Raw genomic sequence first — 55,895 nt, 5'->3', positions numbered from 1 at the left:
CAACTCGTCCAGCTCGCCGCGGATCAGGGGGACGAGGCTCAGCGCGGCCGTGATGTCGGCCCGGTCCACCTCCGGCTCGCCCTCGTCGGGCAGCGCGGCCCCGCTCAGCAGGAACGACACCAGCCGGACGGCCTCGTGCGGGCCGAGCAGCCCCGGGTTGATCTGACGGCGGCGCTGCCCGTCGGTGGCCGCGTGGCGCTCGGCGATGCGGAAGAGGGAGGCGTACACACGCTCGGCACGCGCCTGCTCGGAGTGCGGCGGTGTGAAGACATCGGTCTGCGGAGCGCCGGTGGGCGGTGGGTTCGACGGCATGCCGCCAGCATGCGGCACGACACGAATCGACGTCAACGCTATATGTTGAACTCTCTGTTCAACTGGGAAAGGAACGTCCCGTGCCATCCGTGCGCCGTGTCTCCCACGACTTCCTGGAGCGTCAGGGGCTGACCACCGTCTTCGGCAACCCGGGCTCCAACGAGCTGCCCTTCCTCGCCGAGCTGCCCGACGGCTTCCGGTACGTGCTGGGCCTGCACGAGGGTGCCGTCGTCGGCATGGCCGACGGTTATGCCCAGGCCACCGGCCGGCCGGCGCTGGTCAACCTGCACGCCGCCGCCGGCTCCGGGAACGCGATGGGCGCGCTGACCAACGCCGTCGCCGCCCGCACCCCGCTGGTGATCGTGGCCGGGCAGCAGGTGCGGTCGGCCATCGGGCTGGAGGCGAACCTGACCAACGTCGACGCGCAGGCGCTGATGAAGCCGCTGGTCGGCTGGGCGGCGGAACCCGCCTGCGCCCAGGACGTGCCGCGGGCGCTCGCCCAGGCGGTCTTCGAGGCCCGGCTCCAGCGACGGCCGACCTGTCTCTCCGTCCCCTACGACGACTGGGCGGCCGACGCGGGCGACAACAGCCTCGCGCTGCTGGAGCGGCGGGTCGACCGCGCCCTCGCACCGGACCCGGCGCAGCGCCGCCGCCTCGCGGAACTGGTCGCCTCCGCCCGGCGGCCCGCGCTGGTGCTGGGCGGCGACGTCGACTCGGCGGGCCTGTTCGACGACGCCGTACGGCTCGCCGAGCGGCTGGGCGGGCCGGTGTGGGCGGCGCCGTCGCTCTTCCGGCTGCCCTTTCCCAACCGCCACCCGCTCTTCCGGGGGGTGCTGCCCGCCGGCATCGCGCCGGTCTGCGCGGCGTTCGAGGGACACGACCTGGTGCTGGTGCTCGGCGCGCCCGTCTTCCGCTACCACGAGTACCTGCCCGGCCGGTATCTGCCCGAGGGCACCCGCCTGCTCCAGGTCACCGAGGACGCCTCGGCCGCCGCGCGGGCGCCGGTGGGCGAGGCACTGGTGGCCGGAACCGGGGCCGTGGTCGGGGAACTGCTGAAGGCACTCGACGCGCACGGCGCCCACGCCACCCACCCCGCCCACGACGCACCCGCCGAGCCCTACCGCCCGCTTCCCGAGCCGCACACCGCCGAGGGACCGCGCCTGCACCCCGAGGAGGTGTTCGCCGCGCTGCGCGACGAGTCACCCGAGGACACCGCGTACGTGGTCGAGTCGACCTCGACCGCCTCCGCGTGGTGGCGCCAGATGGACCTTCGCCGGCCGGGCTCGTACTACTTCCCGGCGGCCGGCGGGCTCGGTTTCGGGCTGCCGGGCGCGGTGGGCGTCGCGATGGGCTCACCCGGGCGGCCGGTGGTCGGCGTGGTCGGCGACGGCTCGGCCAACTACGGCATCACCGCCCTGTGGACGGCGGCGCAGCACCGGGTGCCGCTGACGATCGTGCTGCTGCGCAACGGGACGTACGGGGCGCTGCGCTGGTTCGGCGGCCTGCTCGGCGTGCCGGACGCCCCGGGCCTGGACGTGCCGGGTCTGGACTTCACCCGCATCGCGGCGGGCTACGGGGTGCCCGCCCGCCACGCGACCGGCACCGCGGAACTCCGCGCGCTCCTCGCCGAACCCACCGACGGCCCCCGCCTGGTCCAGGTGGACACGGCGCTGACCACGCCCTCCTGACAGCGACGGCCGCCGGGACGCCTCACCTCACCGCTCCGGTGGGCTCGGCCAGGGGGCCTCGCCGACGCGCGTGCGGCGCGGGCCGGGGTGAGGATCGGTGGATGGGTTTCGTGCTGCCGGTCCTCTTCGCGCTTCTCGCCGCGTTCAGCAACGCGTCGGCCACCGTGCTCCAGCGGCGGGCCGCGCTGACCGTCCCGCAGTCCCAGGGGTTCCGGCTCTCCCTCATCCTCGATCTGCTGCGGCGGCCGGTGTGGCTGGCGGGGATGGTCGCCGTGGTCGTCGCCGGGGTCGCGCAGGCGGTGGCGCTGGCGACCGGCCCGCTGACCCTCGTCCAGCCCCTGTTCGTGCTGGAACTCCCGCTGGCCCTGCTGCTGGCCTCCATGACGACCGGGCGGCGCATGCCGCGCGTGATGTGGCAGGCGGTGGTCGCCGTGGTCGCCGGGCTCGGCGTCGCGCTGGGGGCGGCGGCACCGGGTCACGGGCAGGACGACGTGACACTGGCCCGCTGGCTGCCCGCGCTGGTGGCCTGCGGCGTCGGCACCGTCCTGCTGGCCGGGGCGGGGCTGCGGCGGCCGGTCGGCAAGGCGCGGGCCGGGTGCCTCGGCGCGGCCACCGCCGTCTGCTATGCGCTGACCGCAGCACTGATGAAGGACGCCATGCGGGTACTGGACACCGACGGCCTCACCGGCTTCCTGACCACCTGGCAGACCTACGGCTTCGCCGCGGCCGGGGTGGGCGCGGTACTGCTCCTCGAACACGCCATGCAGGGCGGCCCGTTGGTCGCCTCGCAGCCCGCCCTCACCCTCGGCGACGCCACGGTCAGCCTGCTGCTAGGCGTACTGCTCTACCAGGAGGGCATCCGCACCGGCTGGTGGCTGCTGCCACAGGTGCTGGGTGTCGCCCTGATCGTGGTGGGCGTGCTGGTCCTCGCCCGGCGCGGGGTCGACCTGCGCCCGGGCCGCTGACTCCGACGCCGCCGAACCGCCGCCGGACCACCCCCGAACCGTCGCCGCGCCCCCGCACGGCCGCGCCGGTCCGCCGCCCCCGTCGTCGTCCCGTCGTCCCGTCGTCCCGTCGTCCCGTCGTCCGTCGTCGGCCGGGCGGGTGACCTCGGCGTACTCCGTCCGAGTGGTGCGTCGGCGTACTCGGTCGTAGCGTCGTATCGACCACGTACCGGGGCGGTGAAGCGGGCCCCGGGCAGACGGGCGGAGCGGACATGCGCGGACATGCGATGAGGACGGCGGTCACGATCTGTGCCGCCGCGGCGCTCGCGGCACCCCTGACGGCGGCCTCGGCCGCGCCCTCGACCGAGCCCGGCCCGCGGCCGGCGCGGGATCCCGTGCTGGTGGACTGCCAGGGACGCCCCGAGGTGCGTCCCGGCTCCTACCTGGTCGCCTGCGGGGACGGCAACAGCAGGCTGGACTCGCTGCACTGGGCGCGCTGGGACGCGGGCGGGGCGGTCGGCCGGGGCGTCAACGTCGTCAACGACTGCGACCCCTACTGCGCGGCCGGCACGTTCCGCTCGTACCCCGTGACCGTCCGGCTGGAGTCGCCGGCCGCGGGCGAGACCTCGCGGCGGCACTACACCCGCATCACCCTGACCTACACCGACGGCCGGCCGGCGGGCTACCCGGCCCAGGTCAGCTACCCGCTCCTGGGCTGAGAGCCGTCGCGGACCCGGCGGCCCGGCCGGAGGACGGCGCCCGGCCGGAGGACGGCACGGCGGTCTCCGGCCGGGGCGCCGCCGGTCAGCCCTCCCAGGTCCAGTCGGTGACCTCGGGCAGGTCGACGCCGTGCTCGCGGATGTGGTCGTGGTGGCGCAGCCGGACGTCCTCCATCCGCTGGCGGACGGCGGCGGCGCGCACGGCGAGGCCCGGCACGCGGTCGATGACGTCCATGACCAGGCGGTAGCGGTCGAGGTCGTTGCCGACGACCATGTCGAACGGGGTGGTCGTGGTGCCGATCTCCTTGTAGCCGCGTACGTGCAGGTTGCCGTGGCCGGTGCGGCTGTAGGCCAGCCGGTGGATCAGCCAGGGGTAGCCGTGGTACGCGAAGATGACCGGCCGGTCGGCGGTGAACAGGCCGTCGTACTCGAAGTCGCTCATCCCGTGCGGGTGTTCGCCGCTCGGCAGCAGCCGGGCGATGTCGACGACGTTGACGACCCGGACGGCGAGTTCGGGCAGGTGGCGGCGGAGCAACTGGGCGGCGGCCAGCACCTCCAGGGTGGGGACGTCGCCGGCGCAGGCGAGGACGGCGTCGGGTTCGCGGCTGCCGTCCTCGGTGCCCGCCCAGTCCCAGATGCCGGCGCCGCGCGCGCAGTGCGCCCTCGCCTGGTCCATGGTCAGCCAGTCGAAGGTGGGCTGCTTGCCGGCCACGATGACGTTGACGTAGTCGCGGCTGCGCAGGGCGTGGTCCGCGACCGAGAGCAGGGTGTTGGTGTCCGGCGGCAGGTAGACCCGGACCGCCTCGTGGCTCTTGTTGAGGATGTGGTCCACGAAGCCGGGGTCCTGGTGGGAGAAGCCGTTGTGGTCCTGGCGCCACACGTGCGAGGTGAGCAGGTAGTTGAGGGAGGCGATGGGGGCGCGCCAGGGCAGTCGCCTGGTCACCCGGAGCCACTTGATGTGCTGGTTGACCATCGAGTCGACGATGTGGACGAACGCCTCGTAGCAGGAGAACAGCCCGTGCCGGCCGGTGAGCAGGTAGCCCTCCAGCCAGCCCTGGCAGGTGTGCTCGGAGAGGATCTCCATGACCCGGCCGTGCGGGTCGAGGTCCTCGTCGACCGGGAGGGTCCGTTCCTGCCATGCCTTGCCGCTGGCGGCGTAGACGGCCTGGAGGCGGTTGGAGGCGGTCTCGTCGGGGCCGACCAGGCGGAAGTCGCGGCGGTCGGCGGTGGCGGCCATCACGTCCCGGAGCAGCTCGCCGAGGACGTGGGTGGGTTCGTGGGTGCCCCCGCCGGGCTTGTCGACGGTGACGGCGTGGGTGTCCAGCGACGGCAGGGGCAGTTCGCGCAGCAGCAGTCCGCCGTTGGCGTACGGGGTGGCGCCCAGCCGGCGGGCGCCTTCCGGTACGTACTCCAGGATCTCGGGGCGGGGGGCGCCGCGCTCGTCGAAGAGTTCCGCGGGCCGGTAGGAGCGCAGCCACTGCTCCAGTTGCCGCAGGTGGTCGGGGTTGTCCCGGACCGCGGTCAGGGGGACCTGGTGGGCGCGCCAGGTGCCCTCGACGGGGAGGCCGTCGACCTCGGCGGGGCCGGTCCAGCCCTTGGGGGTGCGCAGCACGATCACCGGCCAGCGGGGGCGTTCGGTGACCCCGTCCTCGCGGGCTCCGCGCTGGAGTGCGGCGATGCGGTCGAGGGCGGTGTCCATGGCGCGGGCCATGGCGCGGTGCACGGCGGCCGGTTCATCGCCGCTGACGTGCAGGGGGTCGTGGCCGTAGCCGCGCAGGAGGGCGTCGAGTTCGTCCTCGGGGAGCCGGGCCAGGACCGTGGGGTTGGCGATCTTGTAGCCGTTGAGGTGCAGGACGGGCAGGACGGCGCCGTCGTGCACCGGGTCGAGGAACTTGTCGGAGTGCCAGGACGCGGCCAGCGGGCCGGTCTCCGCCTCGCCGTCGCCGATGACGCAGGTGACCACGAGGTCCGGGTGGTCGAAGGCGGCGCCGTAGGCGTGGGCGAGCGAGTAGCCCAGTTCGCCGCCCTCGTGGATGGAGCCGGGGGTCTCGGGGGCGACGTGGCTCGGTACGCCGCCGGGGAAGGAGAACTGCTTGAACAGGCGGGCCATCCCGGCCGCGTCCCGGGTGATGTCCGGGTAGGTCTCGGTGTACGTGCCCTCCAGCCAGGAGTTGGCGAGGACGGCGGGCCCGCCGTGGCCGGGGCCCCAGACACACAGGGCGTCGAGGTCCCGCGCCTTGATCACCCGGTTGAGGTGGGTGTGGACGAGGTTGAGGCCGGGTGAGGTCCCCCAGTGCCCGAGCAGCCGCGGCTTGACGTGTTCCGGGCGCAGTTCCTCGGTGAGCAGCGGGTTGGCCATGAGATAGATCTGGCCGACGGCGAGATAGTTCGCGGCGCGCCAGTGAGCGTCCAGGGCGGCGGTCTCCTGGTCCGACAGCTCGGTCGGCGCCTGTTGCGGGTCGGCGGACATCAAGGGTCCTTTCGGTGTCGGGACAGCGGACGGGCCGAAGAGGGTGCCGGTGCCATCCCACCACCCTTCGCGGTCGGCACGGGTACCCGACAGGGCCGTTCGGGTCACCTTCCGCTTTCCGGGACGCCGTGACCTCCCGCTCCCGGGCCGGAAGGGAACGGGGCCGCCGTCGGCGCCGACTCCGACGGGGGCCCCGCCGCGGCAGCGCCTACCCCGGCTCGCGGCACGCACGCCGGTGCCGACGGCGGGCCGGAGGGGGCGAATTTTGCATGTCGTGCATCTTTGCATAGCATGCAAGTCATGTCGGAGGGGGTGCCGTGGGAGACGGGCTGAGAGAGCGCAAGAAGCGTGCGACGCGCGCCGCTCTCACCGAGGCGGCGGTGCGTCTGGCCGCCGAGCACGGGGCGGAGAAGGTCACCGTGGAGGCGATCAGCGCCGCCGCCGGCGTCTCCGTGCGGACGTTCTTCAACTACTTCGACACCCGCGACGACGTCTTCGTCCTGACCGGCGCGGAGACCGGCGCCCACGTACGCCGGGCGCTGCTCGCCGCCCCGGCCGCGCTCTCCCCGCTGGAGGCCCTGCGCGACGCCCTCGCGGCGGAGCTGGCCGAGGCCGAACAGCAGCACGAACTGTGGAGGCTGCACGGCGAGGTGCTGCGGGCCGCGCCGCACCTGCTGGTACGCACCATCGGCGCGCATCTGGCCGACGAGACCGAGCTGGCCGAGGCCGTCGCCGAACGACTGCGTCCCGGCGCCGTCCCGCTCGCGGCGGCGGCATCGGCCGCCTGCGACGAGGAACGGCGCAAGGCGCTGGAGCTGTACCCCCGGCTGCTGGCCGCCGTGGCGGTCACCGCCGTCCGGGTCAGCCTCGACCACTGGTGCGCCCGTCAGGAGGAACGCGCCTTCAGCGACGTGTTCCAGGACGTGTTCACGCTCCTCGCCACCGGACTGCCGGCGCCGCCCGCGTAGGTCCTCCGCCCTTCCCCGGCATCCTCCCCTCGGTCGCCCGGCGTCGCGCCGCGGCACCGCCGTCCCCTTGTCCGACTCCGACCGCGCGTCCCGGGCACCGCACGGGCCTGCGGAAACCGGTCCACGCGAACCACCGATCCCCCTCCCACCGATCCCCCTCACCGTCGAAAGAGAAGTCGTGACCGCAACCCAGGCGCCCGCCGCCGCGCCGCCCAGTTCCATGACGCAGAAGCAGATACTCCAGGCCATGTCGGGCCTGATGGCCGGCATGTTCGTCGCCATCCTGGCGGGCACCGTGGTGTCCAACGCGCTGCCGACGATCATCGCCGACCTGGGCGCCGGCCAGTCGTCCTACACCTGGGTCGTCACCGCCGAGCTGCTCGCGATGACCGCGACCGTGCCCCTGTGGGGCAAGCTGTCCGACCTGTTCAACAAGAAGCTGCTGCTCCAGCTCTCGCTGGGGATGTTCGTGATCGGCTCGCTGCTGGCGGGCTTCTCGCACGGTGTGGAACTGCTGATCTTCAGCCGGGTCGTGCAGGGCATCGGCGCCGGCGGTCTGACCGCGCTCGCGCAGGTCGTCATGGCCTCCGTCATCCCGCCCCGTGAACTGGGCAAGTACTCCGGCATCTTCGGCGCCGTCTTCGCCGTGGGCACCGTGGCCGGGCCGCTGGTCGGCGGTGTCCTGGTCGACACCTCCTGGCTGGGCTGGCGCTGGTGCTTCTTCATCGGCGTACCGTTCGCGCTGCTCGCCATCGCACTGCTGCAGCGCACTCTGAAGCTGCCCACCGTGAAACGCCAGGTGAAGATCGACTGGCTGGGCGCCTTCCTGATCGTCGCCGGTGTCTGCGCACTCCTCATCTGGGTGTCGCTGGCGGGCAACCAGTTCGACTGGGCCTCCTGGCAGACCGCCGCGCTCGTCGTCGGCGGCGTGCTGCTGCTGGCCGTCGCGGTCTTCGTCGAGTCGCGCACCGCCGAGCCGGTCATCCCGCTCGACATCTTCAAGAACCGCACGGTCACCCTCACCACCGTCGCCAGCCTCCTGGTCGGTGTCGCCATGTTCGGCGGGACCGTCTTCCTCTCCCAGTACTTCCAGGTCTCGCTGGGCAAGTCGCCGACCGTCGCCGGTCTGATGAGCCTGCCGATGATCCTGGGTCTGCTGGTCTCCTCCACCATCGCCGGGCAGCTCATCAGCCGCACCGGCAAGTGGAAGCGGTACCTGGTGGCGGGCGCGATCGTGATGACCGTCGGTCTCGCCCTGCTCTCCCTGATCGACGCCGACACCCACTTCGGCCTGCTCAGCCTCTACATGGCGGTCCTCGGCATCGGTGTCGGCCTGCTGATGCAGAACCTGGTGCTCGCCGCCCAGAACGACGTCCCCGCCGCCGAACTGGGCGCCGCGACCTCCGTGCTGTCCTTCTTCCGCAGCATGGGCGGCACCATCGGCACCTCCGTCCTCGGCGCGGTCCTCGCCAACCGGGTCGCCACCGAGATGACCAAGGGACTGAAGGACGCCGGTGTGGCCGGCGCGGCCGGGGGCGGCGAGGGTGCTCTCCCCGACATGTCCACGCTGCCCGCCCCGATGCGGGAGATCGTGGAGCACGCCTACGGTGTCGCGACCGCCGACCTGTTCCTCGTCGCCACGCCGTTCGCGCTGCTCGCGCTGGTCGCCGTGGTCTTCATCAAGGAGAAGCCGCTGAAGACCACCAGTGGTCTGGAGCGGCTCGCCGAGGAGTCCGGCGCGGTGGCCCCGGCGGTCGCGGACAAGGGTCCCGCCGCTCCCGTGGCCTGAACCGGGTCCGTTCCTACGGCCGAGTCCGACGGCCGAGTCCGACGGCCGAGTCCGACGGCCGAGTCCGACGGCCGAGGGGCCGCCCGCATCGCGCGGGCGGCCCCTCGGCCGCTTGCGAGCGGGGCGGGCGGGGCGGCAGGCTGCGGTGATGGCCACTTTGCTGATCGTCCACCACACGCCGTCGCCGAACTGCCAGGCACTGCTGGAGGCCGTGGTCTCCGGGGCGAGCGCGCCGGAGATCGAGGGTGTACGGGTGGTGCGGCGGGCCGCGCTGTCGGCGGCCGTCCCCGACGTCCTGGAGGCCGACGGCTACCTGCTGGGCACCCCGGCCAACCTCGGCTACATGTCCGGCGCCCTGAAGCACTTCTTCGACCAGGTCTACTACCCGTGCCTGGACACGACGCGCGGCCGGCCGTTCGGCGCCTATGTGCACGGCGGCAACGACACCACGGGCGCGGTGCGCTCCATCGAGTCGGTCACCACGGGCCTCGGCTGGCGGCCCGCCGCACCGCCGCTGACCCTGACCGGCGAGCCGGGCCGGGCCGACCTGGAGGCATGCCGTGAACTGGGCGCGACGCTCGCCGCCGGTCTGATGGAGTGAGCCGGCCCCGGTGGCGGCGCCAGGGCGCGACACCCGGTGATGTTCGCGTTCAGGCCGCTGGTCAGGACCGGGCTCCGGCACTCAGCCTTTGCCGAAGTGCACCGCGGGGAAGGCGCCCGCCGCTCTGAGGGTTGCGGAGAAGCCGCCGGCCAGTTCGGTGAGGCGTGCGGTGGCGGCCGGGCCGAGGTGGTCGTACGGGGCGGCGTCGAGGCGGTCGGTGAGCGCCTCGGTCTCGGCGCGCAGGGTCGCGCCCGACTCCGTGAGATCCCCCGCCTCGTCCAGCAGGCCACGCTCGCGCAACCGGTCCCGGGCGGTCTCCCATTGCCGCGCGGACCACCCGCGGGTCCGCATGAACAGTGCCGATGTCGGTGCCGTGCCGGTGGCGTTGTGCAGGACCAGCGCCTCGATGCCGGACAGGCCGGCGACCGCCAGGGCGGCGAGGTGACCGTCACCCCGGTGCTCGCGCAGCAGCGTCGCGGCGTGCCACAGGGCCAGGTGCGGCTCCTCGGGCACCGGGAGGCCGGCGTGCGCGGCGTACAGCGGGCGCGCCTCGCGACGGCATGCCTCGGTGGCGCGCAGCGCCAGCCCGGTTGTTTCGGCCAGCTCCTTCGACGCGAGGACCTCCGGTCCGAGCTGTCGTCGCAGCATCCGGTCCACGCCGCGCAGTACCGCCGCGCGCACCGCCTCCGGTGTGGTGACCGTCCACGCGGCGGGGATGTACCGCTTCACATGCTCGTGGTTGAAGTTGTAGAACGCCGCCGTGACCGTGCCCGCGCCGACCGCACCGAGCGGGGCGGCGCGGCCCGCGTAGTAGGACATGGCCCCGCGCTCCAGCCCGAGCGCCGCGAGTGCGTCCTGCCGCTCCGGTGCGAAGTACACAGCTGAGTGCAGGGGGCTGACGGCGTGGTGGCAGTGGCGGCCTGTGCTCGCCGGGAAGGCAGTCATGCTGTGGCTCCGGTGTCGGTGATCAGGTGTGGTGGTGTGGCCGGGCGGGTGAGGCGCATCAGCCTTCCTGCCCGGGTTCCTGGTGGGTGCGGTCGGTCAGTGCGGCCGCGGTCCGGGTGAGGTGCCGGATCAGTACCTCGGCTGCGGTGTCGGCGTCGCGGGCCAGCGCCGCCTCCTCCAGTCGGCAGTGCTCGGCGGCGCCGTCCCGGCCGGGGTTGCGGTGCGCCGACCAGCGGCGGGCCAGCTCGCTCGCGGTCCACAGCCGGTCGAAGGTCTCCAGCAGGACGAGGTTGCCGCACCCCTCCAGCAGCGTGCGGTGGAAGAGGCGGTGGGCTTCGGCCCAGGCGCCGCTGTAGTGCTCGCCCTCCTCCGGCACGTACGCCGGGGTGCGGGCCAGCCGATGGTGGGCGGCACGTACGCGGGCTTCCCAGTCGACGTCGCCGCGTTCGACGGACAGGCGCAGCATGACCGGTTCGATGGTCCGGCGGGCCTCCGCGATCTCCTGCCAGCGGCGGTCGGAGTAGGCCGGGACGGCGAAGCCGCGGTTGGGCAGCCGGTCGGCGAGGCCCTCGCCGACCAACCGCACGAGCGCCTCGCGCACCACGGCCAGGCTCACGCCCTGCTCCTTGGCCAGCTCCTGGGGTTTGAGGGCGTCACCGGGGGCGTGGTCCCCGCGCATGATCGCCTCCCGCAGGTGTGTGTGGACCCGCTCGGAGAGCATCCGCTTCCCCGCCGGGGCCGAGGTGTGAGTCGTCTGAGTCATGCCTACAGAATAGACGATGAGGAAGATAATCGATTACCAGTGTTATGGTCGATCTCGTGGTGAGGGAAACGCGACGGCGACGCCTCCCGGCGTCGCCGCGGCGGGACCTCCGCCGGCCTCCGGCCGCACCACCCCCCCCAGCAGCACGGTTTGAAAGGAACGACGTGACGAGCTCCAACGACCCCTTTGCCCGCCTCCCCGAGGCGGCCTCTTTCACCGTGGTCAGCACCACCGTCACCGACGGCGCCGCCTGGCCGGTCGAGCAGTACTCCGGCCTCTCCGGCGTTCCCGGCGGGAAGGACGTCTCCCCGCAGCTCTCCTGGAGCGGCGCCCCGGACGGCACCAGGAGCTACGCGGTCACGGTGTACGACCCCGACGCCCCGACCGGGTCCGGTTTCTGGCACTGGGCGGTCGCCGACATCCCCGCCACCGTCACCGAGTTGCCCGAGGGCGCCGGCGACGACACCGGGCCGGGCCTGCCCGACGGTGCCTTCCAACTGCCCAACGATGCCCGCGCGGCCCGCTTCATCGGCGCCGCCCCGCCGGCCGGACACGGCCCGCACCGCTACTTCACCGTGGTGCATGCCCTCGACGTCGAGACCATCGGCGTCCCCGCCGACGCCACCCCGGCCGCCCTCGGCTTCACCATGGCCGGCCACATCCTCGGCCGCGCCGTCCTGACCGCCACCGCCGAGACTCCCGCCTGACGAACAGCCATGAGGCCCGAGGCCCGCCCGGCGGGCCTCGGCTCAGCGGCACGGAGGCAGGCGGCGGCCCTCGCCCGGCAGGGGTCCGCACCCACCTGGCCACCGACGGGAATTCGACGCGGGCGGCGTGTTCAAGGCGGTATGGGCCGATGAGTCGTTTGGGATGGCGGAGCCCCCGCCCCGCATGCTACTTGTAACCATGTGAGCACGCAGGGTAGTTGCCCGTGAAGGTTACGGCGCCCGGTCCGCGGGACGCGGCCCGTGAGCGCGAGTGGTCCGCCGCAGCCCTGCTGCTGTTGCTGTGCTCGGCGTCGGTGGTGGGCTGGGCGGTCCTGTGCCTCTTGCGTCCCTCCGAGGGGGGCGGGCCGGGCCTGCCGGCGGAGTTGGCGACGGCGCTGGTCTGCCTGCCCTGTACCGTGCTGGGCTTCGTGGTGCTGACGCGGCCCGGCGACCGTGCCACGGGCTGGCTGCTGCTGGTCGCCGGCACCGGACTGGCCCTCCCCCTGCTCACCGGGCGGCTGATGTCACTCGGTGATCCCGGGCCACGCGTGCTGCTCGCCGCGCACCTCTTCGCGCAACTCTGCGCGCTGGCGCACGGATACGCGTCGGCCGTGCTCCCGCTGACCTTCCCGGCCCCGCACCGGGCCGGGCGGTGGCTGCGCGGCTACGCGGTACTGCTGCTGGCGGCGTTCCTCGTCCTGGTCCTGGTGGCCACGGCTCTCGAACAGCCGCCCGGCGGTGGGCCGCATCCTCTCGCCGACACCGGGTGGGCGCGCCTCGCCCACACCGTGCGGGAACAGTGCGTCGCGGCGAACATCTCACTCGTCGTGGTGTGCGCCGTGGTCAACGTGTCCGTGATCATGGCGAGATGGAAACACGCGCTCCGCGTCCACCGGCGCGGGGTCGCCTGCTTCGCCGTCGTCTACGGACCCTGGGCGTACATGGACGTCGTCGAGGAGATCCCCCTGGCCCCGGCCTGGGCCGTGTACTCGGCGTACCTCGTCGGCGCCGCGGCGTGGTACACGGCGGTGGTCCGCCTGCTCCGCCGCGACGAGAGGTGGCAGCTCGGCCGGGCCAGTCGCCGGGTCCTCCGCACGGCGTTGGTCGTCATCGTCGTCGTGGTCGGCTGCACGGCCGCCGCCGTCGCGGTGGCCACCGTGCTGCCCGGCACGGACCGCCCGGGAGCCCTGGTGGTGGCCGTCGTCGCGGTGCTGATCGGTTCCGGACTGCGCCCCCTCCTCTCCTGGGCGGGCCGGAGCGTGGACCGGCTCTTCCACGGTGACGGCGCCCGCCCCTACGAGGCGGTGCGCGCTCTGGCCCGGCAGTTGCGGGAGGCGCCCGAGCCCCCGGACGTGCCGCTCGCCCTGTGCCGCTCGGCGACCTCGTCCTTGCGTTTCCCGTCCGCGCTGGTGGACGTGACCACCCGCTCCGGTCCCCGGGTGATGGCCGCCGCGGGCGCCGCCTGGGACGGGCGCGACGGCTTCGAGTTCCCGCTGTGCCACCGGGGAGAACTGATCGGCACCCTGCGGGTGGCGCCTCGGCCGGGCGAGGACCGGCTCCCGGCGGGCGACGCCGAACTGCTGCGACTCCTCGGTGACCAGGCGACGCCCGTCATGGCGGCGCTGCGCCTGCTGGAGGACGTCCGGGTGGCGCGGCGTGCGCTGGTCGTGGCCCGGGAGGAGGAGCGGCGGCGGCTGCGCCGGGAACTCCACGACGGGCTCGGCCCCCTGCTGGCGGCGACCCGCCTGCGTCTGGAGACCGCCTTGTCCGCGGTGGACGGCGCCCCCGCGCACCGGGGACGTGACGCGGCCCCGCCGCCGGACTGCCGCGAAGCGCTGCGGACGGCCGTGCTGGGCATCGGGGAGGCGATGACCGAGGCACGGCGGCTCGTCGACGGCCTCGGTCCGGCCGTCCTCGCCGACCGGGGCCTGGTCGCCGCGGTGCGCGACCTCCCCCGCAGACTGGCCGTGCCCGGTCTCACGGTGGTGGTCGCGGTCGATCAGGAACCGGCACCCGTACTGCCCGAAGCGGTGGAGAGCGCGGTGTACAGGATCGCGGCGGAGGCTCTCACCAACACCGTGCGGCACGCCCGCGCGAGGAACTGCGAGATCCGGCTGTACGTCACCGCCGACACCGTGGGGCTGAGCGTCAGCGACGACGGCCGCGGACTGCCCGCGCGCTCGCGCCGCGGTGCGGTCGGGCTGCGGTCCATGACCGAGCGGGCCCAGGATCTGGGCGGCACCTGCCGGGTGTCGAGCGGTCCGCACGGCACCCGGGTGGACGTGGTGCTGCCCACCGCGGACGCCGACGCCCCCTCCCTGCCGGGTCAGGTACGAGCGGCGGCGCGAACCGGGCACCCGGGTGTCGCGAAGGGCGGGCGGCGCGTTCTCTGAGCGGTCACGCCGACCAGCGGTGCGCCGGTCCGTCACCGCGCGAGCCGTGGCGGGCCTCCCCCGTGTGCGGGCAGCGCCCTCGGCCCGTGCGGGCAGCGCCCTCGGCGTATGCGGGCAGCGCCCTCGGCCGGCGGTGGGTCCGCCGCGAACGGGACCGAGGGCGGCGGGCCACGCCGCCGACCGCGCCTGTTCCGTACCCTGGCGGCATGCGCATGCGCCCCACTCTGAGCTGGACCCCCGCGCCGGACCTGCCCCCGGGCACCACGGATCCGCGGCCGGTCGCCGACGCGCTCGGCGCCGGTGGTGTGCTGGTGCTCAGCGGAGCGGGCCTCTCCACCGAGTCGGGCATTCCCGACTACCGGGGCGAGGGCGGCAGCCTGAGCCGGCACACCCCGATGACCTACCAGGACTTCACCGGCGACGCCCAGGCCCGGCGCCGGTACTGGGCCCGCAGCCATCTGGGCTGGCGCACCTTCGGCCGGGCCCGCCCCAATGCCGGGCACCGGGCCGTGGCCGCGTTCGGACGGCACGGGCTGCTGACCGGCGTGATCACCCAGAACGTGGACGGCCTGCACCAGGCCGCGGGCAGCGAGGGCGTCGTGGAACTGCACGGAAGCCTCGACCGGGTCGTCTGCCTGTCCTGCGGCACCTTCAGTCCGCGCCGCGACCTCGCCCGGCGCCTCCACGAGGCCAATCCGGGCTTCGATCCGGTGGCCGCCGGAATCAACCCGGACGGCGACGCGGACCTCACCGACGAGCAGGTCGGAGACTTCCGCGTGGTGCCCTGCACGGTCTGCGGCGGCATCCTCAAACCGGACGTGGTGTTCTTCGGCGAGTCCGTACCGCCGCAGCGGGTCGAGCACTGCCGCGAGCTGGTCCGCGCGGCGACCACCCTGCTGGTCCTGGGCTCCTCGCTGACGGTGATGTCCGGCCTCCGGTTCGTCCGGCAGGCGGCCCAGGCCGGCACACCGGTGCTGATCGTCAACCGCGACCCGACCCGGGGCGACCGGTACGCCGCCACCCGGGTGGCGCTCCCCCTCGGAACGGCCCTCACCACCGTCGCCGACCGCCTGGGCCTCCCCGTCGACGGCGGGAGCACGGCGCGGTAGCCGGACCCGAGCAGTCGGATTCCAGCGGTCGGACCCGAGCGGTCGGACCCGTCCGCCCGCTCCGCCGAAGCGAAGGGAGTCGTCATGGCCCGCCCCCGCACCTCCGCCCGGACCGTGGAGCACCCTGACGTTGCGGAGGTCCCCCTGCAGCGGTTCCTCGAAGCCCTGGTGGACCCCGTCCGGCGCACCGTGGTGGCCCAGCTCGCGGGAGCCGGGAAGGACATCAGTTGCGGCACGTTCGACGTGCCGGTCTCCCTGTCGACCCTGACGCACCACTTCAACGTCCTGCGCGAGGCCGGTGTCATCCGGCAGTACTACGTCGGGACCACCAAGATGAACGCGCTCCGCACCCAGGAGATGGAGGAGCGTTTCCCGGACCTCTTCGCGGCGCTCGTGGCCACCGCCGTACAGGACGAAGCGGGCGCGGCGCGCTGACCGCCCGCGCGGGCGGTCCGCGGCCGGGGCCGTGTGGTTGGCGGCTTTCGGCCTGACCTGCCCGGCCCGGGACGGCACAGAATGGCAGGCACATGCCATAGGAGGCCCGCCGTGAGTCCCACGCGTTCCGAAAGATCCCCGCGAACCGCCGTCCGGACCGCCGTCCGGGCCTTCGTCCAGTCATCCGTCGTACTGGCGCTGCTCTTCGGCTGGTCCGCCACCGCCGCCGGATCCGCCGCCTTCGCCGGGGAGCGGGCGGAGCAGCGGGCGGCGGTCGTCTCGGTGCGCGGGGGCGACACCCTGTACAGCACCAGCACCCGCTGCACCGTCGGGTTCAACGCCCGCTCAGGCGCCACGCAGTACGCGCTCGTTTCGGGCCGGTGCGCCCAGGGCGTGAGCACCTGGTACGCCGACGCCACCCTGACCGTCGGCGCCGGCGTCACCGCGGGGGTGAGTTTCCCGGGCAACGACTACGCGACCGTCCGGTACACCAATACGTCGACGGTCGCCCACCCGGGCGAGGTCTCGCTGGGCGCCGCCGGCACCCTCGACATCACCGGCGCGGCCAATCCCGTCGTCGGGCAGTCGGTCTGCCACGTCGGGCGGACCACCGGGTACCGCTGCGGAACCGTCCAGGCAGTGAACGTCACCGTCAACTACGGCGGGGGAACCGTGTCCGGACTCTTCCGGTCCACCATCTGCTCCGAGCCCGGAGACGTCGGCGGCCCGGCCTTCTCGGGCGGCACGGCTCTCGGCATCATCGTCGGCAGCACCGGGAACTGCACCTCAGGCGGGTTCACCTACTACCAGCCGGTGACCGAGTGGCTGTCGGTGTACGGCCTGAGCGTCTACTGAGGCGCCCACCGCCAGCTCGGCGATGGTGGACAAGGTCAGCGGCACCGCGTCGCTTCCCGCCGCGCCGTCGTGCGGACGTGCCGGGGCGGTCGGGCCCGGCGACGGCCGTGCGGTGTTCCCGGCTCGCGGCGCGTGCCGTTCCTCCGCCGGACGCCGGGGCGTCACCGCCAGGATCACTCGCGGACCCGGTCCGGCAGCAGGATCCCACCTGAGTTCCACTGTCATGTCTACGACGTCAGGAGCACCGGCGTGACCAGGCACCCCCTCAGGCGGCTCACCGTCTGCGCCCTCACCGCGGCCGTCGCCGTCCTCCCGGCCACGGCGGCCGCCGCGCACGGCGGACCCGGCGGTCACGGCCTGCCGTCCGTGCGTCCCCGCGTGGAGACGCCGCCGCTGCGCGACGACGAGGCCGGCGGCAACGCCGACGCCGACGACCCCGCGATCTGGCGGAATCCGGCCGACCCGGACCGCAGCCTCGTCGTCGCCACCGCCAAGGAGGGCGGGCTGCGCGTCTACGACCTCGACGCCGAGGTGGTGCAGTCGGTGCCGGCGCCGCCCGGCCCGGGACCGGACGACGCGCCCGGCCGCTTCAACAACGTCGACCTCGTGCACGGCCTGAGGCTCACCACGGGCCGGGCCGACCTCGCGGTGACCACCGACCGGGGCAACGACCGGCTCCGCGTCTACCGCATCGACCCCGCCTCGCCCGGCCGGCCGCTGACGGACGTCACCGACCCGGCCGCCGCGCCGGTGTTCTCCGCCGACCAGGCCGAGATCAACGAGGAGCGCACCGCGTACGGCCTGGCCACCTGGACCGACCGGACCACCGGCCGCTCCTACGCCCTGGTCAGCCGCCGCGAGCGCACCACCCTCGCCCTGCTGGAGCTGACCGCGACCGCCGGCGGCCGGGTCGGCTACCGCGAGGTCCGCACGCTGGACCTGCCCTCCTCCTTCCGCCTGCCCGACGGCACGTCCTGGTCGCCCTGCGCGGAACCGGGCGAGGCGCCGCAGGTCGAGGGCATGACGGTCGACCCGGTCAGCGGTGTCCTGTACGCCGGTCAGGAGGACGTCGGCATCTGGCGGCTGCGCGCCGACCTCAAGGGCACTCCCCGACTGCTGGACAAGGTCCGGGAGTTCGGGGTTCCGGGCACCTACGACGAGGCCACCGAGGAGTGCGTCGCCGGGGCCGATCCCGGTTACGGCGGCAAGCGGATCAGCACCGACGTCGAGGGCCTGACGCTCCTTCAGGGCAAGGGCGGTGCCGGCCGGCTGCTCGCCTCCAGCCAGGGTGACGACACCTTCGCCGCCTACGACCGGGACACCGGTGCGGGCAACGCCTACGTGGGCGGCTTCCGGGTCACCGCCGCCTCGGCCGCGCTGGACGGCTCCGAGGAGTGCGACGGCGCGGCCGTCCTGAACCAGCCGCTCGGCTCCCGCTATCCCGAGGGTCTGCTCGTCGTCCAGGACGGTCACGACGCCCCCGGCGACGGCGAGACCGCCGTCACCAACTTCAAGTTCGTCGACCTCGGCGACGTGAAGGACGCGCTCGGCGGCTGACCCGGGCGGGCCCGGGAGGGGCCGCGTCGTTCAGTGCCCGGAGGCGCGGCAGCCGGCCGTGTCCCCGGCGCCGTCGAACGCCTGGAGACGGCAGCAGCAGGACGCCTCGACCGGTACGTCCGCCAGCGCGGCGGCCGTCCGCAACTGCCGGTTCACGATCCGCGCCTCCCCCGCCCGCCCCAGCCGGACCAGGCACTCGTGCAGGCCGTGCAGGGCCCAGACGTTGCCCGGGTGCTGGCGGGCGCGCGGCAGGGTGTCGTCCAGGCCGAGGTCGGCCCGGTACACCGCCTCCGCCTCGGCGACGTGGCCCTGTTCCAGCAGGAGCGCGCCGTAGGCGTGCCGGGTGGGCTGCATCCAGCCCCACGGCTCGTCGTACGGAAGGGAGTCGTCCAGCGCGACCGACCGCTCCAGGGCGGCGAACGCGGTGTCGTACTCGCCCCTGCGGTAGGCCAGTTCGCCGTCGAGCATCGCGGCGGCGACGGCGAGGAGGTCGACGCAGGTGTTGTTGAACAGGGTGCGGGAGCTTGGCACCCGGGCCGCCGCCTCGCGGAACAGGACGCGCTCGGCCTCCGCCTCGGTGACCCTGCCGGTGGCCGAGAGGGCGACGCCGCGCGCGTAGTGCAGCATCGCGGTCGTCACGCAGTACAGGCGGGTGTCGGCGGGCAGCGGCAGGGCGAGGAGGTCCGTCCAGCGGCCGAACCGGATCAGTACGTGCACCCGCATGGCGAGGAACCCCTCCAGCCAGTCGGCCATCGGCGGGCTCTCGACGCGCAGCAGTTCCTCGGGGATCGACGCCTCCAGTTCCGCCGCGGCCTCCAGCGCCTGGCGGGAGCGGCCGAGGAACATCGCGCCGTAGATCCTGAAGTGGTGATTGTGCGCGCGGTACAGGGTGTAGAAGTTCATCGCGCCGGCGCGCACCCGGTACTTCTCGTCGGCGGCGATCGCGGCGGTGTTGTCCGACACCGCCCGGCGGTAGTCGCCGCAGAGCACCTCCAGGTGCGAGGGCATGTGCAGGAGGTGGCCCGCGTCGGGCACCAGGTCGCGCAGCCGGTCGGCGATGCCGAGGGCGGCCTCGGGGGTGGGGGACATCTCCATCAGGTGGACGTAGAGGTGGACCAGGCCCGGGTGTTCACGGCCGGCGTCGGTGGCGAGGGCGCGGTCGAGGACGGCTTTGGCCTCCAGGGTGCGGGCGCCCTCGGCGGGGCGGCCGGTGGGCAGGTCCCAGAGCTGCCAGGGCGTCAGGTTCATGAGCGCGTCGGCGTGCAGCGCGGCGACGTCCAGGTCGTCGGGGGCCGCCTCGTGGACGGCGCGCATGGCGTCGGCGTACGGCTCGTTCCACACCGAGCAGTCGGCGGCCGCCCGCGCCTGCGGATAGCGGGCGCGCAGCGCGTCGATCAGGGCGCGTTCCACCCAGGTGGCCTTCGCGGCCTTCTCGTGGGCGCGTTCGACGGCCGCGTGGGCGCGGTCGACGGTCCGCACCAGTTCCTGGCCGTCGAACGCCTCCCAGGGCTTGTTGTAGTGGGGGCCGAGGGCGTAGGCGATGCCCCAGTACGCCATGGCGCACTCCGGGTCCGCCGCGACGGCGGCCTCGAAGCAGCGGACGGCCTCCTCGTGGTGGAAGGCGTACGTCCAGACGAGGCCGCGGTCGAACCAGGTCTGGGCCTCGTCCGACACCGTCGTCACGGGGCGCCCGTGGCTCCCCAGGTCGTAGTAGTCCATACGTCTCCCCTGTCGCCCCGCGCGTCGCCGCCGCCGTCCGGGTACCGGGACCGGAGCCGGAACCGGAACCGGTCCCCGGACATATACCGCACGGCAGCGCCCTGTTCGCGCCGTTCGACGGGAGTACGCCGCTTCGGATCCGGTCTCGGCCGGTCCTGGCCGGTCCCGGCCGGTCTCAGCCGGTCTCAGCCGGTGCGCCGTCTGGTGCGGTGCAGGAGCAGGCAGCCGCCGGCCACCAGGACGGCCCCGGCCGCGGCGGGCCACAGCCCGAGATCCGAGCCCGTATCGGCGAGGCCGCCTCGCGTGCCCTGCGGTCCGGTCGCGGGTGGGGTGGCGGCCCTGGGCTCGGCGGCGCCGGACGCCTCGGCCGAGGACTCGCTCGCTGTCGTCTCCTCCGCCGGAGCGGCGGAATTGGCGTCGGCATCGGCGTCGGCATCGGGACGGGGTTCCGAGGGTCGGGTCGTCCGCGTCGGTTCGGCGCTCCGCGTGGGCTCTTCCTGCGGGTCCTCGCCTTGGCCCGGGTCCTCGCCTTGGCCCGGGTCCTGGCCGGGGTCCTCGTCCTGGCCGGGGTCCTCGTCCGGGTCCTCGCCCTGGCCCGGGTCGTCGGTGGGCGGGGGTGTGCCCGCTCCGCACGTCCGGCCGTCGTTGACGCAGTCGACCGCCTCCCGCATGAGGTCCTCGTCGAAGACGTTGACGAAGTCGCTGTGGTCGGTGACCGGCTTGTGCAACTGCTCGGGGAAGGAGTCCACGGCGAACAGCGGCGTGGTCCGGCCGCCGTCCTGGAGGCTCGGCGCGTCGACGTCGTAGACGACCCGCTGCACCAGTCGCGGGATGGGACGGAACCCGTCGGGGCAGGTGCCGTCGGCGGTGGCGAAGGCCACGTGGGTGCGGTGGTTGGCGCTGTCGGTGTTGCGGCCGTCCCAGCAGCTCTGGAACCGGAAGGTGCGCACCACGTCGCTGCCACCCGGGCAGAGCGGGTACTTGTCCTTGAGCTGCCGGTCCTCGAAGCCGGTGCAGCTCCAGGAGGCGTTGGCGTTGACGGAGCCGTTGACGAACGCCTTGGCATCGCCGGTGATGACACGCAGCAGCCGCGGCATGGCGGTGACCTCGCCGCGCGGATTGCCCTCGAAGGTCAGGGTCACCTCCGCCGGGGTGACGATCTCGCCCGCGTTGCCCTCGACGCCGCCGCCTGGCGACTCGGCGTCCTGTTCGTCCGTACCGTTCTGCAGCCGCAGGACGGGCCAGTAGTACGACGACCTGTCGCGCTGGTCCGCGCAGCTCGTGGCGGCGCCGGCCAGGTCCTCGTCGCTCGCGAAGGCGTTGTTGCCCTGGTTGCCGACGTAGTCGTGGAAGTGGTGGGCGCCGTTGGCGACGCCGGGGGCGGCGATGATGTTGTCGGAGTTGAACAGGCCGTCCGCGTTGACCCCGCACTCGGTGGTGAAGGTGCCGCGCGAGGCGTCGCCGGCGCGGCGCGGGGTGGCGGCGTCGGGTGCCACGCCGGTGATGTCGGCGTAGTCCGCGGCCACCGGGCCGTTCCCGGCCTGCCCGCCGTTGCCTTCCTGTCCGTCACCGGGCCGGCCGCCCTCTTCCTGGCCTTGGTCCTGACCCCGGCCGTCGCCTGCCTGGCTTTCCGTGGCGCTCGCGGAGGCGGGGACCTCGGTGCGGCGCAGGGAGCACTCGGCGAGGGTGTCCAGGCCCTCGGGGCTCTGGCCGGCCCGGTCGAGGGCGGCGGCGATGCGCCCGATCGTCCCCGCCCGGTCCGCGCGGAGCGGATCGAGGATCGCGCGCTCGTCGAGGGCCCCGTCGTCGGCGGTGCGGGCGGCCTCCTGGAGTTGGCGGTAGGCGGCGGCGATCTGCTCGTCCAGGCGGGCGAGTTCGGCGTCGACGTCCCGTCCCGCCGCCTCCGGCACCTCGGTCAGCCGGGTGGCGAGGTCCGGGCAGTCGACGGTGGCGGCGACACCGGAACTCCCCAGCGGCACCGCGGAGTGCGGGTCGGCGCCGGTCGCCGAGGCGTACACGTTGACGCCCACCAGACCGCCGCCGCCCAGTATCAGCGCGACGGCCGAGAAGGTCGCGCGTCGTGCGCCCGTAGGGCGTCTGCGCCTGTTGCGTCCCAAGGCGTGCTCCTGTGTCGTGGACCTCCGGGGACCCGGACATGGCGATGCCCCCGGCTCCATACGGACCCGGGGGCGGATGTGTTCAGGTGCCCCGGAGATCAGGGGCGCAGGATCAGCCGGATCGGGTTGCCCTCCTTCTTCTCCAGCCTCGCGACCGCTGCCGCGGCCTGGGCGAGCGGCAGTACGCCGCTGATGGACCCGGAGAAGTCGAGCCGTCCGCCCTCGATCAGGCGCAGGAGCTGCGGCAGGGAGACCGGCATGTCAGAGCCGTAGTGGCCGAGGATGCGCTGCTGGAGGTAGCTGAACCGGGTGCCGTCGGCGACGTTGAGCGGCTTGTCGGTCAGGCCCACCAGGACGAGCCGTCCCTTGGGCGCGAGGACGGTGAGCGCCTGTTCGCGTACGGCGGGCACGCCCGCGAAGTCGAAGGCGGCGGCCAGCCCGGTCCCGCCGGTCACGGCCGCGATCGCCTCGCGCAGCCCGGGGTCGGCCGAGTCCAGCGCCAGGTCGGCACCGGCGGCCAGGGCCCGTTCGCGGGCGACGGGGCTGGGGTCGAGGGCCACGATCGGGCAGGCACCGACCATCCGCAGCAGTTGCACGGCGTGCACCCCGAGGCCGCCGACGCCCCAGACGCCGACCGCCTCGGCGGGCCGGACCGCACCGGTCTCGGTGATCGCTCCCCACGGCGTGGACACCGCGTCGGGGATGATCGCGCCCTGGTCGAAGGGGATGGCGTCGGGCAGCAGGGTCAGGGCACCGGCGGCGGACAGGGCGTACTCGGCCCAGCCGCCGTCGTAGTCGACACCGCGCGTGTGGACGACGCCGCCGCGCTCCTCGCCGGCGTGGAGCACCACACGCTGTCCGGGGGTCCAGGCGGTGACGCCGTCGCCGGTCTCGGCGATCGTGCCGGACACCTCGTGGCCGAGGGTGACGGTGTCGCCCCGGAGCAGGAGGGGGGTGAGGGTGCCGTCGATGAGGTGGACGTCGGACAGGCAGACCCCGGCCGCCTCGACCTTGACGAGCACCTCGCCCGGCCCCGGCTGCGGACGGGGCACCTCTTCCATCCGCAGGGTGCGGCTCGGAACGTGCAGGCGGGCGGCGAGCATCTGCGCCATGACAGGACCTCTCTCGGTGCGTGGCGACCCCGGCGCTGCGTCGCAGGTCGTCTTGCGTTGTGCTTCTCACGGTACACCCGACGCAAGTCGACCTGCTTTAGGCTGGGACGATGACCGGCCCCGAAACGTCACCCCCGCACCGACCCTCACCCTCACGTTCAGCTTCAGCTTCAGATCCGGCTTCAGATCCGGCTTCAGATCCGGCTTCGGCTTCGGCTTCGGCTTCGGCTTCGGCTTCACCGGTGCCCGGGCCGGCCGTCGCCCCTCCTCCGCTGCGCCGCCGCGGGGAGCGGATGCGGCAGGCCGTGCTCGGCGCCGTGGTGGAACTGCTGTCCGGCGAGGGCCTCACCGGGACGACCGTCGCCGCCGTCGCCCGTGCGGCCGGGGTGCACGAGACGTCCGTCTACCGCCGCTGGAAGACGCGCGAGAACCTGATCCTGGACGCGCTGACGACCGAACTGGACTCCGCGCTGCCGATCCCGGACACCGGGCGGGTACGGGAGGACCTGGTGGTCTTCTTCTCGTCGCTGGCCCGGCTGCTCGGCACCGCCCAGGGACAGGCGCTGCTGCGGCTGAGCGTGGAACGGGACGGCACGCTCGACGACCGCCGCCTTCCGTACTGGAGCTGCCGCCTCGAACGCGCGGGAGTACTGGTCCGGCGCGGCGCCGACCGCGGTGAGCTGGCCGCGGACGCCGATCCCGGACTGGTGGTCGAGGCGGTGAGCGGGCCGCTGTTCGTCCGGGTCCTGCTCAGCGCGGCCCCCCTCGACGAGACGCTGGTGACCGGGCTGGTCGACCTGGCGCTGGACGGGGCCCGGCCGCGCACCCGCTGAGGCGCGGGTGCGGTGGCCGGTGGAGTGCCGCCGATGATCGTTCAAGCGCCGCCGGTTGTCGGTGCGGGGCCGCCGGTGGAACGATGCCGGGCACCGACCATCGGAGGGACCACCGTGAGCGACGAACGGCGCCGGCCGGACCCCGCGGCCGTCTTCGACGCGCTGGGCTCCGCCTACGAGCGGGCGTTCGCCGGTTCCGAGGCGCACCGGCGTTCCCTCCAGTGGCTGCTCGGCCGGCTCGGGCCCGGGAGCCGGGTGCTGGACGTCGGCAGCGGCACGGGCCGCCCCACCGCCGAGACCCTCGCGCGGGCCGGTCATGACGTCCTGGGCATCGACGTCTCCCCCGTCATGACCGGCCTCGCCGCCCGGCAGGTGCGGGGCGCGTCCTTCCGGTGCGCCGACATCCTGGACGAGCCGCTCGCGGACGGCTCCTACGACGCCGTGTGCGTGTACTTCTCACTGCTCCAGATGGACCGCCGGGACCAGGCCGGCCTGCTCGGGCGGCTGGCCCGGGCCCTGACCCCGGCGGGTCTGCTGGTGCTCGCCACCGTGCCGCTGGACGTGGCGGCCGTGGACGGGGTGTTCATGGGCCGGCCGGTCCGGGTGAGCAGTTTCGCCGCACCGGGCCTCGCGGCCGTGGTGGACGCGGCCGGCCTGGAAGTGCTGGACCGGGAGGAAGTGCTGTTCACACCCGTCCACCCGGACGCCGTACCGGAACCGCACCTCTTCCTGCACTGCCGGCGCCGGGCCACCGCAGCCCCCTGATCGAGCGGCGGGCCGCCGCCACGAACCGGCTCCCGCTGGGCGGCCGCCACCAGCCGTCTCCCGCTACGGTGCCGCGCCCGCCCCGTCATGTTTTTCGCGGTCCTGCAACGGGACCGCTGGCCTCCGGGCCACCGCCGTCACCCCGGCCGGAAAGAAGGCGTTCGACAAGCGCCTGCCCGACATCACGCGGTTGGAGGCGGAGCTGGCCGAGGGGTCGGCCGCGCATGGCTGGGAGGTCCGCGGACGTTCCCGCAGACGCATATCCATCGCAGCTCTGGCCCGCTACAAACCCGGCCACCGGTCAAGGCCGATCTACCGGCCCCGCCGCGACGACGGCCACCGTGACGGGCGCAAGAGCTTCTCCTGGCGCGTACTCGTCTGGGACGACCTCGACGTCCACAAGGTCGCCGGACTGCGCGAGTTCGCCGAATCCGGGGCTTGCTGACCATCTCCTACCTGCCGCCCTATGCACCCGGCCTCAACCCCATCGAAGGCATCTGGTCACTCCTGCGGCGTGGATGGCTCTCCGACGTCGCCTTCAGCACCCAGAACACCTCGTGCAGACCATCCGGCGCGGCCTGCGGCACATCCAGTACCGCAGCCACCTCACGGACGGCTGTCTCACCGAGGCCGGCTTGACCATCGCACCCGCCTGATCGGCAACACGGCATTCGAGTTCAACCTCAGTCGACGAATGCGTCGATGCCGTCCTCGTAGATGTCGGGTGTCACCCAGAAGCCGTCGGCGGCTCACGCCTCGAAGCACTCCTGAAGGTGGTCGGCGTGGAGCGCGCCCGCGTGCCGTGTTGAACGGTTCCTGGAACGTCGTCGACCCGGTCGCGACGAAGTGAAGAGGAAGGCGAACCTGCCGCGCTCGGCGGCTCTCGCATGACGCACGGTGGAATCGACGTCGGCGTAGGTCCCGGGGTCCACGTGCGGGGCACGCCAGGCACCGTGCAGGCCACCGTATCCATCGATCAGCCCCATCCCGAGGACGAGCTTCCTGTCCGCGGTCACCGGGCCCCCGCCTTGCAGACCGCTTCGTCGACGGCCGACGCGCCGCCGACGGCCTCGTCGTCGCCCGTCTCGTCGCTGACCGGCCCCGGCGCGGCAGCGACCGTCCCGTCGGCGGCCGGAGTCGGTGTCCGGCCGACGAAGAGAGCGCCCACCAGCACGAGCAGGCCGATGGCCCAGGCGGTGATGAAGGCCGCCTGTCCGGCGGACTCGGCCTGCGCCGTGGTGAGCACGCCGGCGTCCCGGGCACCGGAACCGATGGTGTAGGCCGAGATGAACACCGCACCGAAACCGGCACCGGCGAGCTGCTGGACGGTGGCGAAGGCCGCGGTGCCGTGCGGGTAGAGCTGGGTCCGCAGGGCGCCCATCGCACTGGTCGTGAGCGGCGCCCACATCGCGGCCATCGCGCTGGTGAACACCAGCCACGCCAGGATCAGCGTGATCACGCCCGTGCTCTCGTCCACCCGGCTGAGGAACCACAGGACGGCCAGCCAGACGATCGCACCGGGAACCACCAGCGGACGCGGGCCGAAACGGTCGTAGAAGCGGCCGCTCAGGGCCGACACGATCGAGATCGCCGCCCCGCCCGGGATCAGGAAGAGGCCGAGCTGGAGGGTGCTCAGGCCGGTGACGTCGGTCAGCACCAGCGGGACCACGACCAGCAGACCGATCCCGTTGCCCGCGACGAACACCATCACCAGGATCGGCACGACGAACGACTTCCGCAGGAAGATCCGCATGTCCAGGAACGCGCTGTCGCGACGCTGCAGGGGGATCTGTCGCAGGACGAACGCCACCAGACCCGCCAGGCCCACCGCGATCGGCAGGTACGGCGAGACCGGGGAGTGCCCGGCAGACGCCTCGCCGATCAGGGAGAGTCCGTAGACCAGGCCGCCGAACCCGATCGCGGACAGCAGCAACGACGGCACGTCCAGGGCCACCGGTTCCGGGGTGGTGGTGTTGCGCAGCTTCCACGCGCCCAGCGCCAGGGCGGCAACCGCGATCGGCAGCATCAGGATGAACAGCCAGCGCCAGCTCAGTGCAGACAGCACGAGACCCGACGGCGCCGGCCCGAGGGCCGGTGCCACGGACGGGACGGCCGTCGTGATCGCCATCATCTGGCCGCGGCGGCCGGCCGGGACCAAGCGCAGCGTCGTGGTCATCAACAGGGGCAGGAAGACGGCGGTGCCGGAGGCCTGGATGACCCGGCCGGCCACCAGGAAGGCGAACGTCGGCGCAAGCGCGGCGAGCGTCGTCCCGACGAGGAACAGTGACATCGCGACCAGGAAGACCGTTCGCATGTGGAACCGCCGCATCACGAATCCGCTGGCGGGGATCAGCACGGCCATGGTCAGCAGGAAGCCGGTCGTGACCCACTGCCCGGTGCTCGGGCTGACCCCGAAGTCCGCGATCAGCGTGGGCAGGGCGACGCCGAGGAGCATCTCGTTGAGGAAGACGATGAACGTCGAGACCATCAGGACCCCGATGACCAGGGCGACACCCGGTGGGAGCCGATCGCCGGAGCGGGTCGTCGGTGCCGCGGCTGCGACGCCAGATGCCGGTGGGGTGGTCATGTACGCGCTCGCCATCTCGTGAGGTGTGGAGCAGATCAGTCGCTGCGACGTGCCCGGCCCGTCGGCGGGGCAGGGTCGGGTCCGGGGCCCGTCGGCGGGCCCGCACCCGGCATGCGCAAGGACGTCAGCAGCCAGTGAGCCGCCGGCGATCCGCAGGGGCCACCAGGGCCCCGTCCGACGCTTCGACGGACCAGAGAGAAACGGAGATAGTCTCCGTTCACTCGAGAACGATACGGAGGCACTCTCCGCCTGTCAACGACGGCCGAGCGGGCGCGCCCGAACCCACGGAAGGCGCCTGGACGCGAGCGACCAACGGACGCCCCGGGCTCACAGCCGACAGGCGGCGGCGATCAGCGCATCGCCCTCACACGCACGTCCGTGAGTGAAGTGGAGCCGGCCGCGGCCGGAGTGGCGCATGCCCGCCAAGGCCGGCGGTAACATCGGAACAGATAAGGAGGCGGTCTCCGTTTCGTCAACGGCAATGTGGAGATAGCCTCCGATGGCCGACGAGAGGTGCACGGACATGGGTGAGGCAGCCGCCGGCGAGCGCCGGCAGCGGACGGACAAGCAGCGCAACCGCACACACATCCTGGAGGTCGCGGAGGAGTTCTTCGCCGAGCAGGGCATCACCGGCTCCCTGGACGCCATCGCCAAGCGGGCCGGTGTCGGCCCTGGCACGCTCTACCGGCACTTCCCCAACCGGGAGGCGCTGCTGGCTGCCCTGCTGCAGGCCCGCGACGAAGAACTGGAAGCCCGCCGCATCGCCATCCAGCGCGAGGTGACCGACTCCCGCGCCGCGCTCACACAGTGGCTTCAGGCGCTGGACAAATGGGTGACCGCCTTCGACGGCCTGCCCGAACCCCTGCGGGCCGCACTGACCGAAGGCACGTCCCCGCTGGCGCTCACCTGCCAGGGCTTCGTCACGACCACCGAGGACTTCCTCCGCGCGGCTCAGCGCGACGGCCACGCCAATCCCCGGGTGCGGGGACGTGACCTGTTCCTCAGCACGCTGGCCACGGCCTGGGCCCGTGGCGCCGCCCTGGCCGACGAGTCCTCGCCCGACGCGCTGGTCTCCCTCATGCGCACCGGGTGGGAGACGCCCGCGAGGCAACCAACGCCCGACAGCGACGAAGGCCCTTCAGCGCCGTAAACGCAAGCGAACAAGCGCGACGACTTTCCGCAGGACAGTCCCTGAAGGATTCACCGCCGGTCACCGGTCACCGGTCACCGGTCACCGGCCAGAGCCTGCCCGGTCGGCCGCGTTGCCCCCGCATGCCGGGGGAATGCGGGCGCCGCGCCAGCCGCCGACCGGCTTCCTTTCCCCCCCTCGACTCGACGCAAGGAGATCCACCATGAAGATCGGCATTTTGGGCGTAGGACACATCGGCAAGACCCTGACCCAGCGGCTCAGTGCCGCAGGACATGACGTGAAGGTCGCCAACTCGCGCGGCCCGCACACGATCGAGGCCGACGTGCTGTCCTCGGGCGGACGTGCGGTCACCGCGGCGGAGGCCGCGGCGGACGTCGACGTCGTGATCCTCTCGATTCCCCTGATCCGTCTGCCTCAGGTAGCGCCGCTGATCGCCGCCGTACCGGCCGACACGGCCGTCGTCGACACGTCGAACTACTACCCGGCGCGGGACGGCCGGATCGAGGCCATCGACGCCGGCCAGACCGAGAGCCTGTGGGTCACCGAACATCTGGGCCGGCCGATCGCCAAGGCGTGGAACGCGATCGGTTCCCACTCGTTCGCGACCAAGGACAGGCCCGCGGGAAGCCCGGGCCGCATCGCCGTCCCCGTCGCCGCCGACCGCGACCAGGACCGCCAGGCGGCCATGGCACTGGTCGAGGACACCGGGTTCGACGCCTTCCACGCCGGCACGCTCGCGGACTCCTGGCGCCAGCAGCCGGGCGCACCCTGCTACTGCACCGACCTCACCCGCGAGGAGATGCCGGACGCGCTGGCCGCGGCAGAGGCCGAGCGCCTGCCCCGGCGGCGCGACCTGGCCGTTGCCGCGGTCCAGGAAAGGGTCGGGGACGCCACGACCAACCCCGAGGCGAAGTACATCGTCCGCCTGAACCGGGCCCTGTTCATGTGACCCCCGAGGTGTGCCCGGTACGCGCACATCGGCCGTCGAGCAGTACGCGCCCGGCACCAGGCCGCTTGACCGGACACCTCCTCCGTTTTAGGCTCGAATCTATCCGGAGCCATCCTCCGTTTTCATCGGGACCATAGAAACACGCAAGAACCGTACGCTCTACCGGTATTTGCCGACGCGGGAGGTGCTGCCGGCGGCCGTGGCGCGGACGCGCTCCGCGGAACTGGTGGCCCGCCGGGCGGACATCGCCGAACTCGATGACGCCTCCGAGAGGCGTCGGCAGTGGCTGCGGGCCATGGAAAAGTACTTCAGCGCCTTCAGCGGGCTGCCGGAACGCAGGTGGTCACCGCAACCGTCCACCCTTGAAAGGGAATCGTCTTGCCCGCCACCCCCACACCCTCGCCCATCACCGACATCATGCGCTCCCGGTTCTCCGTCCGGAAGTTCCTGCCCACCCCGCTGCCCCCGTCGGACATCCGCGGCATTCTGGAAGACGCCCAAGCAGCCCCGTCGAACTGCAACACCCAGCCGTGGACGGTGCACGTCGTCTCGGGCGCGGCACGCGACGCCTTGAGCAAGGAACTGCTCAAGGCCGACGAGGAGAAGCGGTTCTCCCCTGACTTCTCCTTCAGCTACGCAGACTTCGGCGAGGGCACCTACCTCGACCGGGCCCATGAGCACGCCGCGACCGTCTATCAGTCCGTGGGAATATCCCGCTCGGACCAGGCGTCAAGGTACGCACACGCCCGTGAGAACCTGGAATTCTTCGGCGCCCCCCACGCCGCTTTCCTCTTCATGCCGGCGTTCGGCGACGGGGTGCGGGCGGCCGGGGACATCGGCATGTACGCACAGAACTTCCTGCTGTCCCTGACGGCCCGGGGCCTCGGAGGCATTCCGCAGACCATGCTCGGACAGTACGCCGACACCGTCCGCGAGTTCCTGGACGTTCCCAAGGGGCTCAAGCTGCTGTTCGGCATCTCCTTCGGCGCCGCCGACCTGGCTGCCCCGGTGAACGGCTTCCACATGGGACGCGCCCCGCTGGAGCAGAGCGTCGTCCTGCACGACACCCCCGGAGTCCTCGACGAGCGATAGCACCTCTCGGTCGGCGGCACCGGGTAGGCGATCGGGATGTTGCCGACAAATTCCGGATCGACGGCTACATGGGGCCTCCGACCTTCGGGTCCGGCATGACTGTTGGCCCCCCCTGTCGAAGGCATGACCTGGGGGGGTGGTGTCACCTGGCCCGGGAGGTGTCGTCGGAGACGCTGATCAGAGGTCCGGCCACCGTCCGGCCCGGTGCAATCCCGGGCCCTGGAAACACAGATCAACACCCTGCTGGAGGCCCACCCTCTTTCCCCGGTCCTGACCTCGACGCCCGGCGTCGGCGTCAGGACCGCCGCAGTCCTCGCCCGCCAGCGCATCAGCGTCCTGTTCGCCATGCTCCGCGACGCACCCCCCGGATGGGGCAACTGCGCACGCGCCCGTCGTCCCGCGCGCTCAGAGTGGACCGCATGACAGAACCTCGCGAGCGCGGGCGTGGCACGGCGTCCCCCACCAAGCGCAGGCCCGCGGTGCGGGGCGCCCGGGACGCGGCCCGTTCCGCCGCCGACGGGCTGGCCGAGCTTCTCCACCACCGTTTGGAGGGCGTCTCCGCGGTGTGCCGCGGCGAGGACGACGGCTGGATCGTCGACGTGGACGTCCTGGAACTCGCGCGGATTCCCGACACCACCAGCCTGCTCGCCACCTACCGGGTGGAGCTGGACCCGGAGGGCGAGCTGTTGCAGTACCGCCGGACCGCCCGCTACCGGCGAGGCGCCCAGGACCAGTGACGGGCCGCCCGAGGCCCGCTCCCGGAAGGACCGTCGCATGCTCACCTACGACGACGAGGTCGTCTGCGCGCCCCGCGCCGGCACCCTCTACGACGTACTCGAACTCATCCTCGACCGGGGCATGGTGATCGACGTCTTCGTACGCGTCTCCCTCGTCGGCATCGAGATCCTCAAGGTGGACGCCCGGATCGTGGTGGCCAGCGTCGACACGTATCTGCGGTTCGCCGAGGCGTGCAACCGCCTGGACCTGGAGCACGACGTGCGCTCCAAGACCGTTCCCGAACTGTTCGGCGGCCCGGTCGCCAAGACGATAGGCCGGGCCGGCGCGAAGCGGGCGGGTCGCTCGCTGACCGACAAGGTGCGCGGTGTCCTCTCCCCCGAGAACCCCGAGGACCCCGAGGACCCCGGCGACCCCCGGGACTTCGAGGTTGAGGAGCGCGAGGAGGAGGCGGTGGCCCCGCGCGGACGCGGCGGGGGCCGGGCGCGCGAGCGGAGCGCGGCCCGGCCCCGCAGCCGGCCCTCCTCGTCCCGGCACGAGGACGACGAGGACCGTCCGCGTTCGCGCGTCCGCCGCCGGGCGGAGGCCGAGGAATGAGCGTCCACCCGAGCGCGCCCCCCGCCGACGGCCTGGACACCCTGTACGTCTACGGCATCGCCGCCGCCGGTGTGCCGGTGCCGCGCGCCGCCGGCGTGGACGGCGCCGAGGTGCGGCTGCTGACCGAGTCCGGGCTCTGCGCGGCCGTCTCGTCGGCACCGGTCCGGCCCCGGGCGCGCCGCCGTGACCTGATGGCCCACCAGGCGGTACTGGACGAACTGGCCGCGCGGGGGCCCGTACTGCCCATGCGGTTCGCCGTGCTCACCCCGCGGCCGGACACGCTGCGTGCCCAACTGCGGTCCGAGGAGGCGCATCTGCTGCGGCAACTGGACGGCATCCGGGGCTGCGTCGAGATGAACGTCAAGGCGACCGTGGCGCCGGGCTGCCTCCCGGACCTGGTGCGCCGGGACGACAAGCTCCGGACGCTGGCCCTGCGGACCCGGCTCCGGCCCGACTACGAGGCAAACGTCCGGCTCGGCGAGGCGCTCGCCCGTGCCGTGCACCGCGAGGCCCGGCGGGCGGCGCAGGTGGTCCTCGCCCGTCTGACGCCGCTCGCCGTCCGGACCTCCGACGGTCCACTGGACGAGGAACGGGTGCTCAGTACGTCGTTCCTGGTGCGCGCCGCCGACGAACAGGCGTTCCGGCGGGAGGTGGCCGCGCGGGCCCGGGAGCACGGGGACCGGCTTGCCCTCGGCGTGACCGGGCCGCTGCCGTGCTACAGCTTCGTCGACGCGCGCCCCGCGCCGGCCGGGCGGTGACGCGGTGGGACTCGTGAGCGGCCTCCTGCTGCTGCCTCTGGCTCCGGTGCACGGCACCATCTGGGTCGCCGACCACCTGCTGCGAGAGGCGCGGCGCCAGTCCCACGACCCGCGTGCCGTGCAGGCACGGCTGACCGCCCTCAACCACGCCCTGGACGCGGGCGACATCGACGAGGCGGCCTTCGAACGGGAGGAGGAGCGGCTGCTCACCCTCCTCGAAGGCCAGACCGGGCCGGTCACGGCCACGGACCGATCGCAGGGAAGGCACGTATGAGCGACAACAAGGCGGCGCTGGCGGCAGCCGTGGCCGGCGGCTACCTCATGGGCCGCACGAAGAAGGCGAAACTCGCCCTCGCCGTCGGCTCCTATCTCGCGGGAAAGCGGCTGGGCATCAGCCCGGGACAGGTGCTGTCCCAGGGGCTGGGCAGACTTCAGCAGACCCCGCAGCTCCAGGAACTGACGGAACAGGTGCGCGGTGAGCTGCTCACCGCCGGGCGCGCGGCCGTCACGGCCGCCGCCAACCGCCGCCTGGACCGGTTCACCGAAGTACTCCGCGACCGCACCGCCACACTCACCGACGCGGGAAGCCGTGACGATGACGCGGACACGGACGACGACGCGGACGCGGACGGCGAGTTCGAGGACGACGGGAACGACGGGAACACCGCGGACGACCGGGACGACGAGGACCGCGACGACTTCGAGGACGAGGAGGACGACGAGGGCGAAGAAGAGGACGAGGAAGAAGAGGACGAGGAGGACGAGGAGGAGCCGCCTCCGCCGCCCCGGAAGACCGCGAAGAAGGCGGCGAAGAAGGCCCCGCCGCCCGAGAGGGACCCGGGCCGGCGGCCCGCCGCGAAGAAAGCGGCCGCCAAGAAGACCCCGGCGAAGAAGAGCGCCCAGAAGACGGCCGCTCCCGCCAAGCGCGGCACCCGGGGAGGTGGGCGCGGATGACCCCCGACCCCGGCAAAGCGGCGAACGGCGGACCGTCTGGGCTGGAGGGCCTCAAGGACGCCCTCGGCGGCTACCTCTCCGCCAAGGGCTCCGGTCTCACCGACCGGGCCGGAGCCGGCGTCAAGGGGCTCACCCAACGGCTGACCGGCCTCGCCAATGGCAGCGGAGGCGGCGGAGACGAAGGCGGAGGCGGAGGCGGAGGCGGAGGCGACGACGAAAGCCCCGACGGCAAGGCGAAGGGCGGCTCCGGAAGCGGAGCGGGGGGCGGCTCCGTCAAGGCCACGCACATCATGGAGTCCGTCGACGTCGGTGTCCCGCTGCGCACCGCCTACGACCAGTGGACACGGTTCGAGGACTTCAGCCGGTTCACCAAGGGCGTCCGCAGTGTCAGCAAGAACGACGAGACGAACTCCGACTGGAACGTCAAGGTCGGTCCCTCCGCCCGCAGTTGGAAGGCGAAAGTCCAGGAGCAGGTGCCCGACGAGCGGATCGTCTGGACCTCCGAGGGCGCCAAGGGCAGTACCACCGGCTCGATCACCTTCCACTCGCTCGCACCGTCCCTGACCCGGATCATCGTGGTCGTCGAGTACTACCCGGCGGGCTTCTTCGAGAAGACCGGCAACCTGTGGCGCGCCCAGGGGCGCCGGCTGCGGCTCGACCTGAAGCACTTCGTGCGGTTCGTCACCCTCCAGGGGGAGGAGGAGATCGAGGGCTGGCGCGGGGAGATCCGCGAAGGCGAGGTCGTCAAGACCCACGAGGAGGCGATGGAGGAAGAGGAAGCCGCCCAGAGCGAGGACGACGGGGACGGTGGGGACGATGAGGACGGCGAGTACGACGACGACCACGACGGGGACGGCGAAGAGACCGATGCCGAGAACAACGACGAGGACTACGACGAGAACGGCGAGTACGAGGACGAGAACGGCGAGGAGCACGACGAGGACATCGACCGGGACGAGGGGGACGAGGAGGACAGCGACGATGCCGAGCGCCCTCGTCCCCGTTCCCGCCCCCGTTCCCGTCCCCGGCGCTGAGCTGCCGGGGAGCGCATCGTGACCGACGTCGACCAGCGGTACGCGTCTGTGGAGCCGCAGCCCTACGCGCCCGTCACCGGCAATCTCGCGGACCTGCTGGAGCGGGTCCTGGACAAGGGCATCGTCATCGCGGGCGACATCAAGATCGACCTGCTGGACATCGAGTTGCTCACCATCCGGCTGCGTCTGTTCATCGCCTCGGTGGACACCGCGAAGAAGGCCGGCATCGACTGGTGGGAGACCGATCCGGCACTGTCCTCGCGGGCCGCCCGGGACGCGCTCGCCGAGGAGAACGCGCGGCTCCGCGAGCGGTTGGGGGCCCTGGAGCGCGCCGACGACGAGACCGAGGAGGTCCGGTGACCGAGCGCCCGGGAACATCCGGCCACCTCGTCTGCGCCTTCGCCGCCACCCGCACCCCGCCCTCCCCCGGTGCCCTCGCCGCCGCGCGGGGTCACGAGGAGGGCGGCCCCCTGCGGCTCCTGCGCGCCGGAGACCTGCACCTCGTCGTACAGGACGTTCCCGCGGCGTCGTTCGACGAGGCGGCGCTCACCGCCCGCCTCAACCACCCCGCCGACCTGGAGCGGTGCGCCCGGGCCCACCACCGGGGTGTCGAGGCCGCCGCCCGGCCGGGCCCGGCCGTCCCTCTGCCGATGGCCACCCTGTACCGCTCCGACCGGAGCGCGGCCGAGGCCGTCACCTCCAGGGAGGCCGCGCTCACCGCACTGCTCGACCGGCTGGAGGGTCGTACCGAGTGGGCGGTCAAGGTGCACACCGCCGAAACCGCCCCTGCCCCCACCCCCACTCCACCCACTACCCCTACCCCTGCCGCCGCCCCCTCCGACGGGTCCGCCGCGGGTGCCGGGGCCGACGGGCGGGCGTACCTCAGCCGGGCCAGCGTCCGGCGCCGGGTCCGGCAGGACGCCCAGGGCAGGGCGTCGGCCGCGGCGCGCGGCGTCGACGCGGAGCTGCGCCGGTACGCCGTCGAGGCCACCCGGCACCGCCCGCAGAGCGAGTCGCTCACCGGCCGCCGCACGCCGCAACTCCTCAACGCCGCCTATCTGGTGGACGACGCGCGGCGGGCGGAGTTCACCGAGGCGCTCGCCCGGATCGGTGCGCAGGCGGACGCGCTGGGCGTCGAGATCGCCGTGTCCGGCCCCTGGATTCCGTACTCCTTCGCCCGGTGGGACGAGGAGAGCGCGCCGGAGTGGCAGGAGGTGTGCACATGACGAACCCGACGGGGACGGCCCTCCCCTACACGCCGGCGACGCGCCCGCCCGCCGTCACGCACGTGCCGTGGGACGAGCCGGAGCCGTACGCGCCGATCGGCGTGCCCCTCGTCGACCTGCTGGACCGGGTGCTGGCGACCGGCGTGGTGGTCAGCGGGGATCTGGTGCTGGCCATCGCCGACGTGCCACTGGTCCGGATCTCGCTGCACGCCCTGCTGTCGTCGGTGAACGAGCGGGTGCCGGCCCCCTGGGCCGACAGCGGGCCGCTGTGACCGGGCCGCGCGAGAGCCTCATGGACCTGGACCCCGAGCGGGTCACCAACGACCTGGCCGCCCTGGTGCTGACCGTGGTCGAACTGCTGCGCCAGCTCATGGAGCGGCAGGCCGTGCGGCGCTTCGACGACGGGTCGCTCAGCGCCGCGCAGGAGGACCGGCTGGGCACCGCGCTGATGCTGCTGGACCAGCGCATGGACGAGCTGTGCGAACAGCACGGCCTGCGCCGGGAGGACCTCAATCTCGATCTCGGCCCGCTGGGCCCGCTCCTCGCCGATCCCGAACCCTGACCGCCGGTCCCGGACACCGGCCACCCCACCGGGCGATCCCTATGATGAACGCGATCGCTCAGACGAACATTCTCGGGTGCACCTGCCCGGGCGGGGAGGCACCTGGTGCGGGAGCCGGTCGAGGACAGTCGTCGGTGCGTTCCGGGGGCACGGCAGGGTCCGCTCGACGGTGCCCGCGCAGCTCGCAAGAGCGTCTCAGACATCCCCGGCATCCCCGGCGTCCCCTTCGCTCTCCCCGCCGAGGACCGGGCGTCGAGCCCGTACACCGGGTGCACCCGCGCGCACTGGGAGGCGGTGGCCGACGGCTCGCTGGCCGCCGCGTGGCGCTGGAGCACCCCGGGCGGCGCGCTGCTCGATCTGCCGGGGCGGCCGTCCCGTTCGGGTGTGCGCTCGGACGGCCTGGAGGGTTACGCCCGTACGTTCCTCGCCGCCGCCTTCCGGGTGGCCGGGGCCGGCGGCGACGATCCGCACGGTCTGCTGGAGCGGTACGCGCGCGGCCTGGCGGCGGGCACCCGGACGCCGGGCCGGGCGGACGCCGAGTCCTGGCCGCTGATCCTCGACCACGATGTGCGGGGCCAGCCGATGGTGGAGTCCGCGTCCGTCGCGCTCGGCCTGCGGCTGACCGCGCCCTGGCTGTGGAACCACCTCGACGCCGGGGTCCGGGACCGGGCGGAGGAGTGGCTGCGCGGGGCGCTGCGGCACACACCCGCGCCGAACAACTGGTACCTGTTCCCGTACACGGTCGCCGGGTTCCTGGAGTCGGTGGGCCGGGGCGACGCCGAGACGGCCCGGGCGCGGGGGCGGGCGCGGGAACTGCTGGCGGGCTGGTACCGGGGCGGGGGCTGGTACGCCGACGGCGACGGCCGCGCCTTCGACCACTACAACGGCTGGGCGCTGCACCTGTACCCGGTGCTGGACGCGTATCTCGCCGGTGACGCCGAGTCGCTGGCGCACCACGGTGCCCGGCTGCGCGCGCACCTCGACGGCTACGGGCTGCTGTTCGGCGCGGACGGGGCTCCGGTGCACTTCGGCCGGTCCCTGACGTACCGCTTCGCTGCCTCGGCCGCCGTGGGCCTGGGCGCGCTGACGGGGCACACACCGCTGTCGCCGGGGGCCTCGCGCCGGGTGGCGAGCGGCAGTCTGCGGTACTTCCTGGAACGCGGGGCGTTCACCGGGGACGGGCTGCTGAGCCTCGGCTGGCACGGCCCGCACGAGGCCACCCTCCAGTCGTACTCCGGTCCCGCCTCGCCCTACTGGGCGTCGAAGGCGTTCGTGTCGCTGCTCGCGCCCGCCGGGCACCCGCTGTGGACGGCCGTCGAAGAGCCCGCGCCGGTGGAGGTGTCCGACCGGGTACTGTCCCTGCCCGCGCCGGGGCTGCTCGTGCAGGCGACCCGAGGCGACGGGATCGTACGGCTGCACAATCACGGCAGCGACCACGTCGGGCCGCACGAGGCCGAGTCGGCCGCCGAGGACGACCCGCACTACGGGCGGCAGGCGTACTCGACCCGGACCGGTCCGACGGCGGCCGGGAACGCGGCGGACAACCACCTGTCGGTGGAGGTGGCCGGACGGGGCAGCGTCCGCCGCCGCATCCGTCCGCTGGGCGCGGGCCACGGCGACGGCTGGGGCTGGGCGGCCTCCTGGCACCGGCCCGTCTTCCGCGCCGGGCCCGCGATGGTGCCGGGACTGCGGGTGGAGAGCGTGACGGTGGCGGTGGGGGCGTACGAACTGCGGGTGCACCGGGTGACGGGGGCGCCGGCGGGTGCGCGGATCGTGCAGACGGGCTGGGCCACCGGCCCCGGGGAGGGACTGGTGTCGGAGCTGCACGGGCTGTACGGCTTCGACGCGCGCCCCGGGACGCTCCGCGCGCCGCAGGGCACCGCGTTCACCCGCTGGGCGGAGGTGCCCCGGCTCATCGGCGCGGCGGACGGCACCTCCGTCCACGTCTGCCTGGCGGCCCTCACGGCCGCCGCCCCGGCCCCGGTGCCACCGGCGAAGGCCGTCACCGGCGTCGCGGTCGACGGGACGGACACCGCGGTGACCTGGGCCGACGGTCGGGTCACCCGAGTCCGCTTCGATCCGGTCTCGGTGACGCACCAGGCGGGTTAGAGCCCTGGCGTCCGTTCGGCGCCCCCCTGCGGGCGCGCGGGGTACCGCAGGCGTACGGCACCGGCGTCCCCCGCCCGCCCGCTTCCGGTCGCGGCCCGCGGCCTCGCCCCCGAGGCTGGTACCGCACGGGTCCCGAGCGCCGGAACTGGAGCTGTCATGAAGAAGTCGTCGTACGCGTCGGCCGCCGTCCTGGCCCTGGCCGTCGCCCTCGGTGCCCCGGCGGCGGCCGCGGCGCAACGCTGCGGCCCGGCGCGCGGACCGGCCGACGTCAGCGCCTCGCAGTGTCTCGCCGGCGGCGGCTTGATCATCATCTCGTCGGACGGTTCGGGCTCGGGGACATTCACCCAGCACTGCCACGGCGGCAGCCACGACGGCGAGACGATCGTCTGAGGCCCCGGCCCTTTCCCAGTCCTCCCCCAGCCCTCCCCCAGCCCCTCCTACCGCCCTCAGCCCACAGCCCCCCTCCCCAGCCCCCGACCCCCAGGTTGACGACTCACCCGAACGTACCCGCATGACCCGGCGTCCGTGGGTACTCGCGCTCCGCATGCGAACCCACGGCCGTTCCCACGCGGCCGGCCGGAACCGGAGGAACAAGACGTATGAGCGAGGCCAATCCCCTCAAGCGGGTAGCAGGCAAGGTCAGCGACGCCCTCGGTGGCTATTCGGGCCCGGAGGAGGGCATTCCGGGCAAGCCCGCGCCCGAGTCCCCGTCGTTCGACGAACCCACCACGCCCCGTGAGCCGCTGCCGGCCAAGCCCGACCAGAGCGGCCCCGACACGGTGTCGCCGACCGGGCAGCCGACCGGCGCCGAGCAGGCCCGGATGGCGCAGTCCGGCGCCTTCCTGACCGACGCCCAGGGCACCCGGCTGTACGACACCGACCACTCGCTCAAGGCCGGGGCGCGCGGGCCGGTGCTGCTCCAGGACCACCACCTGCGCGAGAAGGTCATGCACTTCGACCACGAGCGCATCCCGGAGCGCGTGGTCCACGCCCGCGGCGCGGCGGCGCACGGCACCTTCCGGAGCTACGGCACGGCGGCCTCCGTGACCAAGGCCGCCTTCCTCACCCAGGACGAGGAGACGCCGGTCTTCGTGCGCTTCTCCACCGTGCTGGGCTCGCGCGGTTCCGCCGACACCGTGCGCGACACCCGCGGGTTCGCGACGAAGTTCTACACCAGCGAGGGCGTCTTCGACCTGGTCGGCAACAACATCCCGGTCTTCTTCATCCAGGACGCCATCAAGTTCCCGGACGTCATCCACGCGGGCAAGCCGCACCCGGACCGGGAGATCCCGCAGGCGCAGAGCGCCCACGACACCTTCTGGGACTTCGTCACCCTGCACACCGAGGCCACCCACCACACCCTGTGGAACATGTCCGACCGGGGCATCCCGCGCTCCTACCGGACGATGGAGGGGTTCGGCGTCCACACCTTCCGCCTGGTGAACGCCGAGGGCGCCACCACGCTGGTGAAGTTCCACTGGAAGCCGAAGCTCGGCGTGCACTCCCAGGTGTGGGAGGAGGCGCAGCTCGCGGGCGGGGTCGACCCGGACTACCACCGCCGGGACCTCGCCGACGCGATCGAGGCGGGCGCGTACCCGCAGTGGGAGCTGGGCATCCAGACCTTCCCCGACACCCCGGACCAGACCTTCGAGGGCATCGACCTGCTGGACGCCACCAACCTCGTCCCCGAGGAGCTGGCCCCGGTGCAGCCCATCGGCCTGCTGACCCTGGACCGCAACCCGTCGAACTACTTCGCCGAGACCGAGCAGGTCGCCTTCCACGTCGGCCACCTCGTCCCCGGCATCGACGTCACCGACGACCCGCTGCTCGCCGGCCGGCTCTTCTCCTACCTGGACACCCAGATCACGCGGCTCGGCGGTCCCAACTTCCCGCAGCTCCCGATCAACCGGCCGCACGCGCCGGTCAACGACATGCTGCGCGACGGCATGCACCAGACGGCCGTCCACCGGGGCGTCGCGCCCTACCGGCCCAACTCCCTCGACGGCGGCTGCCCCTTCCTGGCCGGTGCGGACAACGGGGCGTTCGTCGAGACGCCGGTACGGGTGCCGGAGGCGACGAAGGTGCGCGCGGCCCCCGAGTCGTTCGCGGACCACTTCAGCCAGCCGCGCCGGTTCTGGCTGAGCATGACCCCGGTGGAGAAGGAGCACATCGTCGGGGCCTACACCTTCGAGCTGGGCAAGGTCTACGAGCAGACGATCAAGGAGCGGGCCCTCCAGGTACTGGCCAACATCGACCCGGACCTGTGCGAGCAGGTCGCCACGGGCCTGGGCCTGCCGGCGCCGGCGCCGACCGTGCCGCTGGCCGACGTGGCGCCCAGCCCGGCGCTGTCCCAGATCGGGCAGACCTGGCCCACCGCCGGGCGGATCATCGGCATCCTGGCCGGCTCCACCGACCTGGACGGCGTGCACGCCGTGCGCGAGGCGGTGCTCGCCGCCGGCATGGTGCCGCTGGTCGTCGCGCCGACCGGCGGCAAGCTGGGCGACGGCACACTGACCGTGCAGCGGACGTACGTGACCGCGCGCTCCATCGAGTTCGACGCCCTGCTGCTGGCCGGGACGCCCGGTGTGGGCAGCGACGCGTACACCGCGCGGGACGCGGAGTCCGACCCGGTGCCGGTCGGCGCGCGGGCCGGTGACCCGCGGGTCGGGCTGCTGCTGTCCGAGGCGTTCCGGCACGGCAAGGCCATCGGCGCCTGGGCGGGCGGCGAGGCGGCCCTGGAGGCGGCGGGCGTGCCCACCGACGCGCCCGGTGTCGTCGTCGCCGACTCCGGTACCGCCGCGCTGGAGCGGATCACCACGCTCCTCGGCGCCCACCGGGTCTGGGAGCGGTTCAGCACGCAGGTCTGACCCGCGGCGGAGAGCGGGTCGCGGAAGAGACGGACAAGGGTCGAGGGTGCTGCCCGGCGGGCGCGTTCAGCGAAGGACGCGCAGCGCGCCGGGCAGCACCTTCGCCGTGACGGGGAGGACGGCCTCGACCTCGCCGTCCGCGCCGTAGGGCACCTCCCGGTCGGCCTCGACGCGTATCTCCCGGCCCCGCACGACCCGTACCTGGGGCCGGCGGACGTGCGTACCCGCCTCCAGCTCGCTCATCAGGGCGAAGAACAGCCGCCGCGGGGCGTGGTGGATCATCACCACCTCCAGCAGGCCGTCGTCCACCCGGGCGTCGGGGGCGATGCGGCGGCCGGAGCCGTAGTAACCGGAGTTGGCGGCCACCACCGTGTAGCCGCGGTACGCGTGTGGTTCGCCGTCGACGGTGACGCGGTAGGCGGCCGGGCGCCAGGTGGTGACGGCGCGCAGGGCGCCGGCGTAGTAGGAGGCGGTGCCGCGCAGCAGGCGGGCGTGGTTGGCGTGCCGGTTGGCGAGCGCGTCGATGCCCGCGTACACACTGCCCAGGACGACGGTGCGGTGGTGGGCCGCCGAGGTGATCTCGATGGTGTCCACCGGGCGCGGTTCGCCGCGCAGCAGTGTCCGGGCGATCCCGGCGGCGGCGGTGGGCAGTTCCAGGGCGCGGGCGAAGTCGTTGCCGCGGCCGGCCGGGACCAGTCCGAGGGTGGCGCCGGTGCCGCTGAGGGCGCCGCCGACGACCCCGGCGATGCCGTCGCCGCCGACCGCGAGGACCACGCGTCCTCGGTCCCCCGCCCGCCGGGCGAGTTCTCCGGCGTGGGCGAGGCTGTGGCTGTACTCGGTCTCCAGTTCCGCTCCCGCCTCGCGCAGCAGCCGGGCCACCCCGAGCAGGGCCGCGGCGCCGGTGGAGCCGCCCGCGGTGGGGTTGACGACGGCCGTGAACTGTCGCATCTGCGTGCCTTCCGGGCTGGCTGACGGAGGGGGGCCGGACTCTTCTGCCACGAGGGGCGGGGCCGGGGCCGGGGGTGCGGTCGGGGGCGCGGGGTTTCAGTCGGCGGGCAGCAGGACGCCGGGGGCGAGCAGGCCCGCCGGGTCCAGGGTCCGCTTGACCGCGCGCAGGGCCGCGACACCGAGGCCGCCGGCCTCCCGGACGTACCAGTCGCGGTGGTCGGTGCCGACGCCGTGGTGGTGGGTGATGGTGCCGCCCGCGGCGAGGATCGCGTCGTTCGCCGCGTGCTTGGCGCGCGTCCAGTGCGCCACCGGGTCCGCGCCCTGCGCCGAGACGACGGTGAAGTAGAGGGACGCGCCGTTCTCATAGACGTGGGAGATGTGGCACATGACCAGGGGCGGGGTGCCTGCCTCGGTGAGGGTGGCGGTGAGCGTGTCGCGGACGGCCTGGTGGAGGCCGGGCAGGCGGGACCAGTACGCGGCGGTCTCCAGGGTCTCCGCCAGCGCCCCGGTGTCGAGGAGGGCGTCGCGCAGGTAGGGCGCCGAGTAGCGGCCGCGGGCCCAGCTCTCCCCCGGTTCCCGGCCGGCGCGGGTGCCGCCGGACGCGGCCAGTACGGCGGCGGCGCCCGCGCGGCGCCGGGCGGTGTCCTCCTCGGTGCCCTCGAAGCCGACCACCGCCAGGCAGCCGGCGTCGGGCCCGCCGGGGGCGTCGGGGCCGCCGGGAGCGTCGGGCCGGCCGGGGGCGGAGCCGAGGGCGTCGGGCTGGGCGAGGCCGATCAGGGTCTCGGTCTCGTCGGAGAGCCGCAGGACCGTGGGGCGCGGGCCGTCCTGGGCGAGCCGGCGCAGGGCGGCGGAGCCCTCGGCGAAGGAGGCGAAGCGCCAGCCCTCGTAGCGGCGCACCTCGGGGACGGGCCGGATCCGGACGGTCACGGAGGTGATGACGCCGAAGGCGCCCTCCGAGCCGAGGATCAGGTGGCGCAGGTCGGGTCCGGCCGCCGAACGCGGGGCGCGGCCGGTGTCGAGGGTGCCCTCGGGGGTGGCGAGGGTGAGGCCGAGGACCATCTCGTCGAAGCGGCCGTACCCGGCGGACGCCTGGCCGCTGGAGCGGGTGGCGGCGAAGCCGCCGATCGTCGCCCACTCGTAGGACTGGGGGAAGTGACCGAGGGTGAAGCCGTGGGCGGCGAGCAGCGCCTCGGCCTCGGGGGCGCGCACTCCCGGCTCCAGGGTGGCCGTGCGGGAGACCGGGTCGAGGTCGAGCAGGCGGTCCATGCGGCGCAGGTCCAGGGCGAGGAGGACACCGGTGCGCTCGGGGGTGAGGCCGCCCACGACGGAGGTGCCGCCGCCGAACGGGAGGAGCGCCAGGCCGTGTCCGGCGGCGGCCCGCAGCACGGCGAGGACCTCGTCGTGGCTCTCGGGGAGCAGCACGGCCGCCGGGGCGCCGGAGGTGTCGCCGGCCCGCATCCGCAGCAGGTCGGGGGTGGACTTGCCGCGCAGATGCCGGATCCGGCTCTCGGTGTCGGTGCGCACGGCGTCCGGGCGGCCGCCGAGGGCGGCGAGCAGCGTCCGGTGAGCGGCTTCGGGCAGCGGCGCCTCGGGCAGGACGAGGTCGGCGAGGACGGCCGGCGCGGTGGCAGGGGGCGTGACGCCCAGCAGGTCGCGCAGCAGTCCGGTGACGGCTTCCGGCAGCGGGGTCGCCCGGGCCGGGTCGCCCCAGCCGTTCCACAGCATGTCCACGCCTGTCCTCCGGTCGGGGTCGCGGGGTGCCGCCGTCGGCGGCCGCACGGGCGTTACACTGTTACACATGACGCCTAACCGTCACAACCAGTCGGACGGGCCGGCCCGCTTGGACCAGCCCGCGGACCCGGACCAGCCCGCGGACCCGGACCAGCCCGCGGACCCGGACCGGCCCGCGGACCCGGACCGGCACGCGGACCCGGACCGGCACGGACGACCGGACGGACCCGGACAGCCGAGCCGCCCCGAGCGCCCCGACCAGCACGACCGACCCGACCGACCCGACAGCCCCGGTAAGCCGGGCCGTCCGGGCCGTCCGGGCCCCGCCGCCGACGGTGACGCCGTGCTGGACGCCGTGCGCGACTGCGTGCTCGCCGTCGGGGTGCGGCGGACCACCCTGACCGACGTGGCCCGCCGCGCCGGGCTCTCCCGGATGACGCTGTACCGGCGCTGGCCCGATGTGCGCTCCCTGGTCGGTGACCTGATGACCCGGGAGTGGGTCGCGGTCGCGACCGGGGCGATGCCCGAGCGCCGGCCGGGCCGGGACACCCGCGCGCTGATGGTCGACGGGCTGGTGGCCGGCGTGGCGGCGTTCCGGGCCCACCCGCTCTTCCACAAGATCCTCGACGTCGACCCCGAACTGCTGCTGCCCTACGTCCTGGACCGGCGCGGAGCCAGCCAGGAGGCGCTGCTGGAACTGCTCCGCGACGCCCTGCGGGACGGCCACGCCGACGGGTCGGTGCGCCCGGCCCCGCCCGAGCGGCAGGCCCGGTCGGTGCTGCTCGTCGTCCAGTCCTTCGCCCTGTCGCTGCGCACCATGACCGACGAGGACGACGCGGAGCTGACCAGCGCGGCCTTCCTCGGGGAGCTGCGCACCCTCCTGGAGAGGACCCTGACACCATGAACCCGTTCGGCGACCCGACCGCCGGGGCCTCGCTGTCCGCCGCGCGGCGCACCCGCGAACTGGCCGCGTCCGTCGGCCCGGAGACCGTGGACGTGCTGGTCGTCGGGCTCGGCGCGACCGGTGCCGGTGCCGCGCTTGACGCCGCCGCGCGCGGCCTGAGCGTCGTCGCGGTGGACGCGCACGACCTGGCGTTCGGCACCTCCCGCTGGAGCTCCAAGCTCATCCACGGCGGGCTGCGCTACCTCGCCTCCGCGCAGTTCGACGTCGCCCGGGAGAGCGCGGTCGAACGCGGGGTGCTGATGGAGCGCACCGCGCCCCACCTGGTACGGGCGCAGCCGTTCGTGCTGCCCCTGACGCCGATGGTCTCGCGCGGGCAGTCCGCGCTGGCCCGGGCCGGGTTCCGGGCCGGGGACGCCCTGCGGCTGACGGCCCGTACCGCCCGCGCCACGCTGCCCGCGCCACGCCGGCTCTCCGCGGTCGAGACCCGGCACCTCGCCCCCGCCGTGCGCGCCGACGGGCTGCGCGGCGGCCTGCTCTCCTGGGACGGCCGGCTCACCGACGACGCCCGTCTGGTGACCGCCCTCGCCCGGACCGCCGCCGCGCACGGCGCCCGGATACTGACCCGGGTACGGGTGCGGGAGCTGACCGCTTCCGGCGCCCGGGTCCGCGACGAACTGACCGGCGAGGAGGGCACGGTCCGCGCCCGCGCCGTGATCAACGCCTCCGGGGTGTGGGCCGGCGACCTGGTGGACGGCATCCGCGTCCGCCCCTCCCGCGGCACCCATCTCGTGCTGCGCGCGGAGAGCCTCGGCCCGCTCCCGGCCGGCCTGCACATCCCGGTCCCCGGCGAGACCAACCGTTTCGTCCTCGTCCTGCCGCAGGGCGACGGCCGGGTCTACGTCGGTCTCACCGACGAACCCGTGGCGGGCGGCGTCCCGGACGTTCCCGAGGTGCCCGAGACGGACGTCGGTTTCCTGCTCGACGTGCTGGGGTCGGTCCTGGACGTCCCGGTCCGCCGCGCGGACGTCGTGGGCGCCTTCGCGGGACTGCGCCCCCTGCTGGACACCTCCGGTACGAGCGGTACGGCGCCGCGCACGGCGGACGTCTCCCGGCGGCACGCGGTGCTGACCTCGCCGGACGGCGTGGTCACGGTGGTCGGCGGCAAACTCACCACCTACCGGCGCATGGCCGAGGACGCCGTGGACGCCGTCGTCGCCGCCCGCCGCCTGCCCGCCGGGCGCTCCCCCACCGCCGGGCTGCCGCTGGTCGGCGCGGCCGCGCCCGGCGTCCTGGCGGGAGTGCGGGCACCGCGCCGCCTCGTCCTGCGCTACGGCACCGAGGCCCCGGCCGTGCACGCGCTCGCCGCCCGGGACCCGGGGCTGGCCGCGCGCGTCCTGCCGGACCACCCCGTCACCGGCGCCGAACTGCTCTGGGCGGTGCGCCACGAGGGCGCCCTCGACGAGTCCGACCTCCTCGACCGCCGCACCCGCATCGGCCTGGTCCCCGAGGACCGCGCGGCGGCACTGACGGCCGCGCGCGACTTCCTGGGCTGAGACGCCCGACGCTCCACCGCCGGCGCCGATGCCTACGCCTACGCCTACGCCGGAGCGCGGGGCCGGGGGTCAGGGGCCGTCACAGCCTCCCGGAGTCGTCCCCTCCCAGCCGCCCGAGGGCCTCGCGCACCTCCGCCTCCACCTCCTGCCGGGTCTGGCCGCGTGCCCTGACGTACTCGGCCATCGCGGCGCGCGCGTCCCGGTCGAGGTCGCGCCAGGCCCGCAGGGCGGTCTCGTAGGTCTGCGACTGGCGCGCGGTCCATTGCGTCTGGGTGGGCGGCCCGTACGAGTCGCGCAGCTTGTCGACCCGGCTGTGCGCCTGGTCCGCCGCGCGCCGCTTCTGCACGAGTTCGTCGAATGTGTGAGCCACACGAAAAGACCCTAATCACGCCGGGGCCGTCGCGCGCGCCGAGCACGACCTCCACAAGTTGCCCACAGTTGCCCACCGGGGGTCCGCCGACCCTTAACATCATGGGCACCAACCATGGCCGGACCTGCACGAGAAGTGAGGAAGCGTGTCGGACACCGAGGGAGCGGCGGTGCCTGAGCGGCTGCTGATCAGTCGTGCCACCACGGACGACGGCGTCTGTGTCGTCACTCTGGCGGGTGAGGTGGATCTCGACGGCAGCGCCCAGCTCCGCGACGTGCTGCTGTCCGGCCTGGAGACGTCCCGGGTCGCGGTGGTCGATCTCGCGGACGTGGCGTTCATGGATTCCAGCGGCATCAACGTGTTCATCGCCGCGCACCAGGCCGCGGCGGCCGGCGGCGGCACGCTGCGCCTGGCCGCCCCGCGCCAGGCGGTCCTGCGGGTGCTGCAACTGGTCGGCCTCGACGTGCTGATCGCCTGCTACCCCACCGTCGACCAGGCGCTGACCGGCTGACGGCCGCCGCACGGGCAGCGGCACCGGTCACCGCGCGAGGCAGCGGCCGCGCAGGGCGGGGGGCGGCCGGCGCGGCGGAAGGCGGGCCGTCACCGCAGGGGAAGGCGGGCGTACACGGTCTTCCCCTGCGCGTGCGGCTTGGTGATCACCTCGTCGCACAGCCGGGTCACGATCTCCAGACCGTGCCGGCCGATCCGCAGGGGGTCGCGGGGCAGGAACGTGGGGAAGCCGTCCGCCGTGTCCGACACCGCGATCTCCACCTGGTCCTCGATGAGGGTCAGTACCAGCCGGCAGGGACCCGGCGCGTGCCGCAGGGCGTTGGTCACCAACTCGCTGGTGACCAGACGCGCCGCGTCCAGGAAGGTGGCGGACGTCTCCACGCCCGCCTCGCCGAGCCGTCCGACGAAACCCTGGACGACGTCCCGGGCGGCGGGGATCATCGCCGTTCCGCCGGCGAACTCCACCGCCGCGGACAGGACGGAGCGTTCCGCGGCATGGGGTCTGCGCGCCCGAGTCATACTGAGCCTCACCGTCCGGTCCGGGGCCGAATAGGGCAAGCAGGAGCCCGCGGCACCACACGATACGCACCGCAGGGGCCTGTTCGATCCGCTTGCCGCCAACTTCCGTCGCGCGGGCGGCTTTCCGGCCGCCGCCCGGAAGGCGGTGACCTCGGCCCAGGAGCAGCCCCGCGCACCCGTACGGCTGCGGGTGCGGGCGGCCCGTCCTCCGTTTTCCCGAGGCAAGCCCGTTGACATGTTCACAGTGGCGGAGAGATTCTGAGAGCGCTCTCACGATGGTCCGGACCAGCCTCCCCATACCGGCTCCCCGGCCGTCTCCCCCACGTCTGCGCGCCCCCGCTCCCCGGGGCGCGCACGGAGGTCGCGCATGTTCAGCAGAGTCCGCCCGGCACGACTCGGGCACCGGATCGCCGCGACGGCGACCGCCCTCGCCACCGTCGCGGCGGGTGTCCTGCTCGCCGCCGGGTCCCCCTCCGCGAGCGCCGCCACCGCCGGCGGCACCGCGGTCCCGGCGACCATCCCCCTGCAGATCACCAACAACTCCGGCCGCGCCGAGCCGGTCTACGTCTACAACCTCGGCACCGAACTGTCGACGGGCCGTCAGGGCTGGGCCGACGCGGGCGGCACCTTCCACGCCTGGCCCAGCGGCTCCAACCCGCCGGTCCCGGCACCCGACGCCTCGATCACCGGCCCCGCCCCCGGGCAGACCGCGACCGTCCGGCTGCCCAAGTTCTCCGGGCGGGTGTACTTCTCCTACGGCCAGAAGCTCGTGTTCAAGCTGACCACCGGCGGCCTGGTGCAGCCCGCCGTGCAGAACCCGAGCGACCCCAACCGCGACATCCTCTTCAACTGGTCGGAGTACACGCTCAACGACTCCGGGCTGTGGATCAACAGCACCCAGGTCGACATGTTCTCCGCGCCGTACGCGGTCGGCGTCCAGCGCTCGGACGGCACCACCGCGACCACGGGGCACCTCAGGGCGGGCGGCTACCACGGCTTCTTCAACGCGCTGCGCGCGCAGTCCGGCGGCTGGGCCGGCCTGATCCGGACCCGCTCCGACGGCACCGTGCTCCGCGCGCTCTCCCCGCTGTACGGGGTGGAGACCGGCGCCCTGCCGGCCTCGGTGCTGGACGACTACATCAACCGCGTCTGGCAGAAGTACGCCACCTCCACGCTGACGGTCACCCCGTTCGGCGACCAGCCCGGCGTGAAGTACTTCGGGCGGGTCTCGGGCGGCGTGCTGAACTTCACCAACAGCGCGGGCGCCGTCGTCACCAGCTTCCAGAAACCGGACGCGAGCAGCGTCTTCGGCTGCCACCGGCTGCTGGACGCCCCCAACGACCAGGTGCGGGGCCCGATCTCGCGCACGCTCTGCGCGGGCTTCAACCGGTCCACGCTCCTGACCAACCCCAACCAGCCGGACGGCACGGCCGCGGACTTCTACCGGGACGCGGTGACCAACCACTACGCCCGTGCGGTCCACGCGCAGATGGCCGACGGCAAGGCGTACGCCTTCGCCTTCGACGACGTCGGCAACCACGAGTCGCTCGTGCACGACGGCAATCCGCAGCGGGCGTCCCTGATCCTGGACCCGCTCGACTGACCGGCACCGGCCGGCCACCGCGGGCGCACCGGGCGGACCTCACCCGGTGCGCCCGCGGCACGGGCACTCAGGAAGCCGTGCAGGCGCCCACCGCCGGTACCGCGCCGCTGCCGTTCTTCATCACGGTGAACCCGAAACTGGTCGAGGCGCCGGCCGCCAGCGAGCCGTTGCCGTTCGGCCGCATGGTCAGCACGTTGCCGCTGCTGTCCCAGGCCGGGCTGCCGTTCCAGGTCGCCGACATCTTCTGCGGCGCGGTCAGCGTCACCGTCGCCGTCCAGTCGCTGATCGCCGCCGTCCCGGCGGTGATGGTGACCTTGCCGTTGTAGCCGTTGTTCCACTCCTCCGCCTTGCTGTACGTGGCGGTGCAGGTCGCCCCGCCGCCCCCGTCTCCGCCGCCGCCCGTGCCGCCGAGCGCGGACAGCACCGCGCCGTAGGCGGGCTTGGCCGCGTAGTTCGCGTCGAAGAGCAGGGGCGTGCCGCTGCTGCGCCAGGAGTACTTGTCGGTGATGCCCCAGACGGTGATGCCGGTACAGCGGCTCACCGCCAGGCAGGCCCTGACCACACTGGCGTAGCTGTTCGCCTGGGCGGTGCCGGAGCCCTCGATGTCCAGCTCGGTGATCTGCACGTCGACGCCGAGGTCGGCGAAGCGCTGGAGGTTGGCCTGGTAGTCGGCGGGGACCGGGGAGGCACTGTTGAAGTGGGACTGGAAGCCCACGCAGTCGATGGGCACGCCCCGCGACTTGAAGTCCCGGACCATGGCGTAGACCGCGTTGCTCTTCGCGTTGACGCCGTCGGTGTTGTAGTCGTTGTAGCAGAGCTTGGCGGCCGGGTCGGCGGCGCGGGCGGTGCGGAACGCCTCCTCGATGAAGCCGTCGCCCAGCTTGTCCTGGAACGGGGAGCTGCGGCGGGCGCCGCTGCCGCCGTCCTGGAACGCCTCGTTGACCACGTCCCAGCTATGGATCTCGCCCTGGTAGTGCTGCATGACGCGGGTGATGTGGTTGTTCATCGCCGACCTGACGTCGGCGGCGGCCAGGCCGCCCACCCAGCCGGGCAGTTGGGAGTGCCAGACGAGGGTGTGGCCGCGGACGGCCATGCCCCGGCCCCGCGCGTGGTTCACGACCTGGTCGGCGGCGCCGAAGGTGAAGACGTTCCGGCTCGCCTCGGTGGCGTCCCACTTCATCTCGTTCTCGGGCGTCACGGAGGTGAACTCGCGGTTCAGCGTGGCGGTGTAGGCGGACTCGCCGAGGTGGCCCGCGGCGACGGCGGTACCGAAGTAGCGGCCCTTGCCGGCCGCCGCCGAGCCGAGGGTGTCGGCGGCCTCGGCGGAAGGACCGGCCTCGGCGGAAGGGGTGGCTCCGGCCGAAGGGGTGGCTTCGGCGGTGTGGGTGGCGGCCGTCAGCGCCGCCACGGTGACCAGCCCGGCCGTCGCGGCCCGCCATAAACGTGTCAGATACATGTCATCCCTTCGGTCGAGCGGGGGCTCGGTTTCGAAAGTTTCGGTCTTGTTTCCGAACGGTGCGGAGGAGATTACGGTCCCCCGTGGGGCCGGTCAACGCCCGCAACAGTCCGAGTTCCGCCGCACCGGCGACATGTGGCCACCACCCCGGACACCGGCCGCACCCTCGCCTCCTTCGCGCACCTTCTTCGAATGTTTCGAACGGTTCCGGCGTGCCCGCCGCCGACTGTCCCGGCCCCCGTCGGCGCCCACGCACGCGAAGAGCCCCCGGTGCCTGTAGGGGCACCGGGGGCTCCGCCGCCTGCTCAGGGGATCTGATCTGGCGCATCCCCCGCCGGCCACGCGTTCCTCGCTCAGTGGCGGAACGTGTCCTTGGTCTTCTCCTTGGCCTGCCGGGCGTCGCCCTTCGTCTGCTCGGCCCGGCCCTCCGCGGTCAGCTTCTCGTTGCCGACCGCCCGGCCCGCCGTCTCCTTGGCCTTGCCCTTGGCCTGCTCCACCTTCGCCTTGGACTTCTCGCTGCCTGCCACGTCGTCTCACCCCTGCGGTCACATCGGTTGCGTGACCCACCGTGTTTCCCGCTCCGCGCCCGGCAAACCCGGCGGCCGGCCGGGTGAGCGGGCCCGTGGCGGGTAGGCGGTCCTTGCCGGGCAGCCGTTGTCCGGGTGGAGAACTCGGAGGAAATGTCATGGCCGGAGTTCTGGACAAGATCATGCGGTACGCGCGCAGCCCGCAGGGGCGTCGGACGACGGAGCAGGTACGCCGGGCCGCCGCGGACCCGCGCCGCCGCTCGCAGGCCCAGCAGTTGCTGCGGAAATTCGGCAAGCGCCGCTGACCCGGCACGGCGGAGACCCGGCATGGGGGCCCTGCGCGGCGGCTGACCCGGCCGGGTCAGCCGCGAGTGGCGTGCGGATGGCTGCGGGGCCGCTCCGGCGGGCGGCGCCCGTCGTCGCCGGAGCGGTTCCGCCACCAGTCCGGTGCGGCGACCAGCAGGGCGCAGAGCATGAAAGCGACGCCCGCGCCCACCGACAGCGCCACGGCACGGTGGTAGTCGTCGTGGGTGTCGGCCAGCACCAGGTAGAACAGGCCCGGCAGGGCGGCGGTCCCCACCGCTCCGCCGAGGCGCTGCCCGGTCTGCAGGGCGCCGCCGGCGGCGCCCGCCATGGCCACCGGGACCTCGCGCAGTGTCATCGTGAAGTTCGGGGAGATCACGCAGCCGTTGCCGAGTCCGCCCAGGAGCAGCAGCGGCGCGGCGAGCCACGCGGCCGAACCGGCCGGCGCCAGCCACAGCACCAGCGCCGCGCCGCCGAGCCCGGCCATCACCGCGACGAGCCCGCAGACGGTCAGCAGCCGGCCGAACCGGCCCACCAGCCGGCCGGCCACGGCCGCCGCGGCGGCGGAGCCCACGGCGAACGGGGTCACGGCGAGGCCGGACCGCAGGGGTGAGTAGCCCAGTCCGTTCTGGAAGAACAGGGCGAAGACCAGCCACACGCCGCTGAAGCCCACGAAGTACAGCGCGCCCAGTCCCGCGCCGGTGGCGTAGCCGCGGGTCGCGGTGAGCAGGCGCGGGTCCAGCAGCGGAGCGCCGTCGCGGGCGGCGACCCGGCGCTCCCACCGGACGAAACCGAGGAGCACCAGCGCTCCCACCGGGAACAGCCACCACAGGCGGCTCAGCCCGCCCGCCTCGGCCAGGACCAGCGGCAGCATCACGGCCAGGATTCCCACGCCGAGCAGCGCGACCCCCACGGGGTCGAGGCGTCCCCGCTTCCCGGGTGCCATCCGGGGCAGCAGGCGGGCGCCGAGCACCAGGGCGACGAGCCCGACCGGCACATTGACGTAGAAGATCCAGCGCCAGCCCCGCGAGCCGTCGGCGAGGGCGAGGATCAGGCCGCCGACGACCGGTCCGACGGCGCTGGAGACCCCGACGGTGGCACCGAAGAGCCCGAAGGCACGGCCGCGCTCGGCGCCCTGGAACATCTGCTGGATCAGGGCCGTGTTCTGCGGGGACAGGCCCCCGGCGGCGACCCCCTGGGCGAGCCGGGCGACGACGAGCAGGGTGATCGAGGGTGCGGCGCCGGCCGCCGCGCTGCACACCACGAAGGCGGCCAGGGAGACGAGGAAGACCCGGCGTCTGCCGAACGCGTCACCGAGGCGTCCGGCGGTCACCAGGGTGAGGGCGAAGGCGAGGGCGTACCCGGAGACCACCCACTGCACGGAAGCCGCCGACGCGTGCAGTTCCCGCTGCATGGACGGCAGCGCCACGGCCACGATCGTCACGTCGAGCAGGGTCATGAAGCCGGCGACCAGCGTGGCCCACAGGGCCCGCCACCGGTTCGGATCGTTCACGGGTACTCCCTCCGCGAGAGCGCCTCGCGCTCCCACGCCTGCGTCACCGGTCCGGGGCGGTCCAAACGTCCCAGGGCGCGCCGACCGCCCCTTCGGGCCTCATAAGCAGGGCTTATGGGCCCATAGACCGGACCCGAGTACCGACTTAGGGTTGCCTCAGCTTAGGCTTCCCGTCGAGTCGATCTGTCACCGCTCGAAGGGAACCCGAACATGCCCCGCCCTCTGCGGGTAGCCATCGTCGGATCCGGCCCCGCCGGAATCTACGCCGCCGACGCCCTGCTCAAGTCCGAGGTGGCCGCCGAACCCGGCGTTTCCATCGACATCTTCGAGCGCATGCCCGCTCCGTTCGGGCTGATCCGCTACGGCGTCGCCCCCGACCACCCGCGGATCAAGGGCATCATCAAGGCCCTGCACCAGGTGCTGGACAAGCCGCAGATCCGTCTTTTCGGCAATGTGGACTACGGCACCGACATCAGCCTGGACGACCTGCGCACCTTCTACGACGGCGTGATATTCGCCACCGGCGCGACCGCCGACCGTGACCTGGCGATCCCCGGCATCGACCTCGACGGCTCCTACGGCGCCGCCGACTTCGTCGCCTGGTACGACGGCCACCCCGACTTCCCGCGCACCTGGCCGCTGGAGGCGGAGAAGGTCGCCGTCCTCGGCGTGGGCAACGTGGCCCTCGACATCGCGCGCGTACTGGCCAAGACCGCCGACGAACTGCTGCCGACCGAGATCCCGCCGAACGTCCACGAGGGTCTCAAGGCCAACAAGGCGCTGGAGGTGCACGTCTTCGGCCGCCGCGGTCCGACGCAGGCGAAGTTCAGCCCGATGGAGCTGCGGGAGCTGGACCACTCCCCCAACATCGAGGTCATCGTCGACCCCGAGGACATCGACTACGACGAGGGCTCGATCGCCACCCGGCGCGGCAACAAGCAGGCCGACATGGTCGCCAAGACCCTGGAGAACTGGGCGATCCGGGACGTCGGCGACCGGCCGCACAAACTGTTCCTGCACTTCTTCGAGTCGCCGGCCGAGATCCTCGGCGAGGACGGCAAGGTCGTCGGGCTGCGCACCGAGCGCACCGAGCTGGACGGCACCGGGAACGTCAAGGGCACCGGCCGCTTCAAGGAGTGGGACGTCAGCGCGGTCTACCGCGCGGTCGGCTACCTCTCCGACAAGCTCCCCAAGCTGCCCTGGGACCTGGACACCGGCACGGTCCCGGACGCGGGCGGGCGGGTCCTTGAGGAGTCGGGCGAGCACCTCGCCTCCACGTACGTCACCGGCTGGATCCGGCGTGGCCCGGTGGGCCTGATCGGCCACACCAAGGGGGACGCCAACGAGACGGTGGCCAACCTGCTGGACGACTTCGCGCACGGCCGTCTGCGCACGCCGGCCTCCCCCGGCCCGGAGGCGCTGGACGCCTTCCTGGCCGAGCGGAACATCCGCTTCACCACCTGGGAGGGCTGGTACAAGCTGGACGCCGCCGAGCGGGCGCAGGGCGAGCCGCAGGGCCGCGAGCGGGTGAAGTACGTCGAGCGTGAGGACATGCTCCGGGAGAGCGGCGCCTGATCTCGGTACGGCCGCGGGCTCCCGGCCCGGCCGTACGCGCGAACCGGGCCCCGGACCGTGAGCCCGCGGCCCGGGGCCCGCTCGCGGGCGGCCGCCCCGGGCCCGGCGGGTTCAGTCCCGGGTGGCGCCGACGTCGCCGTTGACCGTGCGCAGCCGGATCACCCGGCCGTCCGCCGCGCCCGCGGTGGGCACGTCGACCGTGGGGCTGCCGTTGCCGGTGGTGGCCGAGACCCGGTAGGCGGGGGCGTCGTGGGGCAGCGCGACGCGGACCGAGCCGTTGGTCGTGGTCCCGCCGACGCCGTCCGGCGCCGTGGCGCAGGCGAGCACCACGTCCCCGTTGACCGTCTCGGCGTGCAGGTCGCCGGCGCGCAGCCCGGTCGCGCGGACCGAGCCGTTGCGGGTGGCGAGGCGGACGGCCGCGCCGTCCGTTCCGGAACGGGTCACGGTGACGTCCCCGTTGACGGTCGTCAGGTCGAGCGCGCCCCGCACCCCGGCAGCGTCGATGCCGGCGTCGCGGGCGCTGACGGTGACCGGGGTGCCGGCCGGGACGTCCACCCGGGGCATCCGGGGGCAGCGGCCGTCCCGCGCCTCGCAGCTCAGGTCCAGCACCCAGGTGTCGTCCCGGTGGGTCCAGCGGTGGCCGACCCGGCCGTCCACCTCGACCTCGTCGTCGTCGCCGGGGCGCAGGGACACCCCGTTCTCCGAGGTGATCACGAGGTGGGCGCCGGTCGGCGCGCCCCAGGCGTCCGGCCCGCCGTCGCCGCCGCCGTCCCCTCCCCCGCATCCCGTCGCCAGCAGCGGGAGCGGGAGGAGGAGTGCCGCGAGGGTCCGGCGGGGCGTCCGGGTCGGTGTCGTCGCTTCCATGCCGGGCCGTCTGCCCCGGCCCGGCGCGGCCATGGCACCGGGCGGCCGGTCAGACCTCCAGTTCCCCTTCGATGCGGCGCAGTTGGTGACGCGCCATC

The 55,895-nt window shown here is 73.6% G+C and carries 54 protein-coding genes and 1 pseudogene (2 of these 55 running past the window's edge); 37 read left to right on the top strand and 18 right to left on the bottom strand.

Going from position 1 to position 55,895, the window contains the following annotated elements:
• Window positions 1–312: the 5' portion of a DNA-binding protein gene (locus ABEB00_RS06890; RefSeq protein WP_345618020.1), read on the bottom strand. 189 nt of this gene lie to the left of the window's left edge; only the first 312 of its 501 coding nucleotides appear in the window; it begins with the start codon at window positions 310–312; its stop codon lies off the left edge, out of view.
• A gap of 80 nt (window positions 313–392) precedes the next feature.
• Here ABEB00_RS06890 and mdlC point away from each other — a divergent pair, with 80 nt between their 5' ends.
• The 3 genes from mdlC to ABEB00_RS06875 all read left to right on the top strand — a co-directional run bounded on the left by mdlC (window position 393) and on the right by ABEB00_RS06875 (window position 3,663).
• A complete protein-coding gene (gene mdlC / locus ABEB00_RS06885) occupies window positions 393–2,000 on the top strand; it encodes a benzoylformate decarboxylase (protein WP_345618018.1) in 1,608 nt (535 codons plus the stop codon).
• Between the two features lie 101 nt (window positions 2,001–2,101).
• Entirely contained in the window at window positions 2,102–2,965 is an 864-nt protein-coding gene (locus ABEB00_RS06880; RefSeq protein ID WP_345618017.1) for a DMT family transporter, read from the top strand.
• 251 nt (window positions 2,966–3,216) lie between these two features.
• Window positions 3,217–3,663 carry a hypothetical protein gene (locus ABEB00_RS06875; RefSeq protein WP_345618016.1) on the top strand — a complete coding sequence of 149 codons (447 nt, stop codon included), beginning with the start codon at window positions 3,217–3,219 and terminating at the stop codon, window positions 3,661–3,663.
• A gap of 85 nt (window positions 3,664–3,748) precedes the next feature.
• On the opposite strand, the gene ABEB00_RS06870 is transcribed toward ABEB00_RS06875, so the two are convergent.
• Window positions 3,749–6,133 carry a phosphoketolase family protein gene (locus ABEB00_RS06870; RefSeq protein ID WP_345618015.1) on the bottom strand — a complete coding sequence of 795 codons (2,385 nt, stop codon included), beginning with the start codon at window positions 6,131–6,133 and terminating at the stop codon, window positions 3,749–3,751.
• 317 nt (window positions 6,134–6,450) lie between these two features.
• On the opposite strand from ABEB00_RS06870, the gene ABEB00_RS06865 reads away from it, so the two are divergent.
• The 3 genes from ABEB00_RS06865 to ABEB00_RS06855 all read left to right on the top strand — a co-directional run bounded on the left by ABEB00_RS06865 (window position 6,451) and on the right by ABEB00_RS06855 (window position 9,491).
• Window positions 6,451–7,101, top strand: a complete 651-nt coding sequence (locus tag ABEB00_RS06865; RefSeq protein ID WP_345618013.1) for a TetR/AcrR family transcriptional regulator — start codon at window positions 6,451–6,453, stop codon at window positions 7,099–7,101.
• Between the two features lie 220 nt (window positions 7,102–7,321).
• A complete protein-coding gene (locus tag ABEB00_RS06860; protein WP_345618069.1) occupies window positions 7,322–8,890 on the top strand; it encodes an MDR family MFS transporter in 1,569 nt (522 codons plus the stop codon).
• A 148-nt stretch (window positions 8,891–9,038) separates the two neighbouring features.
• The gene (locus tag ABEB00_RS06855) at window positions 9,039–9,491 is read left to right on the top strand and encodes a flavodoxin family protein (protein WP_345618012.1); all 453 of its coding nucleotides are present in this window, start codon (window positions 9,039–9,041) and stop codon (window positions 9,489–9,491) included.
• An 81-nt stretch (window positions 9,492–9,572) separates the two neighbouring features.
• On the opposite strand, the gene ABEB00_RS06850 is transcribed toward ABEB00_RS06855, so the two are convergent.
• On the bottom strand, window positions 9,573–10,436 hold the full coding sequence (locus ABEB00_RS06850; protein WP_345618011.1) for an SCO6745 family protein: 864 nt from the start codon (window positions 10,434–10,436) through the stop codon (window positions 9,573–9,575).
• A 58-nt stretch (window positions 10,437–10,494) separates the two neighbouring features.
• On the bottom strand, window positions 10,495–11,199 hold the full coding sequence (locus tag ABEB00_RS06845; protein ID WP_345618010.1) for a GntR family transcriptional regulator: 705 nt from the start codon (window positions 11,197–11,199) through the stop codon (window positions 10,495–10,497).
• Window positions 11,200–11,363: 164 nt separating this feature from the next.
• Here ABEB00_RS06845 and ABEB00_RS06840 point away from each other — a divergent pair, with 164 nt between their 5' ends.
• From ABEB00_RS06840 to ABEB00_RS06815, 6 genes are all read left to right on the top strand, one after another.
• Complete coding sequence (locus ABEB00_RS06840; protein ID WP_345618009.1) at window positions 11,364–11,906, top strand: YbhB/YbcL family Raf kinase inhibitor-like protein; 543 nt, start codon at window positions 11,364–11,366, stop codon at window positions 11,904–11,906.
• 224 nt (window positions 11,907–12,130) lie between these two features.
• A complete protein-coding gene (locus ABEB00_RS06835; RefSeq protein WP_345618068.1) occupies window positions 12,131–14,299 on the top strand; it encodes an ATP-binding protein in 2,169 nt (722 codons plus the stop codon).
• 206 nt (window positions 14,300–14,505) lie between these two features.
• The gene (locus tag ABEB00_RS06830) at window positions 14,506–15,408 is read left to right on the top strand and encodes an NAD-dependent protein deacetylase (protein ID WP_345618007.1); all 903 of its coding nucleotides are present in this window, start codon (window positions 14,506–14,508) and stop codon (window positions 15,406–15,408) included.
• Between the two features lie 84 nt (window positions 15,409–15,492).
• The gene (locus ABEB00_RS06825) at window positions 15,493–15,843 is read left to right on the top strand and encodes an ArsR/SmtB family transcription factor (RefSeq protein ID WP_345618005.1); all 351 of its coding nucleotides are present in this window, start codon (window positions 15,493–15,495) and stop codon (window positions 15,841–15,843) included.
• 111 nt (window positions 15,844–15,954) lie between these two features.
• Window positions 15,955–16,698 (top strand): S1 family peptidase, encoded by a 744-nt coding sequence (locus ABEB00_RS06820; protein ID WP_345618003.1) that lies wholly within the window; start codon window positions 15,955–15,957, stop codon window positions 16,696–16,698.
• Between the two features lie 249 nt (window positions 16,699–16,947).
• Window positions 16,948–18,255 (top strand): phytase, encoded by a 1,308-nt coding sequence (locus ABEB00_RS06815; protein WP_345618002.1) that lies wholly within the window; start codon window positions 16,948–16,950, stop codon window positions 18,253–18,255.
• Window positions 18,256–18,285: 30 nt separating this feature from the next.
• Here the strand turns inward: ABEB00_RS06815 and ABEB00_RS06810 are convergent, their stop codons facing one another.
• The 3 genes from ABEB00_RS06810 to ABEB00_RS06800 all read right to left on the bottom strand — a co-directional run bounded on the left by ABEB00_RS06810 (window position 18,286) and on the right by ABEB00_RS06800 (window position 23,203).
• Entirely contained in the window at window positions 18,286–19,974 is a 1,689-nt protein-coding gene (locus tag ABEB00_RS06810) for a hypothetical protein (protein ID WP_345618000.1), read from the bottom strand.
• Window positions 19,975–20,159: 185 nt separating this feature from the next.
• A complete protein-coding gene (locus ABEB00_RS06805; protein ID WP_345617998.1) occupies window positions 20,160–22,091 on the bottom strand; it encodes a DUF1996 domain-containing protein in 1,932 nt (643 codons plus the stop codon).
• 98 nt (window positions 22,092–22,189) lie between these two features.
• Window positions 22,190–23,203 (bottom strand): zinc-binding dehydrogenase, encoded by a 1,014-nt coding sequence (locus tag ABEB00_RS06800; protein WP_345617996.1) that lies wholly within the window; start codon window positions 23,201–23,203, stop codon window positions 22,190–22,192.
• Window positions 23,204–23,496: 293 nt separating this feature from the next.
• Between ABEB00_RS06800 and ABEB00_RS06795 the strand changes: the two genes are divergently transcribed.
• The 3 genes and pseudogenes from ABEB00_RS06795 to ABEB00_RS06785 all read left to right on the top strand — a co-directional run.
• Window positions 23,497–24,036 carry a TetR-like C-terminal domain-containing protein gene (locus ABEB00_RS06795; protein WP_345618067.1) on the top strand — a complete coding sequence of 180 codons (540 nt, stop codon included), beginning with the start codon at window positions 23,497–23,499 and terminating at the stop codon, window positions 24,034–24,036.
• 114 nt (window positions 24,037–24,150) lie between these two features.
• A complete protein-coding gene (locus ABEB00_RS06790) occupies window positions 24,151–24,801 on the top strand; it encodes a class I SAM-dependent methyltransferase (protein WP_345617994.1) in 651 nt (216 codons plus the stop codon).
• 235 nt (window positions 24,802–25,036) lie between these two features.
• Window positions 25,037–25,457 (top strand): annotated as a pseudogene (locus tag ABEB00_RS06785) (transposase); the annotation flags it as partial.
• Between the two features lie 356 nt (window positions 25,458–25,813).
• On the opposite strand, the gene ABEB00_RS06780 reads toward ABEB00_RS06785, so the two are convergent.
• Window positions 25,814–27,403 (bottom strand): DHA2 family efflux MFS transporter permease subunit, encoded by a 1,590-nt coding sequence (locus tag ABEB00_RS06780; RefSeq protein ID WP_345617993.1) that lies wholly within the window; start codon window positions 27,401–27,403, stop codon window positions 25,814–25,816.
• A gap of 508 nt (window positions 27,404–27,911) precedes the next feature.
• Between ABEB00_RS06780 and ABEB00_RS06775 the strand changes: the two genes are divergently transcribed.
• Together ABEB00_RS06775 and ABEB00_RS06770 are read left to right on the top strand one after the other, a co-directional pair.
• Entirely contained in the window at window positions 27,912–28,538 is a 627-nt protein-coding gene (locus ABEB00_RS06775) for a TetR/AcrR family transcriptional regulator (protein ID WP_345617992.1), read from the top strand.
• Window positions 28,539–28,740: 202 nt separating this feature from the next.
• A complete protein-coding gene (locus tag ABEB00_RS06770) occupies window positions 28,741–29,487 on the top strand; it encodes an NADPH-dependent F420 reductase (protein WP_425586445.1) in 747 nt (248 codons plus the stop codon).
• A gap of 159 nt (window positions 29,488–29,646) precedes the next feature.
• Here ABEB00_RS06770 and ABEB00_RS06765 read toward each other — a convergent pair whose 3' ends face one another.
• Window positions 29,647–29,847, bottom strand: a complete 201-nt coding sequence (locus tag ABEB00_RS06765; protein WP_345617990.1) for a hypothetical protein — start codon at window positions 29,845–29,847, stop codon at window positions 29,647–29,649.
• A gap of 18 nt (window positions 29,848–29,865) precedes the next feature.
• Between ABEB00_RS06765 and ABEB00_RS06760 the strand changes: the two genes are divergently transcribed.
• From ABEB00_RS06760 to ABEB00_RS06695, 14 genes are all read left to right on the top strand, one after another.
• Entirely contained in the window at window positions 29,866–30,579 is a 714-nt protein-coding gene (locus ABEB00_RS06760; protein WP_345617989.1) for a nitroreductase, read from the top strand.
• A 419-nt stretch (window positions 30,580–30,998) separates the two neighbouring features.
• Window positions 30,999–31,316 (top strand): gas vesicle protein GvpO, encoded by a 318-nt coding sequence (locus tag ABEB00_RS06755; RefSeq protein WP_345617988.1) that lies wholly within the window; start codon window positions 30,999–31,001, stop codon window positions 31,314–31,316.
• A 37-nt stretch (window positions 31,317–31,353) separates the two neighbouring features.
• Window positions 31,354–31,911: a gas vesicle structural protein GvpA gene (locus tag ABEB00_RS06750; RefSeq protein WP_345617987.1), complete on the top strand. Its 558-nt coding sequence runs from the start codon at window positions 31,354–31,356 to the stop codon at window positions 31,909–31,911.
• Complete coding sequence (locus ABEB00_RS06745; protein WP_345617986.1) at window positions 31,908–32,669, top strand: GvpL/GvpF family gas vesicle protein; 762 nt, start codon at window positions 31,908–31,910, stop codon at window positions 32,667–32,669. Before ABEB00_RS06750 ends, ABEB00_RS06745 begins: the two co-directional genes overlap by 4 nt.
• Before the next feature lie 4 nt (window positions 32,670–32,673).
• Window positions 32,674–32,943, top strand: a complete 270-nt coding sequence (locus ABEB00_RS06740) for a gas vesicle protein GvpG (RefSeq protein WP_345617985.1) — start codon at window positions 32,674–32,676, stop codon at window positions 32,941–32,943.
• Window positions 32,940–33,623 (top strand): hypothetical protein, encoded by a 684-nt coding sequence (locus tag ABEB00_RS06735; protein ID WP_345617984.1) that lies wholly within the window; start codon window positions 32,940–32,942, stop codon window positions 33,621–33,623. The genes ABEB00_RS06740 and ABEB00_RS06735 overlap by 4 nt, the downstream gene beginning before the upstream one ends.
• Window positions 33,620–34,657: an SRPBCC family protein gene (locus ABEB00_RS06730; protein ID WP_345617983.1), complete on the top strand. Its 1,038-nt coding sequence runs from the start codon at window positions 33,620–33,622 to the stop codon at window positions 34,655–34,657. Before ABEB00_RS06735 ends, ABEB00_RS06730 begins: the two co-directional genes overlap by 4 nt.
• Window positions 34,658–34,675: 18 nt before the next feature.
• Complete coding sequence (locus ABEB00_RS06725; protein WP_345617982.1) at window positions 34,676–35,017, top strand: gas vesicle protein; 342 nt, start codon at window positions 34,676–34,678, stop codon at window positions 35,015–35,017.
• Complete coding sequence (locus tag ABEB00_RS06720; RefSeq protein ID WP_345617981.1) at window positions 35,014–35,883, top strand: GvpL/GvpF family gas vesicle protein; 870 nt, start codon at window positions 35,014–35,016, stop codon at window positions 35,881–35,883. The genes ABEB00_RS06725 and ABEB00_RS06720 overlap by 4 nt, the downstream gene beginning before the upstream one ends.
• A gap of 62 nt (window positions 35,884–35,945) precedes the next feature.
• Window positions 35,946–36,155, top strand: coding sequence for a gas vesicle protein (locus ABEB00_RS06715; protein ID WP_345618066.1), 210 nt, complete (start codon window positions 35,946–35,948; stop codon window positions 36,153–36,155).
• Window positions 36,156–36,175: 20 nt separating this feature from the next.
• Window positions 36,176–36,445, top strand: a complete 270-nt coding sequence (locus ABEB00_RS06710; RefSeq protein WP_425586450.1) for a gas vesicle protein K — start codon at window positions 36,176–36,178, stop codon at window positions 36,443–36,445.
• 210 nt (window positions 36,446–36,655) lie between these two features.
• Window positions 36,656–38,554 carry a DUF2264 domain-containing protein gene (locus ABEB00_RS06705; RefSeq protein WP_345618065.1) on the top strand — a complete coding sequence of 633 codons (1,899 nt, stop codon included), beginning with the start codon at window positions 36,656–36,658 and terminating at the stop codon, window positions 38,552–38,554.
• A gap of 156 nt (window positions 38,555–38,710) precedes the next feature.
• Window positions 38,711–38,944: a hypothetical protein gene (locus ABEB00_RS06700; protein ID WP_345617979.1), complete on the top strand. Its 234-nt coding sequence runs from the start codon at window positions 38,711–38,713 to the stop codon at window positions 38,942–38,944.
• Window positions 38,945–39,153: 209 nt separating this feature from the next.
• The gene (locus ABEB00_RS06695; protein ID WP_345617978.1) at window positions 39,154–41,421 is read left to right on the top strand and encodes a catalase; all 2,268 of its coding nucleotides are present in this window, start codon (window positions 39,154–39,156) and stop codon (window positions 41,419–41,421) included.
• Window positions 41,422–41,487: 66 nt separating this feature from the next.
• On the opposite strand, the gene ABEB00_RS06690 is transcribed toward ABEB00_RS06695, so the two are convergent.
• Entirely contained in the window at window positions 41,488–42,369 is an 882-nt protein-coding gene (locus tag ABEB00_RS06690) for a diacylglycerol/lipid kinase family protein (RefSeq protein ID WP_345617977.1), read from the bottom strand.
• Between the two features lie 96 nt (window positions 42,370–42,465).
• Window positions 42,466–44,100, bottom strand: a complete 1,635-nt coding sequence (locus tag ABEB00_RS06685) for an FAD-binding oxidoreductase (RefSeq protein ID WP_345617976.1) — start codon at window positions 44,098–44,100, stop codon at window positions 42,466–42,468.
• 343 nt (window positions 44,101–44,443) lie between these two features.
• On the opposite strand from ABEB00_RS06685, the gene ABEB00_RS06680 reads away from it, so the two are divergent.
• Together ABEB00_RS06680 and ABEB00_RS06675 are read left to right on the top strand one after the other, a co-directional pair.
• Window positions 44,444–45,004 carry a TetR/AcrR family transcriptional regulator gene (locus tag ABEB00_RS06680; protein ID WP_345618064.1) on the top strand — a complete coding sequence of 187 codons (561 nt, stop codon included), beginning with the start codon at window positions 44,444–44,446 and terminating at the stop codon, window positions 45,002–45,004.
• On the top strand, window positions 45,001–46,557 hold the full coding sequence (locus ABEB00_RS06675; protein WP_345617975.1) for a glycerol-3-phosphate dehydrogenase/oxidase: 1,557 nt from the start codon (window positions 45,001–45,003) through the stop codon (window positions 46,555–46,557). Before ABEB00_RS06680 ends, ABEB00_RS06675 begins: the two co-directional genes overlap by 4 nt.
• Window positions 46,558–46,636: 79 nt before the next feature.
• Here ABEB00_RS06675 and ABEB00_RS06670 read toward each other — a convergent pair whose 3' ends face one another.
• Window positions 46,637–46,927 (bottom strand): hypothetical protein, encoded by a 291-nt coding sequence (locus tag ABEB00_RS06670; RefSeq protein ID WP_345617974.1) that lies wholly within the window; start codon window positions 46,925–46,927, stop codon window positions 46,637–46,639.
• Between the two features lie 145 nt (window positions 46,928–47,072).
• Between ABEB00_RS06670 and ABEB00_RS06665 the strand changes: the two genes are divergently transcribed.
• Complete coding sequence (locus ABEB00_RS06665) at window positions 47,073–47,438, top strand: STAS domain-containing protein (RefSeq protein ID WP_345617973.1); 366 nt, start codon at window positions 47,073–47,075, stop codon at window positions 47,436–47,438.
• A gap of 89 nt (window positions 47,439–47,527) precedes the next feature.
• Here ABEB00_RS06665 and ABEB00_RS06660 read toward each other — a convergent pair whose 3' ends face one another.
• Complete coding sequence (locus ABEB00_RS06660; RefSeq protein WP_345617972.1) at window positions 47,528–47,956, bottom strand: ATP-binding protein; 429 nt, start codon at window positions 47,954–47,956, stop codon at window positions 47,528–47,530.
• A 367-nt stretch (window positions 47,957–48,323) separates the two neighbouring features.
• On the opposite strand from ABEB00_RS06660, the gene ABEB00_RS06655 reads away from it, so the two are divergent.
• A complete protein-coding gene (locus ABEB00_RS06655; protein WP_345617971.1) occupies window positions 48,324–49,559 on the top strand; it encodes a glycoside hydrolase family 64 protein in 1,236 nt (411 codons plus the stop codon).
• A 67-nt stretch (window positions 49,560–49,626) separates the two neighbouring features.
• Here the strand turns inward: ABEB00_RS06655 and ABEB00_RS06650 are convergent, their stop codons facing one another.
• Together ABEB00_RS06650 and ABEB00_RS06645 are read right to left on the bottom strand one after the other, a co-directional pair.
• Window positions 49,627–51,015: a glycoside hydrolase family 10 protein gene (locus tag ABEB00_RS06650; RefSeq protein WP_345617970.1), complete on the bottom strand. Its 1,389-nt coding sequence runs from the start codon at window positions 51,013–51,015 to the stop codon at window positions 49,627–49,629.
• Between the two features lie 353 nt (window positions 51,016–51,368).
• Window positions 51,369–51,542: a CsbD family protein gene (locus ABEB00_RS06645; RefSeq protein WP_345617969.1), complete on the bottom strand. Its 174-nt coding sequence runs from the start codon at window positions 51,540–51,542 to the stop codon at window positions 51,369–51,371.
• A gap of 158 nt (window positions 51,543–51,700) precedes the next feature.
• On the opposite strand from ABEB00_RS06645, the gene ABEB00_RS06640 reads away from it, so the two are divergent.
• Complete coding sequence (locus tag ABEB00_RS06640; protein ID WP_345617968.1) at window positions 51,701–51,847, top strand: hypothetical protein; 147 nt, start codon at window positions 51,701–51,703, stop codon at window positions 51,845–51,847.
• A gap of 56 nt (window positions 51,848–51,903) precedes the next feature.
• Here ABEB00_RS06640 and ABEB00_RS06635 read toward each other — a convergent pair whose 3' ends face one another.
• Window positions 51,904–53,304 carry an MFS transporter gene (locus ABEB00_RS06635; RefSeq protein ID WP_425586449.1) on the bottom strand — a complete coding sequence of 467 codons (1,401 nt, stop codon included), beginning with the start codon at window positions 53,302–53,304 and terminating at the stop codon, window positions 51,904–51,906.
• A gap of 264 nt (window positions 53,305–53,568) precedes the next feature.
• Here ABEB00_RS06635 and ABEB00_RS06630 point away from each other — a divergent pair, with 264 nt between their 5' ends.
• Entirely contained in the window at window positions 53,569–54,933 is a 1,365-nt protein-coding gene (locus ABEB00_RS06630; RefSeq protein ID WP_345617966.1) for an FAD-dependent oxidoreductase, read from the top strand.
• Window positions 54,934–55,044: 111 nt separating this feature from the next.
• Here the strand turns inward: ABEB00_RS06630 and ABEB00_RS06625 are convergent, their stop codons facing one another.
• Together ABEB00_RS06625 and ABEB00_RS06620 are read right to left on the bottom strand one after the other, a co-directional pair.
• Entirely contained in the window at window positions 55,045–55,797 is a 753-nt protein-coding gene (locus ABEB00_RS06625) for a DUF4097 family beta strand repeat-containing protein (RefSeq protein ID WP_345617965.1), read from the bottom strand.
• A gap of 49 nt (window positions 55,798–55,846) precedes the next feature.
• A protein-coding gene (locus tag ABEB00_RS06620; protein ID WP_345617964.1) for a roadblock/LC7 domain-containing protein crosses the window boundary here: on the bottom strand, window positions 55,847–55,895 show its final stretch. 326 nt of this gene lie beyond the right edge of the window; 49 of the gene's 375 nt are visible here — the last part of the coding sequence; its start codon lies beyond the right edge, outside the window; it ends in the stop codon at window positions 55,847–55,849.

The sequence above is a fragment of the Streptomyces ziwulingensis genome (assembly GCF_039542605.1).
Taxonomy (GTDB): Bacteria; Actinomycetota; Actinomycetes; order Streptomycetales; family Streptomycetaceae; genus Streptomyces; species Streptomyces ziwulingensis.
Note: the sequence above shows the minus strand (reverse complement) of the source record. Positions and strands in the feature narration are given on the sequence as shown.

Excerpts from the sequence above, each read along its gene's own strand:
- ABEB00_RS06870 (WP_345618015.1), bottom strand. The coding sequence starts at position 6,133 with ATGTCCGCCGACCCGCAACAGGCGCCGACCGAGCTGTCGGACCAGGAG.
- ABEB00_RS06830 (WP_345618007.1), top strand. The coding sequence starts at position 14,506 with ATGCGCATGCGCCCCACTCTGAGCTGGACCCCCGCGCCGGACCTGCCC.
- ABEB00_RS06880 (WP_345618017.1), top strand. The coding sequence starts at position 2,102 with ATGGGTTTCGTGCTGCCGGTCCTCTTCGCGCTTCTCGCCGCGTTCAGC.
- ABEB00_RS06845 (WP_345618010.1), bottom strand. The coding sequence starts at position 11,199 with ATGACTCAGACGACTCACACCTCGGCCCCGGCGGGGAAGCGGATGCTC.
- ABEB00_RS06630 (WP_345617966.1), top strand. The coding sequence starts at position 53,569 with ATGCCCCGCCCTCTGCGGGTAGCCATCGTCGGATCCGGCCCCGCCGGA.
- ABEB00_RS06710 (WP_425586450.1), top strand. The coding sequence starts at position 36,176 with ATGGACCTGGACCCCGAGCGGGTCACCAACGACCTGGCCGCCCTGGTG.
- ABEB00_RS06860 (WP_345618069.1), top strand. The coding sequence starts at position 7,322 with ATGACGCAGAAGCAGATACTCCAGGCCATGTCGGGCCTGATGGCCGGC.
- ABEB00_RS06850 (WP_345618011.1), bottom strand. The coding sequence starts at position 10,436 with ATGACTGCCTTCCCGGCGAGCACAGGCCGCCACTGCCACCACGCCGTC.
- ABEB00_RS06640 (WP_345617968.1), top strand. The coding sequence starts at position 51,701 with ATGGCCGGAGTTCTGGACAAGATCATGCGGTACGCGCGCAGCCCGCAG.
- ABEB00_RS06780 (WP_345617993.1), bottom strand. The coding sequence starts at position 27,403 with ATGGCGAGCGCGTACATGACCACCCCACCGGCATCTGGCGTCGCAGCC.
- ABEB00_RS06655 (WP_345617971.1), top strand. The coding sequence starts at position 48,324 with ATGTTCAGCAGAGTCCGCCCGGCACGACTCGGGCACCGGATCGCCGCG.
- ABEB00_RS06810 (WP_345618000.1), bottom strand. The coding sequence starts at position 19,974 with ATGGACTACTACGACCTGGGGAGCCACGGGCGCCCCGTGACGACGGTG.
- ABEB00_RS06635 (WP_425586449.1), bottom strand. The coding sequence starts at position 53,304 with ATGACCCTGCTCGACGTGACGATCGTGGCCGTGGCGCTGCCGTCCATG.
- ABEB00_RS06745 (WP_345617986.1), top strand. The coding sequence starts at position 31,908 with ATGAGCGTCCACCCGAGCGCGCCCCCCGCCGACGGCCTGGACACCCTG.
- ABEB00_RS06690 (WP_345617977.1), bottom strand. The coding sequence starts at position 42,369 with ATGCGACAGTTCACGGCCGTCGTCAACCCCACCGCGGGCGGCTCCACC.
- ABEB00_RS06750 (WP_345617987.1), top strand. The coding sequence starts at position 31,354 with ATGCTCACCTACGACGACGAGGTCGTCTGCGCGCCCCGCGCCGGCACC.
- ABEB00_RS06800 (WP_345617996.1), bottom strand. The coding sequence starts at position 23,203 with ATGGCGCAGATGCTCGCCGCCCGCCTGCACGTTCCGAGCCGCACCCTG.
- ABEB00_RS06755 (WP_345617988.1), top strand. The coding sequence starts at position 30,999 with ATGACAGAACCTCGCGAGCGCGGGCGTGGCACGGCGTCCCCCACCAAG.
- ABEB00_RS06730 (WP_345617983.1), top strand. The coding sequence starts at position 33,620 with ATGACCCCCGACCCCGGCAAAGCGGCGAACGGCGGACCGTCTGGGCTG.
- ABEB00_RS06770 (WP_425586445.1), top strand. The coding sequence starts at position 28,741 with ATGAAGATCGGCATTTTGGGCGTAGGACACATCGGCAAGACCCTGACC.
- ABEB00_RS06735 (WP_345617984.1), top strand. The coding sequence starts at position 32,940 with ATGAGCGACAACAAGGCGGCGCTGGCGGCAGCCGTGGCCGGCGGCTAC.
- ABEB00_RS06695 (WP_345617978.1), top strand. The coding sequence starts at position 39,154 with ATGAGCGAGGCCAATCCCCTCAAGCGGGTAGCAGGCAAGGTCAGCGAC.
- ABEB00_RS06625 (WP_345617965.1), bottom strand. The coding sequence starts at position 55,797 with ATGGAAGCGACGACACCGACCCGGACGCCCCGCCGGACCCTCGCGGCA.
- ABEB00_RS06855 (WP_345618012.1), top strand. The coding sequence starts at position 9,039 with ATGGCCACTTTGCTGATCGTCCACCACACGCCGTCGCCGAACTGCCAG.
- ABEB00_RS06875 (WP_345618016.1), top strand. The coding sequence starts at position 3,217 with ATGCGCGGACATGCGATGAGGACGGCGGTCACGATCTGTGCCGCCGCG.
- ABEB00_RS06775 (WP_345617992.1), top strand. The coding sequence starts at position 27,912 with ATGGGTGAGGCAGCCGCCGGCGAGCGCCGGCAGCGGACGGACAAGCAG.
- ABEB00_RS06825 (WP_345618005.1), top strand. The coding sequence starts at position 15,493 with ATGGCCCGCCCCCGCACCTCCGCCCGGACCGTGGAGCACCCTGACGTT.
- ABEB00_RS06795 (WP_345618067.1), top strand. The coding sequence starts at position 23,497 with ATGCGGCAGGCCGTGCTCGGCGCCGTGGTGGAACTGCTGTCCGGCGAG.
- ABEB00_RS06700 (WP_345617979.1), top strand. The coding sequence starts at position 38,711 with ATGAAGAAGTCGTCGTACGCGTCGGCCGCCGTCCTGGCCCTGGCCGTC.
- ABEB00_RS06660 (WP_345617972.1), bottom strand. The coding sequence starts at position 47,956 with ATGACTCGGGCGCGCAGACCCCATGCCGCGGAACGCTCCGTCCTGTCC.
- ABEB00_RS06675 (WP_345617975.1), top strand. The coding sequence starts at position 45,001 with ATGAACCCGTTCGGCGACCCGACCGCCGGGGCCTCGCTGTCCGCCGCG.
- ABEB00_RS06650 (WP_345617970.1), bottom strand. The coding sequence starts at position 51,015 with ATGTATCTGACACGTTTATGGCGGGCCGCGACGGCCGGGCTGGTCACC.